This is a genomic window from Enteroscipio rubneri, assembly GCF_963929405.1.
Lineage (GTDB): Bacteria > Actinomycetota > Coriobacteriia > Coriobacteriales > Eggerthellaceae > Enteroscipio > Enteroscipio rubneri.
On the sequence record NZ_CAWVIN010000003.1, the window covers coordinates 1 to 57,671 of the forward strand.

Genomic DNA, 57,671 nt, shown 5'->3' on the forward strand with positions numbered 1-57,671 from the left:
GGAGCCGTGCTCCTCGCCCTGGCGGTAGGTTCCCGCGCGCATGAGGCTATGCGCCCAGACCGCCCAGGGGGCGCATGCGCAGAGAAGCCCCACGGCAAGGGGCATGGGCTCTGCGGAAAGCCCGGCGGCAGGTACCGCGGCGATGAGGTCGCTCGCGCCGCATGCTGGGAACCCGGATAAGGAAGATGCGCCGGCAAGCGCGTTTCCCGCAGCGAAGCAGCCGATGCTCGCTGCCGCCGCGACGGCAGCCTGCGCGCCCGGCCTCATTTCGCCCTCATCTCTACGCCGCGCGAGATGTCGCGAGACTTGCCCTTGGCGGCTTCGATGCGAGCCGCCGCCTCTTTCGCCGCCTTGGCCTTCTCCGCGATGGGCTCTTCCCTGACGCGCTCGCGCATCCGCGAAAGCTCGCTTCCCGCACGCTCGGTCGCATCTCGCGCAGTCTCCTCGAGTTTCTTGAAAACCTCGTTCACATCCGGTGCGTCCTCCACCAGGAAGACGAGGTGCTCGCCTTCCGGCAGGGATGCGAACTCATGTCGGATCCCCTCATGCGAGAGACGATCGTCGATGATCTGGCGGATGGTCTCGTATTCCGGCAGGCCCGTGAACTCGCGCAGGTCGAGCATCGCCCACTGCCTGATCTCGTTCGCGGAGGGCTGCCTGCCCGAATCGACACCATCGCAGTCGCCGCGAGCGCGCCTGAAGGCAGCGGCGAGCCTTTCCCCGCTTGCCATCATCGCCGCCTCGCCGGCATCCTGGCCGATGCGGATCATCCAGTCGACGAGCTTCTCGCCGGTATCGTCTCCGAAGTCGTTTGGCATCTTTCCTGATCCCTTCTAGTAGGTGGGACAGACTGTCCCAGTTGGCCTTAAGAAACAGCGAAGGCGGGACAGCGCCCGCCTTCGGATTCGGTTCAGCGAGCCTCCGCCCGCGCGTTGCGGACGGGGGCGTTCGCCGTCTTGTTCAATTGTTCGATGGAGTCGCGCGCGCGTCTCGCGGCAGCCTCGAGGGGAAGCGCGGCGCTCATGTAGTCGAGGCGCTTGCACTGCTCCGGGGTCGCGTAGTGCATGCAGTCGATCGCGTGCGCGAAGCGCTCGGGCTCCTGCGCGATGCGCTCGAAAGACCAGCTCTCGAAGTCGAGCCAGCCGGAGCCCGTGCGCTTGAGAGTCCACCATTCATCGCCGCCATCGACCTGCTGGATGAAGGCGAGGTCCTTGTAGACGATCCCCTGGCGCAGCGCCCAGTTACCGTGCGCGAAAAAGCCGCGCAGCTCGTCGGTGCTCTCGGCCTGCGCGAATTCGTAGGGGTGCTCTTCGAGATAGGGGTCGTCCTGCCAGGCGTAGCCGCCTCGCCTGAGCCAGCCGTTCTCCTGGCACTTCGCCGTGAGCTCGTCTGCCGTCGCCTTGTCGGCGCTCTGCAATCTGGCGGAATCTGTCATGGATGTTCCTTTCGAAAGGTCCGCCGTCGTGTCCGGCGGACGCTTTGGTTTCGTGCCGTTCGGTCTGACTCCCTGAAGCGGGCTCGGCCGGTTGCGGGCGGCCTCGGCGCTCGCGACGGTTCGCCGCGAGGGCCCGTTGCCGCCCTCCTTCAGTTAACCCCATTCCTCCTGTTCGGGCTTTGGAAGGGGTCTTTTCAGGTTCCCTAGGGGGTCGCCACGTCGGAATTAATTCATGCCACGACGGCGGTCCCCGCGCCTAAGCACCACCACCCTGCTCATCTCGTGGATGCGGGAGACGATCGCCTTGGCGCTTTCGACCTCGTTGTTCCTTGCCAGACGGCGCTCGAGCGCGTCGAGGCTGTACTGGGAGGTGAATATCGTGGGCAGCATGTTCTCGTAGCGGTAGTTGATCACCTCGAAGAGCGTCGTGAGCGCCCAGCTGTTCGCGTTCTCCTTGCCGAAGTCGTCGAGGAAAAGGATGTCCGCCTCGCAGAACTTGAGCACACCCTCGCGCTCGCTGTCGTCGTAGCTCCCGTGGATGGAGTTGAGCATCGATAGCGTGGTGGCGACCTTCACCGAATAGCCCGCGAACACGAACGCCTTCGCCAGGGCGCAGGCCTCGTAGGTCTTTCCCGCGCCGACGTTGCCCAGGATGTAGAGCCCCTTTCCGCCAGCGTCCGCGAAGGAGTTGACGTACTCGATGCACTCGGGCACCGAGGGGGTTGCCCCGAGGTAGAGTTTCCCGATGCCCGCCTTACGGCACTTCGCAAGGGCGGCCTGCTTGGCCTTCTCCTCCCGAAGGCGCTCCTCCTCCTCTTCTTGGCGCTTGATCTCCTCCCGCCTTCCCTCGCAATCGCAATCCTTGGTGAACAGCCAGCGGACGAAGCCGTCCTTGGCTATTGAGCCGACCCATACAAGCTGCTTGCCGCAGTGCTTGCAGAGCCGCTCCTTTTGCTGCTCGCAAGGAAGCCCCTTCGCCTTCGCCTCTTCTAGCGTGTAGAGCTGGAAATCGTGTTTCATATCGAGTCTCCTATATCTTTCTGAAGTGTTTGTTTTCCTGCTTTGGTATTGGCTGAACCTCCTGCATGGGCACGGGTGAAGAGCCTTCATGGCTGACGGAGCCCAGGAGTGCAGCGTCTTCATGACAGGGATCTCCCGGCTCTGCAGCGTCTTCATGGGGTGAACGTTCTTCATATGAGGCCTCTTCATGGTGCAGGCGCACGATGCCTGCCTCGACAAGGGGCTCCGCCGCCACCTTGTAGCACTTGCTGCCGATGCGCTTCGCCTCAGGGCATGGCCCGGTTTCTTCGATGAGCCCTCTTGCCTTGAGGCGCTTGACCGCATCGAACACCGCGCGTTCGCTCAGACCGAAGAACTTGGCGGTGCCGTTTTTCGACTCGAAGAACGGCTTGCCCGAGTTCTCGAAACCGAAGATGCGGGCGTATACCACCAGATCGGCGTTCTTGAGGCCGAGCTCTTGGCCCATGAAGTCCCAGACGACTACGAAGCCGTGCCCCGAAAGGTCGAAGGACTCCGTTCTCCCTGGCTTCTCTTCTGCCCTGCGCATGAGCCACCTATACGTCGGCGTCGACCGCGCAGTTCGCGAGGAGATCCTCGATGTTCTTCTGAGTGAAGCGCAGGGACGACCCGATGCGCACGCCCACGAGGACGCCGTCGCGCATGAGGCGATAGACGGTTGCCGTGCTGACCTTGAGGTAGTCAGCGAGTTCCGAGATGGTGAACAGAGGGGGCATGCATGCCGCCTTGCTCGATTCGTCGTCGCAAGAGGCTTGAAGGGCCTCCGCCTGCTCCATGGTTTGCATATTCGCTCGCTTTCCGCAGCTGCACCGCCGTGCGCTGCCGTGACCGTGGTTGACTGGATTTGACGCGCGTCAGGCCGGATTGAAGCAGCCTGACGCGCTATGCAAGGTTGAGGCCGCCCGTTTCAGGTGCCCCAGGGTGTCAGCTAGTCGCAATCCGTATTGCCGGGGCCGGGATAATAGGGCTCGGGAAGGGTTGTGAAATCGCGAAGCCACTCGACCAGCTCATCTCGCAGGGCAAACGATCCACGTGCACCGTTTGGCCACTTGCGCAAGGGCAACGGGTGTCTCGGAGAGCTCGCGTACGCGTAGACGCGCTTCTTGCTGATGCCTAGAAGATGCGCGATCTCGTTTGGAGAATATGCATCCTGTGGCAACACGGGCTGCTGAACGAGGCGCATAACGTATAGGGCATTGCCCTCGTTCTCGCCCTCATGCTTGAGATCGGGCATGGTGATAGTAGGCTGCTTCTTGTCTGTCATAGGTCGAACCTTTCTCGACCGATGATTTGAGCAGCGCGAATACTCAACATCGGATCGCATCACCTTGGCTGGTCGGAGAATTCGCGCAACCCGCCAGATCCACGCTCAAGGCCTTCTCTGTTTCGTTATCGAGGAATGCCCCCTCGTTCCGCCAGCAAGAGAAGGAGCATCTCTGAGCTGGGGTTTGATAGAAGTATTCGACGATTGGTATAATTTGCAGCGGGAGGCATCTGGATGCATGTCGACTGCTCGCGTTGCAATTCAGAGCATATCGGCGCAGCAAAAGGATGTCGTTACCCGACGGTTACCCCCTGGTTCCCCTGCAATGAGAACGCACGGAAGCGACCTGCGTCCAAACGAAGCTAAGACGGTGAGCGAAGTAGTCGGAAACAAAGGACATACTTCTAACGGCCTCATCTTCTCGGATTACGTCCGTGCGCTAAAGGACGCCTGGACTGGTGATATCGGAGATGCCGATTTGATCGAGCTGCTGTATGGCTTGATTGCGAATCCTCTCAACCTCAAAGGTCAAACAGGTGAGCCTATTCGATGTCAGAAAAAAGATGCCAGTGGCATCATGAATCGAAAGAGAGAAGCGCACGGCAAAATAAGAGAGCACTGCAGGGATGCAGCCATCGAAAGCACAATCGTTGATAGTTTCGAGAAGGCGGTTCTTCCCAGGCTCAATGAAAGCAAGTTCGACATATTGCGACGCACCTTGACCGATCTCATCCTTGAATCTGAATGCTCTCAGTCGACAAAAGAAGGCCTTGTGGCTTTGGCTGGCGAAGAGAACCCCGCACCGTTTCTTGCGCGATCCTTCCAGGTATCACTTTCCTGGGAAAATAAAATCCCTACATCGACTCGCCCGGGAGCCGCGAAGGATGTCGACCCGCCGTTCCCTAAATTCAAAGGAAAGATCCAACCGGACGTTCCTGAAGATATAGCAGAGCACGAGCTGCCATATGTTGACGCGCTCGTCCGAGTCTATAGTGAAGAGGAGCGGACGACCTTCTCTTCAACCGCTGATATAGAACGCTACCCGCGGCATAAGAGCCACCTCCTCCGTCAGCGCAGGGACTACTATTCGGCAGAATTCATCAGAAGGTGCATGAGAGACGTCTACGATGCTGACGGAATAGATCAATTTGACGCCCTTGAAGATGAGGTCTTCGATGGAATCATAGATGTCCACGAACGATCTTTTCCCACAGGAAAGGATCGCCTCAACGAGGTCCTCGCCCACGCCGCAAGCCTTCCCATGGATGGCATCTGGGTTAATCACGAGACGGATTGGATTAGAAACAACGTCAAAAAGGGTGTTTGCCACTTTCTTGTAAACGACAGAAGAATTAGGGGGTGGCTCGATGAAGACCGCTAGGGTGTTCAACACCACTTTTGAGATATCTTTGCGTGTGATTCTTTTACTTGACCAAGCCGACAGCGGACTGGATGGACAGACGATTCATGCCGTTGATTTCATCGCGACATACGGTAAGGCGTTTGACATTTCAGCGAACTCGCCAAACGGAGATAATCCCTATATGTATTGCGAGCTAGGGGCACGCGAAACGCTGACGAAAAGAGCGTTGAGGAACCTCGTTGTAAAAGGCTATGTTTTGCCAGTCGCAACCGGCAGAGGCTTTCTCTATAGGACGACGTTTGCCGGCCATCGATATGCTCTTTCGTTGGATACTGGCTACGCAGAAGAGTATCGAAAAGCTGCAGCATCTGCCCTTTCGCTAATTCAAGAAAGGGGCATAGAGTCTGTGATATCTGCCATCAGGAAGAATGCACAAAGAACTACAAGCATAGGGTAAAGCCATGAACAACTACTTCATCAAGCGAGTTTCGGCACATAGTTCCTCCGGAAAAGTCTCCGAAATAGATTTCGAGCCCGGCATGAACATAATTTGTGGCCCATCTAATACCGGCAAATCAATGGTGATTGGCTGTATAGATTATCTTTTTGGTGGCGATAGGGAGCCATTCGACCCCACTCATGAGGACTACAACGGCGTGTCCATGCAGCTTGTGAGCGAAAACGGAGAGGTCGTTACTGTTCGTAGGGCAATCGAAAACAAAGACGGCCAGGCTAAGCCCTCATCCAAAGTGACTGTCGTTTCGGACGCCGACGGCATTGAGAGCCGCGAATATAAGGTAAAACGCAGCAGCAATAGGCCCGATGAGACTGTGTATTCGGATATCCTCCTTCAAATGTTGGACATCCAGGAGCCCGTAAAAATTATCGCCACCCAAGATGGCAAACCCCAAAGGCTTACGCTTAGGACATTCTTTCACCAATTCTGCATCAGGGAAGATGATATCTTTCGGGGTGGAACCATCATCGACAACCCCAATCGAAGCGCTATCACGCCCTGTGTCAACTCTCTTGCCTATCTTCTTTACGAAGGCGGGGTGCAGGAGGAGGAATATGAAGATCCCGCAATCAAGAAGGCTAAAAAATCGGCATTAACCGCTTATATCTCAGGGAAGCTTTCAACATTAGGCAAAAAGCGCAAGGAGCTCGAGGAGAGAATCGAGGAAGCCGGAACCGCAGATGTCGAAGCGCTTATTTCGGAAATAGTTGACGAGATTACAACGATCGACGAGGATATTACTCGAGCTCAGCAGGAAAGTCAGAGGATGCTCGGTGAAATCTATGAGGTATCCGAAGAGCTAGCAGTCGAGAAACAGCTCCAAGAAAGATACAGGGCGCTCCACACGCAGTACGATTCAGATATCAGCAGGCTTTGCTTCATCATCGACGGAGAAGAGAAAAAGCCATCTGGTGGAGCCGAGCACTGCCCATTCTGCGATGCGGAGATAACCAACCCCGAGGATATTGAGTCCTATGCAGCCGCCTCTCGGGCAGAGCTGGAAAAGGTCAGGCTTCAGATTGCCGACCTGAAAGCGCTTGAAGATGAGACCGATAGCAGGGTCTCGTCTCTGACTGCGCGGCTCGACAATCTCCATAGCATGGACGACGATGTGAGGCGTCTCGTTAATACAGAGCTCAAGCCGAAAGCAGCCTCTCTGCGAAAAGAACTGGACACCTACAGTCGCATAGCTCAGTTACAAAAAGAGCTTGAGCTCCTCGAGGAAATAGAGGGAGATTTCAATTTCGACATCTCGGAGCAAGCCTTTGAGGATGATTCCGCTAGAAAGTACGATGCGAAGGCTCAGTTCAAAAGCTCTGTCTTCAATGAGCTGAGCTCCGCAGTCTGCAAAGCGATAAAACAATGCAAGTTCCCCGACTTCAAAGTCGCCGGCTTGTCTTTGAAAACCTTCGACGTTGTCGTCAATGACAAAGAAAAGAGACATGAGGGAAAAGGATACAAGGCATTTCTCAATTCTCTTTTCGCATTCGTACTCATGAGATTCATCGATAAGAGAGGAGTGCATGCGCCCCGGATGCTTATCCTGGACTCACCAATCCTTACCCTGAAGGAAGACGTTGATCTGCCTGCATCCGATAGCATGAAAAGCGCGCTCTTCGACTACATGATCGGTAATTGCGGCTCTTGTCAAGTAATAATCGCCGAGAACGACATACCGGAAAATGTGGACTATGGGAGCGTGAACATCATTAGATTTGGACATGGCGATGAAGCGCTGCGCGGTGGCTTCCTGCTTACCGACTAACGACATGCATGCTGAGACAATTTGTCTCAGCATGGCTCTTTAGCAAGCGATTAATGATGCTCGTGCTTTAATCCATTCTCAGATCCATCATTTCCTAGACTGTCGGAGGAAAGGCAGCGACAGCCTCCGTCGGCTGCCTTAACTATCACATCGTCAAGATTGGCAATGCTATCCTCATATCCGATTGTCTGTGGCCATATCTCTCTAACCAAAGCCATCTGGTCGTCAATGAGCAGGCATTTGTTTATGCGAACTTGATCCCGCACCCTTAATACTTCATCGGCAAGACGCTCAGGATTATCTGGATCGAATAATCGAAAGCCGCTTTCGTCTATAAGATGACCTCCCTCATCAAACCTTTCAGGAGTTGATTCAGGAGAGAGGCCATGCTTTAAGCAGTGGGCCTTTTCCTTAATAGCCTCTCTTTGATTACGCTGGCTATGCGAGTTCGCGTCCTCAAATTCCCTTATCAAGCAATCCAGCTCATTGAGATGGCTGATAAGCTTCAAGAAGCTCTTGCTAGTGAGAACCTTATTGAGCGTATCTGCATAACTTGTCGTTTCGTCTCCGTACTTTTCACTGAAACGATCATGATTTGCTCCCTGTCGATGAGCCAGGTCGGACAGGCAGTTGACAGCTTCTTCGCTCAGGCCGAAAAAGCCCATTACCTCTTCGACGTCGAAAGATCTCGCGTCGGTCTCTCCTATAAGATAACCAATTTGAACATCTAACAACTTGGAAATAGACTGCATCGTAGGAAACGATGGGAAGCCGGGGATCTCCTTGCCGTACGAGCCCCCGATATTCTCCCATCTGCCCACCGTGCTTTTCATGGTTGCATGGCCCTCATGCTGCATTGCTTCAGCAAAGTCTTCCTGCCTCGCATACTTCTTTTTTCGTTCTTTTTTGAAGCGCTCCTTCCATGCATCCTTCATTTCCTTGTCGCTTAATACTCGTCTCATGTAGTTTCTACCTTCCAATGTCATAACAATAACTCATGAAATACTACTTTATACGAGTATATCAAATTGAGAGAATGTTATTGCAAAAGACAGGAAGGAGGAAGACGATGATATCGGAATCACCCTGCATGAGCTTCGAGCCGTCAGGCGTTCTTGCGCTGTGCAACGCATTCGAACCAGCAATTTGCAAAACCGTGTTCCAGGACAAGTACAGCTCCAGCGTCAAAACGTACCATGTCGTAAAACACCTTAAGGCACGAGGCGAAGAGCTCGACCTTATGGATAACGCTTCCTATCGAACAGCTATAAAGGAGCTGCAAAAGTTCAGTCGCTATCATGCTGGGCTCATAAAAGGGTTTGCCGGAGAAAGGAAAGCCTTCTATGCGGTCAAGCATGCACTAAACGCCGGCATTCAACTTACGAACGTCGAACTCAGCTATGAGGGCGAGCGCAACGAGTACGACCAAATCCTGCTCACGCGTCATGGGCTCATCATTATTGAAGTCAAAAACTACTCCTGCGATTCCATCATTGAACCAAATGGAATCCTTAAGACCCAAGACGACCCTTTCATTACCTACAACATCGGCGAACGTATGGGTTCAAAGAGCTACGTGCTCCGCCAGATAGCCTCTCAAGCAATAGGGAGAAGTCTCCTCGATAACGAAATCCGTTGCATCGTAGTGAATGCAAATGACACAACCCGAATGAGCAATAAGTTCGATTTGCTAGAAACCCTATGCCTCGGGAATCTCGAGAGACGAATTCGAGAACTAATGAATGACGACACTTGCCTCTCGTCGGAAGAGGTATCTGCCGTGTATTCAGCAATCAATACGCTAGGCCACCCTTCGCAAGCAGCTCCATCGATTGATTTTGATTACGTCGCAACAACGCTTCATAGGGCTATTTCCCTAATTGAACAAGCCGCAAAGAAAAGGGAGGCAGAAACTGAGAGCTTTTTCGAGTCGCATGAAGTGGAACACGACGTATCAAAAACGAATGGGCAATCCCAGCACAATAATACCGTCGCAATCTCTATAACCGCACTACTCTCACTTGCTTTGGGAGCAGCAAGCGGTTACGCATTCGCAAAACTCGTTTAGCCAAATTAAGATAGGAGCAAAACAATGAGCAACAGCAGCCTGACGACAAACGCTACATCCAGCGCCAAGCCAGCGCTAGGCGACAAAGCCATCCAACTCGGCAACAGGATGCTCGACTTCATAGAAAAGCACCCTGCTGTCCCCGTTATTACCGTGGCGCTTGGAATTTTCGGCTCCATGGGACGGACCGCAATTAAAGCAGGATGGACGCCCGAGCAGGTCGTAGGACTTGGCAAGGCGTTTCCAGTTCAGATCTCCATCCCCACGCTCAATCTATAGCAGCAGCCACAGCCACGAGAGGAAGCGGCATGAACGAAACAACTCAAAGGACCTTTCCCAAGCCGGGCACTGTACTTACCTACGCTAACGCTTTCAAGGTCTACCGCGAGCTTGAGGGATACATGCTCTCTCGCGTCTACACCCCTTCCTTCCAAAGTAATGCCGGAGCCTACGACCTCATAATGCACTTAGAGGACCTGGCATCGAAGCATGGAGCCGACGACGGAAGGAAGCTTGGTAGTCTGCGCGAGATGATGCATCAGTTCGTCTCCGAGCGCACCGCTCTGGCCAACGGCGTCAACGGCGCGCGATTTTACCTGCATGGGGATGCGGTAGCGCTGGCGAAACACGACGAGACGCACCTGTTCGAGATCGGTATCGACGGCGAGAGGCTGTGTCGGGAGTTCGATGAGTTCATTGAACTCCTTGGCGAAGAGTCTGCGGGCACCGATGAGTATGCTGACACCTATTCGCCCTATCTACCGAAAAGAATGGCCGCAAGGAAGACGGAGGACGGGTTTCCAAAATGGCTGGCAGTCAGTCTCTGCGCTCTTATGGTCTGCTTCGGCCTGTCGGTGCTTGCCCATGCCATCATCCAATTTGAGATTCTCTCAAGATGGCTTGTATGACCTCAGCGTAACGCAGCGACGCCCTCGGGCACGAGCCGAATTATCCGGACATCTATTCTGATGCGCTTGGAGCCAGCGCGTACTCGAAATCACGCTGATTGTATGAGGAGCTGCAGACAGTGCCTCAAATGCGGAAATGCAGAGACGTGGAAAACGCGCCTTCGGGCCCCTCTGCATAATATTGTCAAAAGGCATACAGAAATGTTAGTATTTTGGCATGGCTCATTTCGACGACATATACGAGATCGCAGCCGACGGGCACGGTATCATAACCGCCGCGCAGGCGCGAGAGTCGGGCGTGACGACCGGAGAGATGACTCGCTGGTGCAACGACGGCAGACTCATCCGCCGAGGACACGGCGTCTACAAGCTCTCACGCTGGGTGCCGACCCCCTACGACTCGTTCGCCGAAGCCGTCGCCCTTGCGGGCGATGGGGCGTACCTGTGGGGCGACGCCGTACTCTCCATGCACGGCCTGGCGCTGGTAGATCCCGCTGCCGTGACTGTCGCTACGCCGAGGCGCGTGCGCAGGAGGCTGCCCGCATGGGTTCGACTGGTTCCTGCGCCGAAAGGCTGCTCTCCCACGTTTTATGAAGGGATTCCCTCCCAGAGCGTGGCGGACGCCCTGCGCGCATGCAATGGCTCCGTCATGCCCGAACGCCTGCTCGAAGCGACAGACGAGGCGAGGAGCAAAGGCCTCGTCACTGAAAAGGAGCACAGAGCTCTGAAGGAGGAACTGGCTTGACCGAACCGAAGACAAAGGTGCCCAACAGCAGGCGTAACCTCGACATCGCCATAGACAGGCTATGCGCCCGCATGGGCGATGACCCCAACCGAATCAAGCGCCTCATCGCTTCGGTCATCGTCGGACAGATGCTCCCCGATGGAGCGGCCAAGGGCGGTAACGCGCTCAAGATCCGTTTCGGCAAGGACGCGACGCGGTTCTCCCGCGACCTCGACACCGCGCGATCCTCATCGCTGGAGGATTACATTGGAAGGCTCGAGGATTCGCTCGCCGCAGGGTGGGCGGGCTTTACCGGCGTCGTGGTGCCCAAGAAACCCCACGCGCCAAAGAGCGTCCCTCCCGCCTACATCATGCGCCCCTTCGAGCTGAAGCTGTCCTACAACGGCAAGTCGTGGATGACGCTGCCCCTCGAGGTCGGGCACAACGAAATCGGTGATGCCGACGACCCCGACATGGTCGTGTCCGCCGAGGCGGCAATGGTCCTGACGGAGCTCGGCTTCCCCGAACCATGCCCCGTGCCCTGCATGAAGCTCGAACACCAGATCGCCCAGAAGCTGCACGCTGTGAGCGGTGCGGGCAGCGAACGCGCCCACGACCTCATCGACCTGCAGATCATCGTCAACAACGGCGACGTCGACTACGGGCTAGCATGCAGGACATGCGAGAGGCTGTTCGCCTACAGAAAAGAACAGGCGTGGCCGCCGACTATAGATAAGGGAGAGGACTGGGACGCTCTCTACGCTGCGCAGGCAGAAGGGCTCGGCGTGCTAGGGACGGCAGACGAGGCGGTGGCGTGGGCGAATGCCCTCGTAACGAGAATCTCGTCCTCAACACAGGATGACGCATAGAGTCACTTGCAAACCACCTGCTGCCATTCCCCTAGGAACAATAAAAGAGCCGCGTGGAAACAGGTTGATTCAAGAAAATCAGTCGCTTTCCAAGCCGCCCGCAACGATTCCCAAGTGCAAATCGGGGAATCGTAGCGCGCAAAATGCCCGAAAACAGGCGATCGTGCAACTATCCCCCGCCTTCCGAATCAACCCTTGATTCGGATTTGATTCGGACGATTTAACACCAGATAGCACGACGTGGACGATATAGCACGAGGTACCACGACATGCACAGGTGCAACAATCGAGTGGGAATAATTCCACATAAAAGTGTCTTACTTCTAGCAAGTGCTCCGGAGTTCGCTCTGGAGCACTTTCGTTATACGCAGCACAATCGAAAAAGCTACAAGCCTTTAAAAAACCGAATACCACGATGCAAGAATCACCTAATGAAGCGCCTGATTCGCAAAACGAGGCCTTTTAAATATTCAAGCTTTTCTTACAACCAATCGCACTTTAATGAAATAGAGAGCGTCACTATCACCTCATGCGACTGACGAAGCCGACCTACGAATTGATACCCATTTCTTACCCACCCAAGCCAGCTGATACCCAAAAGACACGTTCATAAGGCCTTTTGAGTATTCTGGAATGCGTCCCTCACGAAATGGGATACACGTTAATTAAGCTTAGAAATGAGTTTTAGAAAAGTTCGCGAATCTCGACGTCGAGCGCCGAGGCGATCCGGGACATGGTGTCGATGGACAGATTGCAGCGCCCGGCCTCGATGCGGCCGAGATAGGTGTTGTCCATGCCGATCATGAGCGCGAGCTTCCTTTGGGAAAGACTCTGCTCTTCCCTGCACTCTCTCACGCGCTGACCGAACCTCAATCTGTCCTTTCTGGTATCCATAAAGCCAGCGTATGCGATACAATGTTCCTAGTGGGTGACTAGTATCACCCACTAGGATAACAATCCACCTATTGAACGGGTGTTATTCGAGCGAGCAGGGCAAGCGAACCCGGTATAGGCAAAACGATTATTGGCATCGACCCAGCATAGGGATGCCACTTCGTGCCAACTTTGACGGAAGGGGTTCGCAATGGCAGGACGCGAAGAAGAAGAGGCAGAGGCTGCGTTCGACCTCCAAGGAGCATCCGAGCTGCTGAACACGGCGTATGAGGCCGTGGCTGGATCGTCAACGATACTCGACATGCTGTATTTGCGCCTGCAAGAGGCGTACGAGGCCGAATCGACCGAGATGGCGGGAATCGTGTTCGTCGTCCGCCGCAGCCTCGACGAGAGCGTTCGCATGATCGGCGACGCCGAGGAAGCGCTTGGCGAGTTGAAGAGGCTGCCGCAGAAGCCGACGTGCGAGACGGAAGGGAGATAGGGCGATGAGGAACGCAAGCGAGATCAAAGACATGCTGACCGGCAACCTCTTTGCCGGGGCCGTCCTCGGGACGCTGCTCGCGGGGCTTTTCGCCTGCCACGCCATCGCTCCCGAAAACAACGCCGAGTTCTTCCAATCGGCGGCCCGGGACGGGCTTCCCCTCTGGGCGGCCAACGCCCTCTTCGCCGCCTCGCTCGCGCTCATGTGCACGGTGCCGTTCGGGTTCGGGCTGTTCCTCCCCCTCGGGCGCTCCGTCATCAAGCGCGCGAGGGATCGCTGCTCTCGGGCTGGCTGGTCGGCTGCCTCGCCATGCTCGGGATCCAGCTCGCCTACGTCGCCGCCGTCCTCGCGCTCGGCAGCGCCGTGGGCCTTGTCTACTTTGCGTACTGCCTCGTCCGGCTGAGGGCCATGAGGCGAGCCGAAGCCGGGAAGCGAGGTTTGTCATGAAATCGAAGGAAGCCAGGACAGCAGAAGAGGGCGCGACCGAGCAGAGGAGCCGGAGCTGAAAGAGGACTGCCGCGGGCATCGCAGCGGTGGTTCTCGTGGCCGCCGTGGGAACGGGCATCGCCTTTGCCGCGGGCCAGCCCGCCCCGGTGCAGACCGACGCCCCTGCGACCTCCTCGAAGGCCCCGTCCCCCTCGCCGGAGCAGAAGGCCGAGAAGAGCGCGGTCATGCTCACGGTGAAGGCCGAGGGCGCGGAGGTCGGGGCCACCGAGGCCAAGGTCGTGGCGACCGGCGAGAGCGGCGAGGTCGTCGTCGCCGAGAAGGAGATCGAGGCCAACGAGGCGACCGAGATCGGCAGGCTCCCCGAGGGAGAGTACGAGCTGCACGTCACCGCCGCGCCGGTGTGCGAGGACGGTTCCAGCTACAAGCTCCCCGAGAAGCCGGTCAAGTTCAGCGTGGACGGCAAGGGCGCGGACGTGAAGCTGGACGTGAAGCTGGAGAAGATCCCCGCCGAGGACATGACCAAGGAGCAGTTGGAGGCGTCCGCCGCCGCGCTGGAGGAAGCTGGGAAGCCCTCTGCCGCCCAAAGCGCGAGGGAGAAGTCCGGGAGCGCCGTGTCCGAACCGGGCAGCGACAGCGTGGTCAAGCGCGATCCCACGCCTGCGCCTGCTCCTGACGGCGGCAACGGCGGTTCCGGGAACTCGAACTCGGGCGGCGGCTCCTCTTCCGATCCCACGCCAGCCCCTACGCCCGACCCCACCCCGGCTCCGCACGAACATAGCTGGTCGCCTGTGACCGCCCAGCAGTGGGTTCCGAACGAAGTCTGGGTTGAGGACAGCGCCGCGTGGGACGAGCAGGTTGTAACTGGAGAGATTGTGCAGGCAAGTTGCGGTTTGTCGTTTAATTCAGCAGAAGAGTGGAATGCTCACAAAATAGAAATGGGCCGGGGTCATTCGTGCTCGTATTCTGTTATCCCTTCGTATTCCACTATCCATCACGAAGCTACCGGCCACTACGAGGATCGAGGGCACTACGAGACCGTCACAACCGGTTACTCGTGCTCCTGCGGGGCGACGAAGTAGTAATTGTGCAACTAGCTTGCATACAAAAACGAGAGAGGCTGTAAAGCCTCCCTCGTTTTCTGCGCTAAGCCGTCACTTCTGCGCTACAATGCGATCCATATAGGCGTATAGGTTCGGCGCTATGGTTCGCAAGGCTCCGGCCCGTTGGACGTATGCCTCGAACACCTCCGCGAAAAGCTCCTGCCGGGTCGCGGTGAAGGGTTCGACCACCATGCTCGTCAGCAAAGCGTTGTCTGCATAGATCGCCGCCTCTAATTCGGACGCGCGAGCGGGGCCGCGCTATAATCGTTAAAGAAACCGCAAGAAAGGACATGCCATGAGCGACAGCGACCCCGAGCGGAACGGAGAGCGGGAGGACCAGCGCCGAAGCTGGATCGTCGTCTCACGCATGGGGGACGGACGCGAGCGCCGGGACGTCCTGAACGCAGCGAGCGCGGAGGATGCCGCGCGCATAGCGGCGTCGGCGGGCATGGGCGAGGTCGTGCGCGTCGAGGCCCGCAAGCGTCCTGGAGACAACCTGCGACGCCAGGCCGAGTAAGACCCACGCGGTGGCCGGATCGCCGCATCCGGCCAGCCGAGCCTGGAGCCGTCCCGCGAGGGCGCGAACCGCTCCAAGGTTCGCGAGGCGGTGCCGCGACCGCATGCGAGCCTCCCCCTCTTCACTGCGCGGGCTTCGGGCGCGGCGGGGTAGCCGCGCCCTCCGGGGCGAGGCCCCACAGCGCCCTAGCGCGCGTCCCTGCCACGCCGCTCGGATCGCTGCGGCTCCTCGCGGACGGCGTTCGGGGCGTTCTGGCCTTGCTGCCGCCTCTCGCCGCCGACGCCCGCGCTCCTGCGCGCTCCCGGAACGCCCGTGGCGAGCCTCGCGCACAGCTCGTTGCCCTTGTAGACGAACGACAGGGCCTCCCTCTTCAGCTCCATGTCCTCGGCAAGCGCCTCCGGGAGCCTGGGAATCTTGAACTTCGGGAAGTCCTCGAAACGCGTCCCCTCCATGGAGCGGGCGAGCTTCCGGTACTCCCGGTAATGGTTCTCCATGGCGGAGAGGTAGCCTTCCCTTATGGCGCGGCGGCCCTCGATCTGCCGCCGCTTCTCGCGAAGCTCCGCTTCGAGCGCGGCCATGCGCCTGTCGTGCGCGTTTCGCTCGAACGCCTCCTCCAGGGCGTTCAGGGAGAGCGAGCGGTCGAGCTTCGCGAGGCTGAACGTGTACCTGCGGTCGTCGGCGTCGGTCGCGTAGACCCTGCCACCTTTGACCTCGGTCTCGACGCCGTACCTCGCCAGCAGTCCGCGGTACTCGTCAAGGCTCGCCGCATGCTTTCCGAGCAGGCGGCACAGCTCTCGGAGGTCTCGCTTGCAGCTGGCGTCCAGCGGATCGGCCCCTCGCGACGCGGCTCGCTCCGCGATGCGCTTTTCCGCGCCCTGCCGGTCGGGCTGGAGCGCGTGGACGGTCGAGTTCGGGACGCCCTCGGCCACCTGATGCAGCCCCCACTCCGCGTCAAGGGCGCGCACAGTCGCGGCGCGGTCTCGCTTGGCCTGGGCGCTCCTTCCCTCGTGGAGGCGCTTGCCAGTGCGCAGGTTCGTCCGGTTCACCGCGATGTGCACCGCGTAGCGGTCGGTGCAGTCGGCATCGCAATGCTCGCGGTGCAGGACGAGCACGGCCTGGTGCTCGTTGTATCCCCTCCTCGCCATGAACTCGCGCGCGTAGGCCATGCACGCCCCGGGCGCCATGGGGCCGCCGTTGACGTCGGCCTCCTCGGGGAGGAACGCGAGCACGAAGTGGAGCATGATCGTGTTCTGCGCGCCCTTGCGCGACGGCCTGTCGTGGCCCGCGAGCCTCCGCGTCTCGGCCATCTCCTCGAAGGCGCGATCCTCCTCGATGACGTTCACGGTCTCGCGGACGAGCGCGTCCTTGCCCTCGATGTAGGCGCGCAGGTTGCGGGCGTGCCTGGCGCTGCACACGCCCGCTGTCTTGACGATGGTCATCTCGATCTCCTGTTCGGCCGCTCGGCCACAGCGAGCGCTTCCTGGAGGAGCGAGGCCGTCCGCGCGAGCCGCACCAGGGCCTCGTTGGCGGCCCCGGCGTCCAGGCCCTCTACGCCGTGCGTGTGGGCGAGGCGCAGCAGCGCGTTCAGGTTCGTGCCCTCGCGCCGCGCCTCCCAAAGCGCCTCGCGCAGGAGCGTGGCGTCGGCGCGCGCCCCGTTCTCGTCGGCGTAGACGGCCCGGGCGCGGACGTAGCCCGACATCGAGCAGCCCGCCTCGCCGGCGTTGCGGGCTAGACGCGACTTCTCGCGCTCGGTGAGCCGCACCTGCACGACCGTGCGGGCGTCGGGCGTCCTCCCTCTTTCGGCTTGCGCAGCCGCGAGCCCATCCTCTCTGTAGTCCATGGATGCCTCCGTTCATCGTGGGCCGGAGCGGTCGGCGAGCGCTTGCGCGCCGGACGCTCCGGGGGCCTCCGGCCTCCGACGCCGCCCGCAGCCAGGCGTCGCCGGAGGCCCCTCCCGGAAGCCACGCCGCGCATGCGGCGCGGAAGTCCGGGAGGGCAAGATCATGGCGTCATGACGCCATGATCTTGCAGGTGAGTTGGGACGGGCATGCCCGTCCCAACGAGAGCGCAGCGGCAGGGAGCCGGAGGAGCAGCCTCAACCGGCTCCCTGCCGCGCAGCGGGGCGAGGAGCGGAGCAACGGCGACCTTCGGGAGCCGTCGAGCGAAGCCCCGAGCTACGAGCGCAGCGAGCACTGCGCTATTCCTGGCGACGTATAGCATTGATCACCCTATCCTCCGCCTCGATGTCCGACGGCGCGCTCCCTTCGCTCAGTCCCGCGAATTCCCTTGCGAGGATTCCGATGACAGCTTCAAGCTCAGGGCCGACCTCTGCCTCGTTTCGCAGACGCCGCAGCTCGCGATAGACCGCGCCCATGCTATCGCGCAAAGCCCGATGGACGCGACTACTTGGGACAACCACGACATCCCTATTCATAAGCCTGTTGACGATGTATTCCTGCTTCGTCAGGCCGCTAAGGCGCACCTGAGTATCAAGCAGCGCAGCCTCCTCTGGGGACATGCGAAAAGCGACTGTGACATTTCTCCAACGTCTATGGCCGTCACGCGCTTTCTCACTCATTCGCACTCCTCCCCTCCTTGCTCAATGCGCTCGCCATATTCGCCTGAGCGTTCGGGAAGAGATGTGCGTAGCGATAGGTGATGTCAATCGCCTCGTGCCCCTCCCTGTCGGCTATCGCCAGCACGCCGAACCCTAGATCTATGAGCAGGCTGACATGACTGTGTCGCAAGTCGTGCACGCGAATGCGCCGCACGCCCGACGCTCGGCAACCGCGTTCCATTTCCCGATAGAGATAGCTCTTTCCAACCGGGAACACCCTCTCCCCGTCTTGGATGCCGAACAAGCGGATGTAGTCCGCAACTTCCTCTGCAAGAAAGTCCGGCATCGCCAGGACGCGATTCGACTTCGGCGTTTTCGGCGGCGTGATCACGTCGCGCTTCTGAAGCCTCTGGTAGCTTTTGTTTATCCGAAGCAAAAGCCTCTCGAAATCGAAGTCCTCCGGCACCAAAGCGAGAAGCTCCCCCTCGCGGATGCCCATCCAATACAGCACCTCGAACGCCGTGAAGGACAGGGGCTTGTCCATGACGGCATCGGAGAACTTCAAGTATTCGCCCTTCGTCCAGAACAGCATTTCTCCCGCATTCTCGGAACCCACCTTACCGACTTTGCGAAGCGGGTTGTCGTTGAGTCCGTAGTATTTGACGGCATGATTCACGATTGCCGAGAGTTGGTTGTTAATGGTGCGCAGATACGTCTGCGAAAGAGGTTTTCTCGTTCGTTTGTTTACAGTAGCCCTTAGCTCGTTTTGCCAGGCCATCACATCAGCAGCCGTTATCTGATCGAGTTGCTTGTCGCCGAAGTAGGGCATGATCTTCGTGTCGATGATATGGCACTTGGTGAGCCATGTGTTGAGTTTCAGGCGAGGCTTCATATCCGCCTCGTACACCTCGACGAAACTGGCAAACGTCATCGAGGGCGACCCTTCCGCCTTTAGGAGGAAGTCCCTCTCCCACTTACGGGCAGCAGCCTTTGTCTTAAACCCGCGCCGGTGCTTCTTCTTCCGTGCACCCTGCCAGTCGCGGTACCAGCATTGCACCTCATAGGTTCCAGAAGCCTCCTTGGAAACCGACACGCTACTCGCCTCCCTTGCCGCTGGGAACGGAGAAGAACTTCACCTCGAAATAACGGAGGTTGACCCGGCCCGCTATCGTTCTCACGCCGCTGGCTTTGAGCTCCTCATTCAGTTCGCGAATGATCTTGTAGGCCGTCGCCTTCGACACACCGAGCACGTCCATCACCTCACGAACTCCCACCAGCCTGTTCTCTTCGTTCATGCTTCTCCCTTTCTCTCAGTCGCTCCTTCGTACAGCCTCTTAGTGATACAGTTTTAAGTTGTTCTGCAAGCCGATACTAACACACTTTTAAGTCTCGTATCACTCGGATCGACCCAGACATAACTAATACATATTTGAGTTATTTTCCGCTCTCCTGTATAATGTTTCGCCACGCATCACGACACGATGGAGGAGCGCATGAGCCTGTTTGACGCCGCCGCCGAATTGGCGAAGGACTATTCACGCGAGCTGGCGGGCAAGCGCTGGCAGTCCTATCTTTTCGCAGCCAAGCTCAGAGATCTGAGGCTGCGCGAAGGTTGGACGCAAAAGGAAGTCGCGACCCGGGCAGGCATCAGCGAGTCGGCGGTAAGAAACTACGAGCAGCAGAAATCGAACCCTAAGCAGGGCCACCTTGAATCCCTTGCAAAGGCGTTCGGGGTCAGACCGGAGGCTCTGAGGCTCTACGACTTCGAGGCTGGCAGCATCCAAGCCAATGCGCTTTTCCAACTCGGAGAGACATACGGCTTGAAGCCTGGCTCGGACAAAAGGTTCGCGCTCCTCTCCCCTGCCAACGAGTTCATGGAAAGCGCATTCGCCGAATGGGCGAGGCAGTACGACGCCCTCAAAGACGGACTGATCGACCGCGTGCAGTACGAACGCTGGAAAGACGGGTTCTGCGCCGACTTCTCTCGCGAGGACTTCCCTTTTCGCTACGAGAGAACCGCGAACGGCGACTATGCGCCCATCGAGCCTTGGGCGAACATACGCTTCTCGGAAACCCTTCAAAGGCTGAGAAAGACGCACGACCCGGCCTTCACCCAAGCTGATTTGGCATCTTTGACGGGAACGACTGAATCGGCCATCCGCAGCTACGAGCAGAAAAAGAGGTTGCCCAAGTACACACCGCTCCAAAGGATCGCCGCGGCGCTGGATGTCACAGAGGGCGCGCTAACGTTTTTCGACTTCGGCAGCCCCGTCCAGGCTGTTCATGCTTTGTTCCAGCTTGCGAACGTCTACGGCCTCGTGCCCGACATGGTCGAAGGCCTGCCCGTACTGAGGACGGTTCAGCCGGGCATAGAGCAGATCATCGACCAATGGCATCAAGCCCTAGCCGAATACGATCAAGATGCGCTCGCGTATCGAGCATGGAAAGACGCATACGATCCCGAAGCCTCGAGGTGTGGTCACGAATCCCGCTACCGCCCTGCATGGGACAGCAATCGCCGAATGTGCGGCATGGAGAGCGACTACGATAGGTTTGATTTCGGGTATAAAGAAGGATTTTTAAGAGCATAGACGCTATCGGGAGAACAAAATGTCCGAGATAGAAAATACTGAAATCGAATCATTCAATATAAACCAGGTTCTCTTTATGCACCTTGATTCGCCGAATGATCCAAGGACGATGGAAGTCTTGCCTCTATCGACAAGCCTTTTCTACATCGAAAACCGCCGCGATGCCGCTTCTTGGGCCGAGTATATTGACGCGTATATTGAATCGGCGCTTATATTATCTGAGCATGCTTATCACAAAGCTACAGACTATACCGCATGGTTTCGCGCACTAGCCTATCCTCCACTTTCCGTTCCAGCACTACACCTCTGCCGCCATGCAATTGAACTAACCCTTAAGTCAGCCATAGTTTCAGAAGGCGGCTCGGTGGAAAGAGTGCATAATCTCGCAAAGATATGGGGCATAACTCGCACACGTATCGAAAACGCAATTGGAAAAGAGAAGACGCAAGGAATCGGTGAGTTTGTTTCATTTCTTGATGAGGTTGACCCAAGGGGGACACGCTTTAGATACGCTTCGGATGGTAAGCCCGATGGCGAACTCTCCATTAGCAAGCCTGCTTGGGTCAACCTAAAAAGAGTCGTTTTGCTATCTAAATACATTATTGATTTGCTTAGAGAAAATGGCGTCGCCCCTACCAGCCAAGCGTCAAGAAGCGCGATCACATCCGCGCAAGGCTTAACCACACTAACTATGGAGCCGCATAACGACTCCCCCTTTTAAGCAAGAATGGCGTTCAGCTTTTTTAAGCGAATCGCGATTCTGCCTAATTAGACATTCAACTCCACTCCAAAAGTTCCGACTTTTACTTTAAATGCTTCATTACATGCTTCAGAGAGCAATTTATTCTCGGTGTAACCAGCAAAGTCAATATTGTTAATCTTGTCCGCATTTCGATACTTGCCGGCTTCTTCACCCTTGAGCGTAGCAGTGAGAATTATCTGGTTCGGTAGACTTTCGAAGAAAGGCAGCGCCCTCTCTTCCCTTGCCGAAGAAAGCTCTTCCGCACGAAACGAGTCAATCAGCACCGGCAATCCATGTTGGACATGTTTTGCAAGCGAATAGACTCGTGCAATATAAAATTCGGTGGCTTCGCTGCCCATATATTGACTCACGGCCGTAGTAAAGAGGTCGGTATACTCTTCAGCATTTGGATCATCGTTCACCGTCCTTCTTACGGAGTTCATCGTATCCAAAATCATTGTCTTGAAATCGACCCGCTCCTCGCGCAACTCCTCATCTACCCGTTTAGCATCTCTCAAGCGTTCCTTGATTTCATCAATCTCTTCGCAGACAGACGTTAGTTCATGATCGACCTTTTCTACATCACCGTAGTCTTCTCGCACCGCATAGATATCTTCGAGCGTAATCTCTCTTTCTTTGGTCAAGGCATTAAATTTTGACTGCAATTCACGGATCCCTTTTTCAAGAAAATCGATCTCAGATGAATACGCGTCTATTTTTTCTTGTACAGCAAGGAGAATTTGCTTGCGCATAGTGTCGGTTGTTATGTCAAAAGCAAAGTCCGAAGAAGGCATTTTGTATCCTATCGCTTCCGAACCACACTCGAGACAAACAACAGAACCAACCTTTATCTCACGATTGAGAGATCGTAGTTCCGCCAGAACCGCTTCGTTCTTCTTCATACGGGTGTACGCATGGTTACGTTGCTTTTTTTGCTCAGCGATTTGATTTCTCAGCCTATCAAGCTCTGCAACAAACCGGGCGGTTTCTTCTCTGTCGGCGGTAGGACTTATTGCAGCAAGTGAGGTTCCGGCTTGCCTCAAGGACGAAGATTGTTTTAATAGTTCTCGCTTTCTGGTATCAAGAACGGCTTTTCTGCGTTTTAGGTCCGCTTCTGTACTCGAATCCATTTGACGCGCGTCTAGCCCTACGACGGCGAAAACCATTTCGATAAAATCCTTTTTGTCAAAGTAGCTTCCCACAACACGCGATGTATTCCTGCTTGCTTGAGTCACAAATGCCATCTGTAGAAACAAGGTCAATCCAACAAGCTTTGGAACTCCATCTTTGACGATTGTGGGCAGCGGAGAAATATTCTGGTTCCAATATTCATCAAAGGCCCCTTTTCCCTCAAGCGGTACTATCAATCTGCCATCATTTACGACAAAGTAATCTCGGCTGCGCAGAATGGAGATTTCACGTCCATCGACATTGAGATCGACAATAAAGACATAGTGTTTATCCTTAAAAGACGGTGGAAATAACGCATCGGAACCCATCGCATACATTATCGATTGCATAACAATGGTTTTGCCAACATGGTTCTCGTCGCTTGTGATGATATTGACACCCTTGGTCAATCCTTTTTGAATATAAGACTCGTCATCGTTGCCAATATAAATCGCTTTAACTTCAATCATCTAAATAGCCCGTCCTTTACCGTCGCGATAAAGTATAAATGCGCCCGTTTATCAAGATGAACACAAGATTTAAGAGACTCGATATCAATGCATTCGTGAATCATTTCGATGCTAGCATCGGGACTAGCGTCGAGGGCAGCCACGATCTCATCAAGGAGATGCCAAAACGCGTCCCTATCGTTCTTATCGAAATACTGGAGGTATAGACTGTTTCTACAATCTTCGACCAACTCTTCGTCGTTGACATCAGGCGGAAAGGATTGAAGATAGGAGCGAAAGCTATCGGGAGTGTCATCCTTGAGAAAGTCGCGATTAAGCAAACGCTCGATTACGAGCAGCTCTATTACCCTCCGTTTCAGGATTCTTCCGTAATCCATAACCTCATCTGGCCTATTAATGCTCTTACCAGCAATGCCCGCACAGTTCTTTAGGGCAGATTGTTTATCCCGTATCTCAGTAAAGATACGCTCCATTTTTCGTTTGTCAGGCATGATGGCAGAAGATGTTCGCACAAGGGGCTGGATGTATTCGACTGATTCAGTCTTCGCAGTAACGAACCTAACGCGCTTTAAAAAACTATCGATTTTAGCATTACTAATTTGCTCGTCTGAAAGCCCATTGTCTCTTCTGCGACACTCATCAATAAGATGTTGCCGCACGCTATCCTGAGCCTTTAATCGCATATCATAAAATCCGAACTCCGATAGACCGGGGTCGTCCAGAACACTCGGCGAAACTCCGCCAATGAAAAGAGTCAATGTTTTAAAATAACAAACAAACTCGCTAGCATCGTTCTCAAACAACGTTACCAAATACTCACCCAGTTTGGCTGGCGTTATATTCTTCCCCGCCTTAGATTGGACGTCGTGAAGAACCATACAGGGCTTGTCCATACCCGTCACATCATTGAAGCAATCAATAGCGAATTGTTCGATGGAATCGCGCTCATTCGAAAAGCAGAGAAGATGCAGCAAGGCCCTAGCCTCTGCATCGTTCCCCGCAGGTGTTCCTTTCTCAACCGAAATAAACTTATAGCCCATAGCCGCCTCGCAGTCGTTGTTGGCATTTCCCAGACGTTAATGCCGCCATCCCCATCAAATTGCTCGATCGGCACCAAACCTGTTAAAGACTTTATCTGCGCTTATGAATTTACATTGATTTTAGCATGCAATACTTCACACCGATAGCAAGCGCTATCGGTGTGAAGTATTTATGGGTATTTTGGAAGAACTCGGCGATGCGAAAGAAGAGTCGCCATACAGCTTGCGCTTTGTCAGTCGTACAACAGGAAAAGGCATCAGCAAACCAGAAGCAGCTTTCCGCAATGACCGCAAGCGCTTTAAGCGAAGGCAAAGTCAGCGCTGCTATACTCTGGGTATCGTATGGGTATAAAATATGTTCAACGAGTAGATATCGCTAAGTCGCCGAATGATCAGAAGTCACGCAAAAATACCTGCGACACACTTGGCATCCTAGAGTGGGAGTAGGGTGACCATTCTTACACATGGGAAAAATGACACTAGGAATATCTGATCGTACGTAACACATTCCAAGAAAAACATACCAATCAATGGCGTGATAAACCATGTTTGCGAACCACTCGCGCTCGTGGAGCCCGGGATGCATTTCTACTTCGACGGAAAAACATTAACAAAAGCATCTGACGAACCGCTCAGCGGCTTCGCAATCGATGGAAATCTTCTTTTCGAGTTATGTCATCAAATCGACGGCGGTAGAGGCGATCATTGAAGGTTCGATTAGACCATCGGGTGAATACGTAGCCTTTCACGTTGCGGATCGTTCCGGATTGCGAGATCATGGTGTCAGTTTAGGTGTAGTTGCATATCGGGCAATCTACGATGATCTTAAGCTGAAAGATATCGGCAGGCTTCGCTTTTCCGGACCATACATAGATTCCTTTTGTCCTATGACAAACATTTAAATCGAATGCGAAGATGATTCCTGCTCAATCACATCTACAACCAGCTTGGAAAACGTTGTCGACTTGGATTCAGCTACCGTTGGCGATAGGGAGCTATGATGCTCGGCTGAAGCTTACTGGGTATACGATTACCGTCGGCAAATAAACTTCGAATCCTGTCTTGGGTGCGAAGCAAACCTATTCGATTATGACCTAATGAAGGATGCCTACGTGAACATCGCCCAATGCAATAGCTAGTGCCGCTTTTGAAAATACCGGCACCAACCGCAAAAACACCCAACTAGGCAGAAAGATTACAACCATGCACAATGACGTCGCCCATGGAAACAAGTTTCATTACAACCTCGGCGCCAACCGCGAGGAGTATAAACTGCTAAATAACCTTCTTTTCGCAATGCGCCTTATGTTATAAAGCATTCCGAATGAAGACGCTGTGCGGCTCTTGAAATGCATGGGGTTGACCCCTTCAACCAACAAGCTCCGCGCCCCTTATTCGGTTTTTGGCTGCATTGTGAAATACCCTCTCAAATACTCCCGCAACTCAGCATTGTGCACATAAACGTGTGTGCCGTTAATACCTCTTGTGAGTAAGACGTAGTAAATGTTTCTTATGTACTGCGTCAACTCTTCTGGTGACGCAGTGGCGAAACCGTTCCTGTCGTAATAGCTTGACCTGTTCGCCTCGAGCTGCCCGGTTTCCGGATTGAGCTTAAGATCCTCGCCGATGATCACGAACGCATAGCTGAGATCATAGCCTTGAATCGAGTGAATGCATCCGATCTCGCGAGCAACGGCCGGGTTCTCCATACCCTTGCCCACCCAATTATCGTAAGTATGATTCCAGCGTTTCTGTATCCCGTCGATTTCAATGTCGAACGAACTCGAAGCTTTCTTTTTACGAGTCTTCCATTCCCATGCGTAGCCGGAGATCATCCTGCTCAAATTGTGCTCGCTATAGACCTTCTCGAACGCATCGACAAAGCACGTGAACCCTTCATGCAACACAAACTCATAGCCTTCGAATGAACGAGGCCGAGGGCACCTGCCTGCCAAGACATCGGCCACATAGTCCAAGTACTCTTTGCCCCCTTTAACCCTCATTTGGCTGTCAAGCCTGATCGGATAGTCGTGAGCAGCCCCGAACGCACTGCGGATGCTATCTTCCCCGACGCACGAGGGGCCAACAGCCTGCAAGGGGTCGTAAAAGAAGATGGGAAGTTTCGCTTGGTTGAGGATCCAGTCTAATTGGGTCGCCTCTTTGCACAATCCGAGCTTCCTGTTCACTTTATCGTAATTGCCGAACTGCGTGCCGAGGTTCACCCTCTGCTTGAGCCGATGAGCCTCATCGACCAGAACGATGTCGAAGCTTTCCTCGTCGCCCTCAACAAAACCGTACTCGGGCTTAACAAGATCGGCAGCCCCTATAACATCGCTTGGACTCAGGCCGCTTACTCCCGAAAGAGATTTACGAAGCGTGTTTTTTAGTGAAGTAACCGGTTCGATTATCCGAATGTTCAAGCCTGCGTACCGAGGATCGTCTTTTAGGGCCTTAAGGAGGTATACCGCAAGTATCGTCTTCCCCGTACCGGGCATGCCCTCGACAACGATAGGTTCCGCTTCTTCGAACCCGTTGTCGATAGCTTCCAAAATGCGATCAAGAGCAACCCTTTGATCGGGAGTTAAGCCTTTGTACGGGGAATATCTGAAGACCTCGGATTCCTCAATATCGTCGATGGTGTGATCCGCCAGCTCAAGCCGACGCAACTCTTCCCATAAATCTTCGAACATTTCTGCGTACTGCTTTTTCGAGAAGTAGTTAGTGTCGGTCATGCCCTCGTTTTTATTAGTTAGCCGATATCTTCCGTCTGCGTGCATAAGACCAATGAGGCGATGCTCGTAATCAGTTACAGCCGAAGCATTGAACTCTTCATTGAAAATGATGTTGACGCTCGTGAAGTCTTTCTTTTCCTCGCATGCGCCATGCTGATTAATTCGAGTGGCGACGCTCGTCGTCTGCCCCACATACGCAGCTTCATCGTTTGCGAGGATGTACACCATCGGCCAATTGATGATCTTGTCTTCAGCCAAGTCAGAAATGGAGACATCGATTCGTTCACCGTAATGGAAAGCGCACCTGCCGATGAAGAATGGAGCGCCTTTTGGAGCTTCCGGAACAATGTTGGTCGGAATAGATCTCATAAGCCCACGCACTTTCTCGCATCCGTCGGACCGTTAAACCATATTGTCAGCTTCTCGGCTCCCATTCTAGCGCTTTTCCGAAAAACGCATCGATCCTCCTGCACCAGCCCCTCTAACTTCCGAGCTACATCCCCGCTGGTGAAGCGCAGGACTTGGTTGTCGAAGCAGGTGTAGGCGAAGGAGGTTATGCTGCCGTACCAGAATGTGGCGCTGTCGGCTACTACGAGGTTTGAGCAGACATTGCATAACGACACTTGGAAGCCGGCTTGCTTAAGCAAGCCGGCGGTATCAGCGATGATCTGCGCTTTCCTCGGCATCGCATCCTCAAGGTCGGGCAAGATTGTCTGAACAGCCACACCGCGCGCCACCACCATCTTTACGCAGGGCCTCAGCAGCTCCACGCGGCGCTTGTGAACTTCCGAGCTGGACACCTCGAGGATCTTCGACGCCTACGATACATCCAGCTCGAACTGTTTCAGATACGGCTCCGTTGTCATGAACTCGCCGCACACGTCACCCTCGTCACCCGGACTCCTCCTCGCGGACAACGTCAACATATCATGACGCGACTCGCTCGCTTTATGCCTCTTTCATATACCGGCACTTAGGATAGTTGCTACAGCCGTAGAACTGCTTGCCGACATTGGGGGCCTTTCTTTGCTGTCCGTAGAACGAGAACGCCGCCGCATCGGGGGCAAACCGACTTCGCAGACGCTGCAGGTTTCTTATTCGTATAGCGCGCTTGGATATCCTGCACATGCGCCCTTTTCACCGCCTCGTCGACGTCGGTCAAAGCTCGTAGGCGCTCGTAGAGGTCTTTAACCTCCTCGGCTTCGAAAGCATCCTCCGCGCCTTCCCAGATCCGTCGCACAGTGGCATAAAGGCGATCCCACTTGATCACGCTCACGTCGTCACTCTCCAACATCACCTTCTTCAGCTCGCAACGCTCCGAAAAGACGACGATCGAGAACAGCGGGGTGTTGTCGGCAAGATACCGAGACAACCACTTGATGTGGCCACGATTCTGCTTGATGGGGTTGTAGAAGCGGTTCTTTTGGCCGTTCGGCAGGCTGACCGTCCAGTTTCGATCGGCTTCATTGCCGAACACCCACCCGGAGTAGTTCTTGCTCTCAATGACGAAGACGCCCTTCTGGGTGATGAACAGCACATCAATCTCGGACGTCTCGCCATTGTCCTTAGGCACGTACACGTTGCGCAGCACCCTGCCGTCGCGGCCGAACAGCTTGACCAGCTTGAGTTCGTGTTCGGTCAGCTTCTCACCGCGACGACCGACCCAATCGGCGTCAAAGATCTGATCAAGCACCAGGCCGATGAGTCCTTTCGACATGCGGTATCGCCTCCTAAATCTAGCTCATTGCACCAAAGGCAACCGATCCGACCCCTCAGTTGCCCCCACATTCGCCCTCCGGGCGGTGGACTCACCGCGCCCTACACGCGACAATGGCCCCACCAACCAACCAGCACCGCCCGAGGAGGCCCATCGTGAACCAGATAGCAACCGGCACGTTCATCGCCCGCAAGCGCAAGGAGCTCAACCTCACGCAGGCGCAGCTGGCGGAGCGCCTCGGCATCTCGAACAAGTCCGTCTCGAAGTGGGAGCGCGGCCAGTGCATGCCCGACTACGCTATCGTGAACGAGCTGTGCGACGTCCTCGGCATCACCGTGAGCGAGCTGCTTGACGGCGAAGAGAACGAGCGCGAGAACCTGCGCATGTACGACAACGACCAGATGATCGAGATGCTCGCCCGCATCCAGCGCCTCGAAAGCCAGCGCATCACCATCATCGCCATCGCGCTCATTGTGACGGGCATCGGCCTTTTGACTCTCTCGCCTCTGTTCAGCGGATCGGACCTGACCGACTTCACCAGCGGCGCACTATTCGGCATCGGCTCGGGCGTCATCGTGATCGGAGTCTTTTTAGCCACGCGCATCATCTTCTCGTACTTGATAAACTCATAGCAGCACTTCAAGCATCAACCGAGGAAGCCTCCCGGGGAAAGTGCACTTCGCAACCACGTCCGACAGCCGAGAGTCACCCTGCTCAGAGAGTCGCAGGTGCCAAACGTGACCATGAAAGGCCTGGGAAACCTCTCGTTTTGCATCAAGGCTTTTGACAAGGAGGAGATGCGTTGATGCCGAAGACGATCGGCTTGCCCGATTGCATCTCCGTCACGCAAAAGCCATACGCAGCTCCCAAGCTCTTCGAACCAGCCACTCGTACGCCTCTTCCCACGTTTCGGGATCCAGCTGCACGCAGGAGCAGCTCGTCCAGCATCACCCTCCTCCTACAAATCTAAAATGATTTGCCAAGCGACAGCGCATTGCAGTACCACGGATCAGCCTCGTCGAATCGAGGCACCAGATGGCGAAGATCAGATAATACCTCGAACGTGCCCGAAACGATCTATGGCAGAATGAACGCAGAATGTCTTCAACCCTACGCCGTGCGAAAGGAGAGCCTCCATGGACGAAAGATCATCTGAGGCCGCAGAGCCGCACCCCTGGCCTCCAGAAAACCGCTCGACCGACGATACATCATCCTCCGAACAGCACAACACCGCTTCAGCCACCGCTAGCGATCCGGCGCAGGATGCTGCAGCGCGCGAACCCGCACATGATGCGGACGCTCCGAAACGAACGGCAGCCGACTACGCCGAGACGTTCAATAGAGCCGTCAGCGTTACTGAACAGGTGGTGCGGTTCGCTCCCCTTCCGCCGACCGTGAAGCGCGTGGCGACACGCGCCATGCCCACGGTGAAGAAAATGGCGAACGCAGCGCCCATAGTGGCGCCGGCCGCCGAGCCCTACGTACGCAAAGCGGCCGAGAAGGCCAAAGACGTGGCGCCCGAAGTCGCCAGGGCGGCGAAGACGGGAGCGAAGACAGTCGTCTCAGGAGCCCAAGCCGGCGCGAAAGTTGCAGCATCGGGCGCGAAGGTGGTCGCCGACCAGGTGCGAGAAACGGCCCCGAAGCTGGGGCAAACGGTATCCGACGGAGCCAAAGCCGCCGCTACCCGCGTCCATGACGACGCCCCCAGACTCGGCCGCGCCGCCGTCGACAAGGCCTCCCGCATCGCCGGCAAATTCAAGCGCAAGGACGATGCGGTCTGATGTTTTGAATCGTCCGCAACCTCTTTCCTGCGCATCCTCGGCAAACAACCTGCTTTTACCGCAGCGCGCGATGGCGCGCTGCGCTACATCATACCGACGTTTCTATCGCTCGCCTTGCTTCGCCAGCAGCGACACGGCGTGAGCGTCTTGCCCATGGCAACAACTCGCGAAGAATTTCGCGCTCGAGCATGAAGCCTCCACGAACAACCGGTACCATATTCTGTCGCGCACAATCGCGCCAGGACGGATCGCACTCAGGAGGAATCGATGCACATCGATCGCGCGCACGCGCTCGCGGCGTTTCATGACTACCTCGCCTCATACGATACGGCGGATCCCAAGATCGCGCTCAAGGCGGAGCACTCCCTGCGCGTCGCCGAGCTGTGCGAGCGCATCGCGGCGAGCCTTCCCCTGCCGGAAGCCGATGTCGATCTGGCGTGGCTGTGCGGCCTTCTGCACGACATCGGACGCTTCGAGCAGATCCGCCGCTGGAACACGTTCTCAGATGCGAAATCGACGAGCCATGCAGCGCTGAGCGCTCGAATCCTCTTCGAACCCGAAGGCCGGAAGGCTGCCGCATCCGCACGCCCCGCAGACCGCCCGGCGGGTGCGGACGTCCCCATCCTCATGCGCAGCTTCGCAGCGGATGCGTCGCAGGACGCCCTTATCCGAACGGCAATAGAACTGCATAGCGATTTCAGACTGCCTGCCGGGCTCGACGATCGAACGCGCACATTCTGCGACATCGTGCGCGACGCCGACAAGGTGGACATCGTGCACACCACGAGCACGAGCACGCCGTTCGACCTGTTCGGAGCCTCGGATGACGAGTTCCGTGAAAGCCCCGTCTCCCCCGAGGCGCTCGCGGGGTTCTTCTCCCACCGCTGCCTTTTGCGAAGCGAACGCGTCTTCCCGGCCGACTACGTCGTCGGATTCGCCTGCTTCGCCTTCGAGCTCGTCCATCCGGCGAGCAGCCTCGCCATGCAGGACCAAGGATTCCTCTTCAAGCTGCTCGAACAGCCCTTCGGATTCTCGTTCTCAAGAAACGACACCGCGGAGATCTTCTCCGATATGCTCGCCCATATGCGCTCGTGGCTCTCGAACAGAATCGATGCGACTCAGGGCGAAGATGTCGGGGAAGGAAGCGACCCAAAGCCGACATCGACCGACGAGCCGAGCGGCCCCATCGCCGCCGTCGACGCGCACGACCCCGTCTTCGGCCAGGAGCAAAGTAACCTCGCCGAAACTTACGCGAAGCTCCAGCAGATCGGGCGCGCCCTCGTGCGCAAGATGGAGCGTGCGCAGCGCGAGGCGGCGGCCGACAAGAAGGCGATGGCCGAGGAGCTCGCGCCCAACTTCGCCACCTACGCCGACGCGATGGAGACCTACGCGGACTTCGCGGCCATGAACCGCGTGATCGATGGGTACAACTTGGCGCAGGACGCGGACGCCGCCGAGCTCGCCAAGGTGGAGCTCCTGCTCAAGCAGCCTTACTTCGCCAAGGTCGCCTTGCAGTTCAAGCCCGGGCAGGAACCCAAGGAGCTCTACATCGGCACGGCCGGCATCTCGGACGAGAACTACCGCCGCCTCGTGGTGGACTGGCGCTCGCCGGTGGCCGAGACCTACTACAACCAGGACAACGGCCGCACCTCCTACGTGGCCGACGGCCGCACCATCACGGCCGATCTCAAGCTGCGCCGCCAGTTCGACATCGAGGAAGACCGCCTGAACGCCTACTTCAACACCACCGTCGCCATCCAGGACTCGCTCTTGCTCGCGTCGCTCTCGAAGCAGCGCACCGCGCAGATGAAGGCCATCACGGCCACCATCCAGAAGGAGCAGAACACCGTCGTGCGCCACGAGGACGTGCCGGTGCTGCTGGTGAGCGGCATCGCGGGCAGCGGCAAGACCTCGGTGCTGCTACAACGCATCGCCTACCTCTTCTACCAGCAGCGCGGCAGCCTCGATGCGAGCGAGGTGTTCCTCGTCTCGCCGAACCCGGTGTTCAGCCACTACATCGCAAGCGTGCTCCCCGACCTGGGCGAACACAACCCTGAAAGCCTCACCTGGAACGAGTTCGCGCGCCGCCTGCTGCCGCCCAACCGCGGCAGCGGCGACGTCGACGTGTCGCTCGCCGCACTCGCGCGCATCGACCGGGCTGTCGAATCGTTCGAGTTCGACGCGAACGACTTCAAGGACGTCCGCGTCGGCGAGAAGCGCCTCATCGCCGCCGACCAGATCCGCAAGCTGGCAGAGAAGCTCGGCCGCATCCCCGCCGGCCCGCATCGCATCACGCTCATGCGCGAGGAGCTGTACGCGCGCCTGGAGAGCCGCCTGAAGCAGATGGCCGGCACCGACGAGGCGCTCGACGAGCTGGAGGCCCTCGAGGCCGACGAGCAGCTGCGCATCTTCGGCGAGCTCATCGCGCCAACCGACGAGCAGGAGGAGCGCGCGCTCGCCCTGCGCTACCTGACCGACCGCTACGCCGACGCCTTCGCCGCCGTGGAGAACGACGCCTGGCTGCGCATCGACCGAATCGGCATGCGACTCCTCGAAACCGACGGCCTCGCGCCGCTCGAGTGGCTCTACCTGAAGATGGCGCTCACGGGCCTCGGCAACCCGGACGCCAAGTACGTGATGGTGGACGAGGTGCAGGACTACACCGCCGCCCAGCTGGCCGTGCTCGCGCGCTACTTCCGTCGCGCACACTTTCTACTGCTGGGCGACCCGAACCAGGCCATCGTGCCCGACACGGCTACGTTCGACGAGGTGCGCGAGGTGTTCCAGGCCGCGCGCGGCGCGGTGGAGGAATGCCGCCTCATGACGAGCTACCGCTCGACGCCCGAGATCACCGCCCTGTTCGCGAGCCTGCTGCCACCCGAGGAGCAGCTCCAGGTCTCCTCCATCCAGCGCGCCGACGAGCCGCCGACCGTCCGCGCCTTCGGAGACGACGCCTACGCGGACGCCCTGCACGCTGCCGTGGCCGGGGCACGCGCGGCCGAGGGGCTCGCCGCCGTCATCGTGCCGTGGAAGCACGAGGCCAAACGGCTCCAGCAGCTGCTCGGCGACGACGCGCCGCCGCTCTTGGACGAGCGCGGCGAGCTGCCCGAAAGCGGCATCGTACTCATCACGCTCAAGTTGGCGAAGGGCCTCGAGTTCGACCACGTCATCGTCCCGGACGCCTCGCCGCGCGTCTTCCCCGCCGACGACGACCTGGCCCGCCGCCGCCTCTACACCACGCTCTCGCGCGCCACGCGCGGCATTGCCGTCCTCGCGAGGGGCGCGCTCACGCCGCTACTGGAAGGTGCCGCGTCCTAGCGCGTCACGCCTTCAGAATATCCTCCATGCGCTCGGCAAGGAAGTCGCGTGCGGCCTGCGAGTACTGGGGGCACGAGAAGGACCTGCCCGCCCGCTCCCCGCTGTGCGTCGACATGCCTGCCCCCTCGCCGAGCTTGGTGGGCTTGCGCTGACTCCAGTCCCCGTTCTCGAGGTAGTGATAGCCGGCACGCAGGAGGCAGGCGTTCAGGTCCTTCGCCTCCATCCCCTCGAGCAGCGCGGCGAGGCGCGGGTCGCGCCGCCATTCCTCCAAGCACCCTGTGATCGTCATCGGACGGTCCTCCTGCATAGCCGCGCGCTCGAGCCGCCGTCGCGGCTTCTTCTCGGCCTTCCCCGCCGCCACGTACAGGCCCGCTACCTCGCCCGCCTCGAACGCGCGTAGCTGCGCCTTCAGGTACGCCTCGATGGTGGGCGGCGGATAGCCGTCAATGAGCTTGTCCGCCCCGACCCGCACGGCAGCGCGCTTCAACGCCTCTGTCTCCCAAAACGTGCTGCCGTCCGAGGGGATGCGCAGGAACACGAACGACGAGTCGGGCCCCACCTCCTTCGGGAAGTGCACCCAATCGTCCCAGCCCGTGCGGTACTCAGCCTCGTCCGTTCGCACCTGCGCGCTGCTGCCCGGGTGGAGCGATCCATCGCGGACGAGCCCCAGCCAGGCGAGCGTCGCGTGGCAGACGTCTCGCACCACCGCGTTCTTCCGGTCGTCGGCGAGTTTCCGCGAACAGTCGCGCGGGCCCGCTTTGCGATCGAACCGATGCTGGGCGCCGTCGGCCTCGATTGCCATCGCCACACGGCCCGTCGCCGGATCGAACACTACGAAGTCGAAATGCGCGTCGGAGGAGCTCCGGTACTCCTCCTCGCAGCATTCGCTCAACCGCGGCCCCTCCTTCCCCAGCTTCAGCAAGTCGAACGTCACGTGCTTCGTGCAGGTCAGCCCACACAGGTCCATCTCCATCAGGACTCTCTCGATGCACTGCTCGGGCGCATGGTCGCCGCCGCGCTTCCGCGGGTTCTGCAGGAAGGGGATGTCGTCGAAGATGGACGTGACGACCGAACGGTGAAACCCGAACCATGGGTGGGAGCGCTGCAGCTCTGCCTCTTCAGAGGAGAGTCCCTCGATCGTGCGATGCGCGTACTCCACAAGCTTGCGGACGAACATCTCCTGGTTGCAGGGATCGTCCTCGGCCTTCGCCGGCTTCTTGACGTAGGCCTGCCGCCCGGCGAGCCGCTCCTGCACCTCGCCATCCAGAAGCTTCGTCGACAGGATGACGCACAGTTCCTCCTTGGCGCGGGAAGCGGCCACGTTAACGAGCCGGCGCCCCTGCGACCAGGGCCACTCCCAGTTACCGTCCTCCACGGGCAGCAAATACACCGCGTCGAACTCCTGGCCCTGGGACCGATGGACGGTCAGCGTGTACACCTGCTCGAGGTCGCTCGTCTCGAACTCCTCACCCTCGCCCACCTCGAGCTCCACTGCGCCTTCAGGCACGACGTCCTCGAGCAGCCGCTGCACGAGGGACTTCAGCAGGTATATCTGCCCCTTGAACGGCGACAGGATGCAGATGGACTTCCCGCGCTCGGCCAGACTGCGCAAATGCGCCGCCTCCTCCTCGCGCAGAATGGCCAGCTGCTTGCGGTTCACGCAGGTCGAGCGCGTCTTCTTGTTCGGATCCTCCTCGGGCGGCGCACCCGGGGGCCACGTCCCCTCGCGGTAGTCGCCCTCGTACCAGCAGATCCGGATGGGGCACGGCGCGTCACCGTCTCGCACCGGCGTTTTCACCGTCAGCTCGTTGCCGTAGACCGCCTCGTTGCAGAAGCCGATGATGGCCGGATGGCAGCGGTAGTGCTCGGTCAGCATCGTACGAAGCTCGGGATTGCGGTCGCTGAACACCTCGTAGCATGACGAGAGGAAGCTCAGCCCCTCGCGGCTTATGTCGTAGGGCGAGCGCTCGCCGCGCTTGAGCTTCTTGAACAGACCCGATTCGTCGGAGACGCGCCGCATCTGCGCGCAGTGCTCGTCGGTGATCACCGGAGGCAGCTGCTCCTCGTCGCCCACGAGCACCATCCGCCGAGCGCAGCTCATCGCCACGACGCCCACGATGAGGTTCGTCTGTGACGCCTCGTCCATGACCAAAAGGTCGTACTTCTCCACGTCGCCGTCGACGAAGCACTTCTTGAGCGAATGCACCGTGCTCGTCACGAACGGGAACTTGGCAGCGAACTCCCCCAGCCGCTTGTTCTGCTCCCACCCGCCGATGCGCTCGCCGTCGGGAAACTCGTGCTCGCCCGCCTCGAACGCGAGGTTCGCTCCGGTCAGAGGATCGCACGCCTTCTGGCGAAGCGCTTTACTGCCCAAGGCCGCGTGCGCGCAGGCCGCCCGGTACGCCAAGTCGCCGTCGAACAGCTCCCGCGCCTGCGCGAGCGTCTTCTCGCCGTGGAAGGCGAGCGCTGCGGCCACCTTCCGCTCGACGTTCTCGACGGCGGCCGCGTTCGTGGACACCACCGCCACCTGCTCGCCGCGCGCGACGGCCAGGGCCACGATGCGCAGGATGGTCTCGGTCTTACCCGTGCCGGGCGGGCCTTTTATGATGGACAGGGGGTAATGGAGCGCCTTGTGCACGGCGAGCCGCTGGTTCGCGTTGAGCGGGTGCGGACTCTGGGGGAACAGCTCGGCCAGCAGGCGTTCCTCCTCCGCTGCGAGCGCCGGGTCGATCGCTGGAGGATGCAGCACCTCGTCGACGTCGGCGCCGAGGTAGGCGTCCAAGAGCGGGGCGTAGCGCCGGAGATCGGCCCTGTCGAGATCGTCGTCGATGCACGAGCGGAAGTACCAGAGCAGCGAGTAGAACGCCTGACCGTCCTCGTAGCAGTCGCGGCCGGGAACGGCGCCTTCGCCCGCCCTGCCCGACAACTCGGCCGCCGTGCGGAAATATCGCACGAGCTTCTTCCGTGATACTCCCCGCTTTTTGCCCACTTGCTTCCCCATTCCCGCAGCAGACGCAGCCGCCGTATGAACATCGTTTAGATTATACCAGTGCGACCAGGTAATCCTATAAACGGAGCCCTCCTGCGAGGGCGTACGGCAACAAACACGAACCATATGCGAACAGATCCATCGGCGCATCCAAGAACCGAAGCCGGCCCGTCCCCCCGCGCATCCGGGCACGAACAAAGGCCGCAACCCTTCCGGACTGCGGCCTTTGTGCAAAGCTTGGCGAAACTCGATGAGCCTCGTCCGTTAATTCTGCGTGGACAAGAAGGTCGGCAGCGACATTTGCTCGATCTGGTCCTGAAGCTCTTCGAGCTCGTCAACGTGACGATCCTCATCCTGTAGTATCTCCATGAGCATGTCGCGCGTAGCGTAATCCAGCACGTTGCCCGCCAACACGATAGCCTCGTTGTAGTCCTTGACCGTGTCGAGCTCCTTAGCGTGATCGTTGTCCACCTGCTGGGGTATCTCGGCGCCGATGCAGATCTCTTCCAGGCGGGACACGATGGGCGTGCCCTCCAAGAACAGGATCCTCTCGATGAGGCGCTCGGCATGCTTCATCTCGGTGATCGAGCGCTTTTTGAAATTCTCGCTCAGGCGGGTATAGCCCCAATCCTCGGACATCTCCGCATGGACCATGTACTGGTTGATAGCGGTCAGCTCGCCTGCTAAAAGCGAGTTCAGCGTATCGATGAGTTCCTGGTTTCCCTTCATGGTGACAATCCTTCCAACGGCGCATATCGGGAAGGAGCCGTCGCGCGACGGCTCCTGATCCCGTCCACTGTACGCGCGCTTGACCGCAGCTGCGGTTTCCGAACGCAGATCGTGTCCACGCCGTCGCCCGCCCGACACGGCGGCGTCAAACGACCACCCGCCAACCGTTCGCCGTACGGGGTTTCGAATGCCGAACAGCTCGCTTCCGAATGGCGGAATCCGTGCAGAATACGCGAACCGAGCGCCAACCTCGGCGCGGCAGGTCGCTTCAACCTTTATACTGAAAGCTTCGTTGGCAAGACAGGCAAGCAGGACGGAAGGTGCGCAATGGGCGGATTCTTCGGGGCGGCATCTCAACGCGACGTGGTGTTGGACGTGTTTTTCGGCGTCGACTATCATTCGCATCTCGGAACGCGGCGCGCAGGCATGATCTTTTACGACGAGGACGAGGGATTCCAGCGCGAGATTCACTCTATTGAGAACACGCCGTTTCGCACCCGATTCGAGGACGACCTGCCCGGATTCCACGGCATGAGCGGCATCGGCTGTATCAGCGACACCGATCCTCAGCCGCTGCTCGTGCGCTCGCACTTGGGAGTGTTCGGCATCACGACCGTCGGCGCCATCAACAACGCCGAAGAGCTCGTGGAATCCTACTTTGCAAACTGCGGCAGGCAGTTCATGGCAATGAGCTCAGGAGCGGTGAACACCACGGAGCTCGTTGGGGCGCTCATCAATCAGAAGGACGATTTCGTCTCGGGTATCAAGTTCGCCCAGGATTCAATCGAAGGTTCCCTTACGCTGCTTATCATGACCGAAAATGGCAAGATCATCGCAGCGCGCGACAAGATGGGCCGTCTGCCGGTGCTCATAGGAAAGAACGACGAGGGTTTCTGCATCTCCTTCGAATCGTTTGCCTACCATAAGCTGGGCTACGACGACGCTTACGAGCTAGGCCCGGGCGAGATCGTGCTCGTCGATGCCGACGGATTCGAGACCATCTCCCCGGCTGGCGACGAGATGAAGATATGCGCTTTCCTATGGACGTACTACGGCTATCCGAATTCGAACTACGAAGGCGTAAACGTCGAAGTCATGCGCTACCGCAATGGCGCAATCATGGCGCAGACCGAAGAACGGGACGGCACCTTGCCCGAGCTTGACTACGTGGCGGGCGTACCGGACTCAGGTGTTCCCCATGCCATCGGGTACGCGACGGAATGTAAGATCCCTTTCGCACGCCCCTTCATCAAATACACCCCCACGTGGGCGCGCTCCTTCATGCCGAGCAATCAGGATGTGCGCAACCGCGTAGCCAAGATGAAGCAGATACATATACCCGAGCTCATTCGAGACAAGAAGCTGCTGTTCGTGGACGACTCCATTGTGCGAGGCACCCAGTTGCGCGAAACCGTAGATTTCCTGTACGAGTGCGGAGCCGACGAGGTGCACATGCGGTCGGCCTGCCCGCCTATCATGTTTAGCTGCAAGTATCTGAGCTTCTCGAGCACCAAATCCGAGATGGAGCTTCTGGCGCGCCGCGTCGTGCAGGAACTCGAAGGCGACGAGGGGCAGCGACATCTTGACGAGTACGCCGACGGCACTACCGAACGCGGGCGCTGCATGTTGCACGCCATCTGCGAGCAGATGGGCTTCGATTCGCTCGGCTACCAGTCGCTCGACGGCATGCTCGATGCCATCGGCATCGATCGCGACAAAGTGTGTACCTATTGCTGGACGGGGCGCGAGTAGGATCCTGCAGCAGAGCCTTTCGAAGGCCCTCCTCGCACGCTGTGCAGGGCTACGCGGCAAGCTGGGCGCGGGGCCGCGCCTTTCGGCAACAAGCCTTTCAGGCCTCGCATCACCCTCGCCCGACGTACTCGTATTCCGAAGCGTGACCTGCCGTCGCTTGCCTTTCCGCACGACAGCATCGCCTTGTCGGTCGTTCATATCAAGGGCATGCTTGAACGTGAGGGAGCCGTATACAAGCCGCTTCACGTTGTGGGACTCCCGGCGCAGGAAACGCGAGCACGCATGAGCGCTCGCGATCTTTTCGGACTGCGACATGCGCACGCACTCGGTGTACCCTTTTAGGTACTCTTGATACATCCCATCCGTCGTACACTGCTCTTCACAAGCGATCGACACGACGAGAGGAGCACGATATGGGAACCCCTGCAGCACTGCACGTGCACCGAGAGACGGCTCTCCCCATCTTCCAATCGACAGCGCCCCGCGGACTACACGAGCGTCCGAAAAAAGACGGTCGCCCGAGCATCCATGTGATCGCATGTCCGGGCGGTTCGAAAGTCCGTCATCCTGCGCATACCCGAGCAATGCTCGAAGCCCGGCAAGCAAGCACCGGCGAGAGCCCGACCACGCCGTATCGAAGCCTGGCGGGCGTGTCATTCGACCTCTCGGAGCGCGAACGCTTGAAAGCCGCATGCGCCGGGACGATTTTCGCTGCTATCTCGCTTGCTGCGGCAGTGCTCTGAATACCGAATAAGGAACTACAGCATGCTCGCACGCAGCTCTTCGGCGCTTTTCGGCGACAAATACGCCGGTGGTATGTCGAATAGTGTCTTACAGCCTGTCTGGCCCTCACGGGCGAGACGATGCGCCGCTCGGGCGCAAGCTACAAGAACGCTTCCGGTGAACTCAGGGTTGGAATCAAGCTTGAGCGCATATTCGATCACGTGACGGCTCTCACCACGCTCGCCAGTCGCTCCCGAACGGATGACCGAGCCGCCGTGCGGAATGCCAGCGTGGTCGCGATCAAGCTCTTCCTGCGTCACGAATGTCACGGTGGTGTCGTAGTCGGCGAAGTAATTCGGCATTTCCGCAATCGCACGCTCGATAGCGGCTTTATCGGCGCCCTCCTCAGCAACCACGTAGCATTCGCGCGTGTGTTTCTGACGGGTGGTGAGTTCGGGATCCTCGCCTGCGCGCACCGCCTCGAGCGCAGAGCGCACGGGCACCGTGTACTGGCGAGCGTCGGCCACGCCTTCGACGCGACGGATGGCATCGCTGTGCCCTTGGGACACGCCGCGACCCCAGAACGTATAGTCCTTGCCTTCGGGCAGGACGCTCTCGGCATACAAGCGCGCAAGCGAGAACGTGCCCGGATCCCATCCTCCCGACACGACGGCAACTGTGCCGGCCGCCTTTGCCTCCACGTCCACGTTCGCAAAATGCACGGGTATGTTTGCGTGCGTGTCGAACGAGTCCACCACGTTGAACAGGCTCGCGCATGCCGGCGTCTGCTCGGGCAGGTCGCGCGCGCTTCCTCCGCACAGCACGAGCACATCCACGTCGTCCCGATGAGCAGCCAGATCATCGGCCGCGTACACGGGCACGCCGGCCGTCAGCGGCCTTACCGACGCCGGACCGCGCCGCGTGAACAGCGCCGCGAATTCCATGTCGTCGTTCTGGCGACAGGCAAGCTCCACGCCTCTACCCAGGTTGCCGTATCCCAAAATGCCGATGCGCGTTTTCGCCATATGCTCTCCTCATCGCTTTTGCTGCGGATGCTTTCCTTTCCATGATGGAGGAACGGCCGCGTAAGCGTCAACGTGACTCAGCGGATTTCAAGAAAGCCCCATCGCCGCATATTCGGGAAAAGAACTCTACCTGTCCCATGCGCAGGACAGGCGCATCGACGCAAACGCGTACTATTGGCATCGCGAGGAAACGAAGGGACGAAGGAGGCAGTCATGTACGAACCGTCGCGCCATCTGGCAACGTACTACATCGCAGGATACCAGCATTGGGACGGTGCGCTCGTCCTAAACGAACTCAAACCCGGAGCGACGCTCCGTATTGCGCCCGAGCCTGAAAATCCGCATGATCCCGCAGCGGTCGCCATTTATCGCGAAGACGTGAAGCTGGGCTACATTCCCTCTGATCAAAACGGAGCGATATCCCTTATGTGCGCATATGGACACGCCGAGGCGTTCGAACTGCGCATCCTTCAGGTCGACCCTGAAGCAGCCCCCTGGCACCAGGTTCGTGTGGGTCTGTACGTACAGGATGCCCGATGATGACTCGTCCCCTCGACGCAGCTATGGCATTCGCGAATCTTCACCGGCGTTGGTTCGACGACGCGCAAGGCGTAACGGATGCGAACAGGCGCCAGGCCTGCGATGCCGCCGGATCGCTTGTAGTCGACGTGCTGACGCTCTGGGATGAAAATGAATGCGACTATCTTGCTGACGCGCCGTTCCTCATACGACTTGAAGAATGCGATATCGCCGCGTTCGTCATGCGAAGGCCCTATATTGCGTTGTTCATCGGCAGGATAGAGACCGACGAACCTTTAGCGACGTTCGAATGCCGCACAGGACTATCGCAGCCCGAGAAGCCATCGAACCTGCGATGGAGAAGCTTCCGCCCTTGTTCGTACGCGATCGGCCGGCGGGCAGAAAACTTCGTGCTGCACACAGACGAAAGCGAGCTTATTGTAGAGCTCGAAACAACCCTCGATGATGGAGGGAGCATCACCATCGGAGGCACGTTGCCCACGGGTGCACACTCGCGCGAGTCGTGTCGCATCTGGTCGTTGCCGCACGCCGTCTGAGGCTTCGTCGACACCAAAAAAAGCCGGAACGCTCATTCGTACGCCGTCACGATATCTGCGAGGTAGTCGCGGTACTCGTGCGCGAGCCAGGTCGGCTTCTCGACACGGACGCGACTTCCGAACTGGGCGAGCCACCCGAAGAACGCAGGACTTTTCATGACGACGGCGTGGACACGCGCCTCGCCTGCGTCCGCCGGAACGGAATCGACCTCCTTGCCGAAACGGTCGATTACAGCACCCATCGCCGCCTCGTTCACGAGCAACGTCGCCGAGACGGGATCGCCGCGGTACATGCCGAACGCACGGCTTTCCAATTCACGCGTATCGAACGTCGCAATGCGCTCGTTTCTGAGCGCCGGCTCATTCATCATCATGATACGGTCCATGCGATCAACACGATACGTAGCGAAGTCGTCATGCTTCTCGTTGAAGGTGACTAGGTAGTAGTACCCATCCGAATACACAAGCTGCACGGGCGTTTCAAGGTAACGCCCACCATCATGCTGCGGCTTCTTGCGCTTGGCGGCATCGTACTTAAAGTACAAAAACGAGATCATGCGTTTGCGCGCAATGGCCTCCTGAATGCGGTCGACGCTGTAGAACACCGACTCGTTCTGCATCTTGATGCGGCCCTCCACATGCACGCGCTTGTCGAGCAGCGCGCGCTGACGCTTCGAAGCAAGCCTTTTCACACCTTCAACAAGCGCGTCGCTTTTGCGTTGCGTAAGAAACCGAGAACTCTGAACAGCGTCCACCAGAAGCAGCAACTCGGGAAACGCGAAGTCGCGATGCTCTACCGCGTATTCGACCGGAGCGCGCTGATACGTGCGGACGTCCACACCAAACTCGCGCAGCGCCTCGATATCGCGATAGATGGACTTCCGCTCGGCCGAGATGCCCTGCTCTTCGAGCTTTTCGAGAATCTGCGCCATCGTGAGACCCTGCTCGGAGTCTGTTTCCTCCTCGAGCATCCGCATAAGGTACAGCAGCTTGAGCTTCTGACGGTTGACAGCCATGAGAGTCCTCCTCGCGATCGAGTCGCCCTCCACTCCTCCGATGCGGAGTATAGACCATCTGTACAGTATCCGCCTATAGCAATCTCATCTGGTTTTATGATTTACTGCTGGAATAGCTAAAGCCGGCTAATATTGTCTAGGGGAGAAAATGCTACTGTCTGGCGTAAACTTTCTAGAAGCATATCGGCAATGTCGCTACCCCAAAAGTCACAAGCCCGCTACTCAGGCCGATCGATACGCACTCGACGAGCAGCTCTAGTCGGAATTCTAGCCCGCTATAAGACCGCCACTCGCGTTGTTCGTCATCGTCATGCGAGCCTCTGCGCCCACGCTAGCCGGAAGTCATTCTGTCGATGACGAAGGGCATGACCGCTTGCGGGTGATTGTAGGTAGCAATGTTCACCACTGCTTCAAAACTGACAACTATGCAAGCCGACCTCGCGCAGCTTTTGACTACCAGTCAGTTTGTCACTGCTCCAAAACCACGCGCCGAGCACTTCGCCCAGCGACATGTTTGACTACCAGTCAGTTTGTCACTGCTCCAAAACCCGCATCGAGGGCAGACGCGGGTTGTGATGTTTGACTACCAGTCAGTTTGTCACTGCTCCAAAACACTATCACCTTGGTCACGTCTGAGGTCGCCGTTTGACTACCAGTCAGTTTGTCACTGCTCCAAAACTGGAAGTTATTCAGCTCCCGAATGAAGATGTTTGACTACCAGTCAGTTTGTCACTGCTCCAAAACGAGGTGAAGTAGCATGGGCGACCAACTTGGTTTGACTACCAGTCAGTTTGTCACTGCTCCAAAACGCACCGCTCTTCCAGTACCCGCCGTCCTGCGTTTGACTACCAGTCAGTTTGTCACTGCTCCAAAACCGGAACACGTAGGCGTTTGCCTCGGGGTTGGTTTGACTACCAGTCAGTTTGTCACTGCTCCAAAACGTCATCGTCATGCTCCTCTCGTGTACTCGTGTTTGACTACCAGTCAGTTTGTCACTGCTCCAAAACCCCATTGCCTGCGACAGCTCGCCTACGGTCGTTTGACTACCAGTCAGTTTGTCACTGCTCCAAAACTACGTATTGACGACTGCGACGTTGAGCCTGGTTTGACTACCAGTCAGTTTGTCACTACTCCAAAACCGGCGTACTTGGCGAAAAGCCGGTAGCTGCGTTTGACTACCAGTCAGTTTGTCACTACTCCAAAACTTCGACTTCGCATGCGCAGAAGGACTTGAAGTTTGACTACCAGTCAGTTTGTCACTACTCCAAAACGAGCATTCGTTTGATAAGGAATGGTCAGAGGTTTGACTACCAGTCAGTTTGTCACTACTCCAAAACCTAGACCATTATGATTACTATAAAGCAAAAGTTTGACTACCAGTCAGTTTGTCACTACTCCAAAACCAGCATCTTCTTGCATGCTTTCCCTCCGGCGTTTGACTACCAGTCAGTTTGTCACTACTCCAAAACCCGTCGAGCGTGTAGCCCACGTACTCGCGCGTTTGACTACCAGTCAGTTTGTCACTACTCCAAAACAACAAAGCCTACATGGATGCTGCGAAGTGGTTTGACTACCAGTCAGTTTGTCACTACTCCAAAACAGGGCAAAACCCGGAATCTCGGAACGTTCGGTTTGACTACCAGTCAGTTTGTCACTACTCCAAAACCCGTCGCGGCGAAGAATTGCATACCATCGGGTTTGACTACCAGTCAGTTTGTCACTGCTCCAAAACGCCCTCAGGGGCGTGCTAGGGGTATGAAAGTTTGACTACCAGTCAGTTTGTCACTGCTCCAAAACCAATCGGTTCCTTCATTCGCTTCTCCTACCGTTTGACTACCAGTCAGTTTGTCACTGCTCCAAAACGACTCGTCCACGGACGGCGACACGCCTTAGTTTGACTACCAGTCAGTTTGTCACTGCTCCAAAACTCGCGTGCCTTCTTCTGCGCTTCGCTCGGGTTTGACTACCAGTCAGTTTGTCACTGCTCCAAAACTGGGCCGCCGGCAGCTTGCTCGACACTATGGTTTGACTACCAGTCAGTTTGTCACTGCTCCAAAACCCCCCGAGGTCTTGGCTGCGGCCGCATACGGTTTGACTACCAGTCAGTTTGTCACTGCTCCAAAACTCTTCGATGAGTGTGATGAGAGATTAAAAGTTTGACTACCAGTCAGTTTGTCACTGCTCCAAAACTCTAAAGCAAGATAATCTACAGCCTTATAGTTTGACTACCAGTCAGTTTGTCACTGCTCCAAAACTCGCCGCGCACGTGCACGCACAGGTCGATGGTTTGACTACCAGTCAGTTTGTCACTGCTCCAAAACCGCCTCCACCTCCATAGGTACTTGAACGCGTTTGACTACCAGTCAGTTTGTCACTGCTCCAAAACGACATGGCATGGATGGGAAACGGCAGTCAAGTTTGACTACCAGTCAGTTTGTCACTGCTCCAAAACAAATGGTCCCTGACAGTGTACAGGCAGGCGGTTTGACTACCAGTCAGTTTGTCACTGCTCCAAAACATGGAGTCCTCATAGTACTTCATCAGGCGCGTTTGACTACCAGTCAGTTTGTCACTGCTCCAAAACACCTGGGACGCGCCGGAGGACGAGGACGTGTTTGACTACCAGTCAGTTTGTCACTGCTCCAAAACCGTTAGGGCAAAATCCTCTCTGCAGGAGGACGGACAACTGACTGGCTGGCATCTTCATGATTGAAGAAAATCCAGGTCAATAACCATTTTTCGTTCATACTCAAAGCTCGCTTCATCCGGGATATTCTCAAGCAGCAGCACGCTCAACTTAGAAAAAACCGCTTGCCGATAGAACTCTTGCACCTCATCCGGCTCTAAAAAGGTCTTCAGATTCACGAACACCAGCTGCTTATCGAAGGACGCATCAGACGCGAGCTTCAAAAACTTTATCAGGTTATCAAGGAGCGCGTCGGAAGGATCAACCTCGACGCTGAAATCAAATGCCTTCAGATACTTTCGCATTTCCCATTGTACTTCAAAGGCGTAGTCCGATTGAAGCCGAAGTCCCAACGATGCCACTCGCTCCGACAAGGCCCGTCCCGCCGCCTCGATCTCTTGCCGCACGTCGTCTTCGGCCAAAAACATCTCCTCGACGCGCTCGTGCACCTCGCCAAGCAGCGCCCTTTCCGACCAAGGAAGCTCAAAAGGATCGAGCACGAACAAGAAGCGGTTCCTGGAGCTTCGCCGATCCTCGCCATCCCACAAAGCGTACGGCTCCAGCGCCTCGTCATCAAGCTCGGACGCCAGTGACTGACAAATTCGCGCGAACAACCGGCGGTTATGCACCTCCAGCACCGATACCTTGTCGTTTCCCAAGGCCAGAGCTTCGGAGAAACCCGACAGCACGAGGTTCATAGCACCACGAATCCTTCCAGCGTATCAAGCTCATCGTACGATTGTCGCACGCCTGTGATGAATTCCATCATGGCGAACTGCTTCTCCGTCACCTTAAGCGCTTGCACCAACCCAGCCGGAGGACGATGCTGTCGCAGGCGATTGATGGCAGCACCCGCCTGCGCGTCGTTCACCACCAGCTTCGCGTACACCGACTCCTGCAACATGAGGAACCCTTCCTTGATAAGGTACTTACGGAACAGCCGATACTCTTTCCGCTGCGTCGCCGTGTCAACCGGCAGATCGAAGAACACGAACACCCTCATGTACCGAATCCTCTCCTGAGCGCCCATCACTGCTCGAAGCCCTCGATCTCAGACACCGCCAAGTTCTTGTTGAGCGCCGCGAGGCAGTCTTGCACGAAAAGGGAAACCACCGAATGTAGGCGGTACGAGCCTCCCTTGTACACCACGACGCGATTTCCCAAATCGCCCAGCAAACGCCGTACGTCCTGATCGAAAAGCTCTTGCGCGTACTCGTACGCCAAGCGGTCGACGATGGGCCGGAAGGGCTCCATCAAGTCGCATGAGAAGTTGAACTGGTTGTACTCGCTGCGATGGCAGATTCCGCACTGCGTCAAGTACCCGCGCGAAACCACTTCCCTATTCACCATGGAGAGTAGCACGGCGTACCCGTAGTTCAGAGCCGCGTTGACCGGGACATCATCATCGCGCGAGAAGCCGCGGCCGAACACCGCGGCGAAGTACAGGCGCGCCGCATGGGCCTCCCGGTTGGTAGTGTCGCCGGACCGCACCTCGTCGCGACTTGCATAGAGCGACTTCGCAGCTTCCGCGAGCCCTCTTTCCTCGAGCACGCGCGCTTGCTGGCGAATCTTTTCCTTGACCACCTGCTGCCACACGCGCTTCTTGATCGGCTCACCCCACGAGAGCTGCTCCGTCACGCGCTTGCTTGCGTTATGCGCGCCGTACAACGGGAGATATTGTCCGATGGGGTTACACTTCTCGTCGGCAACAACCAGCGATATCTTGCACTTCGCCAACTCGGCCAGCAAGTACGCGCTCAAGTACACCTGCGTGTTCTGCAAGATGATGGACGATATCTCCGACAGGTGGATCTTCTTCGTGTCGTCCGTCTTCCGCACCACGAGGTAGCCGCCTTGATAGCTGCATCGGCACTGGCTCTCGATGAAGATGGTTCTAAAGGCCAACCGTCTCACGCCTCTCGAACATGCCGGTTACCGAAGAATCTACGAAGCAGATCTTACCTGCAGAGAGCTCTTTAGAGAACGAAGCGTTCATACATCCCGAGTATTTCGAGCCGCCAACCGACGACAAATCGATCATGTTCGTATGCGCAGCCGCAATCGACACTAAAGAGAGCAGCGCCCGACGCTGATCGGCATCGCTTGCCTTCGCGAATGCATCCTCCATTTCAGCCACCTTCATCTGCTGGCCCAACCGAGAGGCGTAGTGAGCATACTTGCCCTGCAGAGAGCGAAGCAATCCGAGCAACTCATCCAGCGAGCAATCCTTGCTCTTTTCAATACGCCAGATCAGCTCCGTCTCGTCCTGAGAGAAGGCGAACTGCTGCGCATTACGAACCTCCTTCTTCCCCGTGATGTACAGCCGCGAATCACCGATGATAATCTGCTGATACTTGTACACCTTCCGCCGACGGATGCGCTCGAACACGAGCCCTGCCCCCTCCGCAAGCTCGCGCGCGTAGTTGTCCAACGCTTGCGGATCGCTTGCGAGCGCGGATGCCACACGTACAGGCACCGGCGCAAACTCAAGCACCCGCTGGTTCTTCTTCGGCTTGGTTGCCTCGTACACGAAAAAGTACGCGAACTGCTCGCGCGAATAGCTGCCGTACTTTTGCGGATCAAGCCCCTTCTTCAAAGGAAGATTGAGCGTCTTGCCCGCCATCTTCGGCGAATAGATCGTGGCATCCCAAAACGCCCCATGCGTCTCTTCAGGCATGCGCGAGATGAAGCAGTCCTTGTAGTCGAAACAGCGCTTGATGCGGTCTATCTCGAACTCGGCGTTCCAGGCGTCGCGGAACACTTCCCCCGTCTCCACGTCGAAGCCAGGCGTTAGGAAGCTCGACACGATGAACCCAGCCGAGCCCGGCATCTCGCGGGTACGGCGATAATCGTCAGCCTGCTTCTTGATGAACTGCCTCACCACCGCGGCCATCTTCACCGGCTCGCTGTACACGGCGCTATGGCGATACCGTATGAACCGTCCTACCTGGCAGGCAAGATAGGCGTCGTGCGCATGGTGGAAGTCGTTGATCTCGCGGCTCTTCGCAAGCCTGCACTGCTCGCGCAACTGGTGGGAAACGCCTGCCTTCACCGGCTGCACGTCGCTTTCAGGATAGCGTGTCTGAAGCAGCTGCTGCACCTGCTTCACGATCTGGCTCGTCTCCACCAGCTGGCGGTTGATGAATTTCTTCATCATCTCGTCGCCCACACTCGTGCGCGTCAAGTTGTTGAACTTCTTGTCGCCGATGAGTCCTGCATCGCGCAACGTGCGCCAGAATCCCTGCATGCGCCCGATAAGCTTTTGGTCCAGCAGTAACGAGTCAAGCTTGCGCTGGTTCTCGTCCGCGTACACCAGAACCTTGTTCTCGAAGCTGTCGTCTTTGGTGTACGACTGGGGCAAGATATGGTCGACCTGGTAGGTCGATAGCTTATTGATATCCAGCGGTTTTCCCGAGTACATGCACTTGCCGCACTGCATGAAGTAGAGCGTCAGCCGCTCGTCATCGAGAGCGCGCGGATCGCGCTCCTTGAGCTCGGTGCACACGTCAGCATATTGGCCCTTCAAACTGGCGAGCGCCGCTTCCAAGGCCTTGTAGCGGCTCGTGCTTCGTCTGCCCTTGTTGCGAGGATCCTCGTCACGCGTCACCTCGATGTAGATATGCGCAGGGGGCTTGCCGGCGATCTGTGCGATCTCATCCACGACGCGAAGTGCCTGGTTGATGCCACGCCGCAGAGCCGGCGAGCCCGTCACCTCGTCGACCGTCATCCCGCCAGACTCAAGCGCGCGCTCGCGGTTGCGCTCGTCGATCTTCGCCTGGAATTCCAGCAGGTCGTCATGGAGTATCTCCATGAGGTTCATGGCCGCCCCCATGCGGCGCGCATGGTTCGGGTCGCCCTCCAGCAATATATCCATGATGGTTTTGGGGCCGTTGTCGGTGGCGCTACGCAGCCCGCGCAGAAGCTCGGCCGACAGCCGCCCCCAACCAGCGTAGCGCTTCTTGCAGAGCTTGCGGATCTGCGCATCGCTCAAGCGGTCGCCGTAGGCGAGCTTGATTTTACGCTTCAAGATGGAGCGATCCTCGAACACGGTGTTCCACAAAATGACGTCCTCAGCCATGATGGCATCCGCTTCGGAAAGATCATCGACCTCGAGAATCTTGCAGAAGTCGCGGTGCGAGGAGAGCTGCGACTCGAACGCGTCCTCGCCCTGACCCCCCGACACGTGGTACGCGCCGCCGACGGACTTGCCACCCTCCGGCCCGTGCGTCTTCGCCAGCCACTTCTCCACCGCCTCGTAGGTCACGCGCTTGCGCTTCTTGAAGAGATCCTCCACGATACCCAGGCGGTCGGCCGTGTCAAACCGGTAGCTCTTGTCTCCATCCTGCGTCCAGCGCGCCCCGGCGAGCTCGTTCAGCACGCAGAACATCTCGTAATCAAGCGAGCAGCGCGCAAGCACCGGCTCGCCCTTCAAATACGTGCACGTGCCGGTCATGCGGCGGATGAAGTCTTCGGCGCTTTGGTCCTTGTCGATGACCTTTTCCCAGTTCCACGGGTAGACGCGCTCGTTCTCCATCCCCGGCTTGCGCGACGACCACGCGAAACGCGTCTCACCCCTGGCATCGACTGCGGCGTTCTTCCGCGTGAGCGGCCCAATGTAGTAAGGGATACGGAACGTCACGAGCGATTCAAGCTCATCCTTCTCGCTCGCAAGAAAGGGGTAGTACGGTGCCTGTCGCTCAATGATGGCCAGCATTTCTTCCCGATGCAGCTGATAGGGAATCGTGCCGTTATCGCTGGTCTTCAAGCGGCGCAGAAACGTGCCCGCCTCGATGGCGCGCTCGATGGCCGCATACCGTTTGTCCGCCTGCGCTCCGATGTCCATCAGGAGCTTCTGAACTTCTTTCAGAAAGTCTTCATGCGAAAGCTTGCTCGTACCCAGGTTGTACTTGGTGTAGCCCTTCGCTTTTCCGGGATCGTAGTCATGCGTCCCCTCGTAGAACGATCCCCGGAAGAATTCGTCGTACCGTTCAGGTCCATAGGCACGCACCAGGTCTTTGAGCGTTTCCAGATCGCAGCCGTAGCGATCGTATTCCCGCACTTTGCATAACGAAAGCATTTCGCCTTGCGCCTCGCTCAGTATACTCATCAACACGTAGGACGAATAGACCTTTTGCATCGCTTCAAAGAGATCACGGCCTTCATCTGGACAAGCATACGCTTCGACCTTTTCGTCGTTGGATAGCGCGAACTTGCTGCCTTCTGCATCGGCGAAAAAGATATGCGAGAACTCAGCTGCATATCCGACGACGGCTGCAGAAACGGCTTTCTCGAGCTTCTTGTACTCTTTTTCTATTCCGAGCGCATTTTCGACCTGTTCCCGTTTTTCGGCAACCTGCAACGATGCGTCGCTCAAGATCCTCGCGAGCGCATCCTGGTTGCATGCGCACTCGACATCGTACTTCGCGCACCACTCCCCGAGCGCATGGCACAGCTCCCCAACCGCATCCCCCATATTGGCGTTCTTCGCGCTGAGCGCAGGGTTGTCCTGGTGCAGGAAATTCCCCCGATGCTTCACGATGTTGTGAAACGCCAGGTAGACAAGGCGTATGTCGGCCTTCTCATCAGACTCCATCAGATGGGCGCGCAGGTGGTATATGGTAGGAAAGCGCTGGTAGTAGTCCGCCTCGGTGAAGTCGCCGTCATTGAAAAGCGGCCAACGATACGCCGCGTGGGCCGGGTCGCGATCCTCAGGCAAGAGGCGCGCCTGGTTCAGGCGGATGAAGAACTCCGGGTCGACCTTCGCCATCTCCTCGGCGAAAAGCCCTTGCAGCAGATCGAGCCGCTGGCGCCGACGGTCGTAGCGGCGGCGCTGACCGCGATGCACCCGCGTGTCGGCAGCGGTCTGCGCCGACGGGAACACGCGGCTCCCCCATGTCGGCTTACCCTTGAAGCGACAAAGATCGCCTTTGTCATCGAGCACCGCCCATCCTACCGATCCCGTTCCGATATCCAACCCAATTTGATATGATTCGACGTTGCGCAGATTCATAGGTTCCCCTTTCAGGATATACCTGATAGAATGGATCACATCTTGATACCAGTCAAGATGTCACTGCGAGTCAAAATAAAGGCTAAGCCTTACCTGCCCTTCGGGGCGCCGCGGAGGCGGCACTTTGACTCACTGCAGAGGGCCCTTTCGGGCCCTCTGCTATTATTCCAATCAAACCCCTGCGCTAACTGAACCGCATTTTGAGACGCTATGCGCGCCACAACCTCGTGCGAAGCCCCGTTGCACTCCAATGAGGCGTGCGATTATCGTATGCATCAGGGAAATTACCGTAGAGTACACGTCCTAACTCGTGCGACAATATCCCTCGCACGAACAACCCCGAACCAGAAAGCACGACATGCCAGAATTCATTTACCAGATGCACCAGGCCCGCAAGGCGCATGGCGACAAGGTCATCCTCGACGACGTGACGCTGTCGTTCTACCCCGGCGCGAAGATCGGCGTCGTGGGGCCGAACGGCATGGGCAAGTCCACCCTGCTCAAGATCATGGCCGGACTCGAAGAGGTCACGAACGGCGAGGCGCGCCTCACGCCGGGCTACTCGGTGGGCATCCTCTTACAGGAGCCGCCGCTAGACGAGGAAAAGACCGTCCTCGGCAACATCAAGCAGGCCTTCGGCGACATCTTCGCAAAGGTGGAGCGCTTCAACGCCATCGGCATGGAGATGGCCGAGCCCGACGCCGACTTCGACGCGCTCATGGAGGAGATGGGGCAGCTCCAGACCGAGATCGACGCCGCGAACGGCTGGGACCTTGACAGCCAGCTCTCCCAGGCCATGGACGCACTGCAGTGCCCCGACCCCGACGAGCCGGTCACGCACCTCTCCGGCGGCGAGCGGCGCCGCGTGGCGCTCTGCCGCCTGCTGCTCGAGGCGCCCGACCTGCTGCTGCTCGACGAGCCCACGAACCACTTGGATGCCGAATCGGTGCTCTGGCTCGAGCAGTTCCTCCGCAGCTATCCAGGCGCCGTCCTCGCCGTCACGCACGACCGCTACTTCCTCGACAACGTGGCCGAGTGGATCTGCGAGGTGGACCGCGGCAGCCTCTTCCCCTACAAGGGCAACTACTCCACCTACCTTGAAACGAAGGCCGCCCGCATCGAAGCGCAGGGCCAAAGCCAGGAGAAGCTTGCCAAGAAGCTGAAGAAGGAGCTCGAATGGGTGCGCTCGAGCCCGAAGGCCCGCCAAGCCAAGAGCAAAGCGCGTCTTGCCGCCTACGAAAAAATGGCCGCCGAGGCACAGGCGAACAAGAAACTCGACTACAACGAGATCCAGATCCCCGTGCCGCCACGCCTGGGCGCGAAGGTCATCGAGGCGAGCCACCTACACAAGGCCTTCGGCGACCGCGTGCTCATCGACGACCTGTCGTTCGACCTGCCTCCGAACGGCATCGTGGGCGTTATCGGCCCGAACGGCGTGGGCAAGTCCACCCTGTTCAAGATGATCATGGGCCTGGAGCCGGTCGACGGCGGCACGCTCGACATTGGCGAGTCCGTGGTGATTAGCTACGTCGACCAGAACCGCGAGGGCATCGATCCAAACACGAAGCTGTGGGAGGTCGTCTCCGGCGGCAACGACTTCATGATTGTGGGCGACACGGAAATCCCCAGCCGCGCCTACGTGGCCAGCTTCGGCTTCAAGGGCTCCGACCAGCAGAAGCCGGCCGGCGTGCTCTCAGGCGGCGAGCGCAACCGCCTGAACCTGGCGCTCACGCTCAAGCAGGGCGGCAACCTGCTCTTGCTCGACGAGCCCACGAACGACCTGGACACCGAGACGCTGGCCAGCCTGGAGGAAGCGCTGCTGGCCTTCCCCGGCTGCGCCGTGGTCACAAGCCACGACCGCTGGTTCCTCGACCGCGTGGCCACGCACATCCTTGCCTGGGAGGGCACCGACGAGAACCCCGGCACCTGGACGTGGTTCGAAGGCAACTTCGAGGCGTACCAGAAGAATCGTGTGGAGCGTCTTGGCGAGGAGGCTTCCCGTCCGCACCGCGTCCATCGCAAGCTCACGCGTGATTAAACGTCAGCAGCCCCGCTTCCGACACAAGAAAGCGGGGCTACCGGTTGGAGAAGAAGGGGTCGCCGATCGTGCGGCCCCTTCTTATGCCTTCTCCACACGTACGGCGCAGACCTTATACTCCGGCGCTTTCGACACACGGTCAAGCGCGGCATTGGTCAGCCAGTTGCTGTTGGCGTCTTGGAAGTGAAACGGCATCCACGTCTCACCAGGATTCGTTTTGTCCGACACCCGAGCCGTGGTCTCAAGCTCACCGCGCCGCGACGAGACACGCACGCGATCGCCGTCAGACACGTTGAGAACGGCAGCATCGCGCTCGTTCAGCTCGATAAACGAACTTCCCGCAAGCTCGCTCAAACCCTCGGTTCTCCCCGTCATCGCGCAGGCGTTGTACTGGTACAGTACACGGCCCGTCATGAGAACGAAGGGGTACTCCTCGTCAGGGAGTTCGGCTGAGGGTTGGTAATCGGGCGTGGAGAACGCGCCCAGGCCTTGGGCGAACTCGCCCATATGCAAGATGGGCGTCCCCGGATGGTCTGCGCTCGGGCACGGCCATTGCAGGCCACGGCCGGCCACTTCCTCCCCGTCGAGACGCGCGTGGCTCATGCCGCCGTACGTGGGGGTGACCGCCGCGATCTCATCCATAACCTCGGAGGCGGTCAAGCGCGGCTGATCGTAGCCCATACGGTTCATGATTTCAATGAATATATCGGTATCGAGGCGAGTATCGCCTGCGACGTCCACGGCCTTGCGCACGCGCTGCACGCGCCGTTCGGTGTTCGTGAACGTTCCTTCCTTCTCTGCATAGCTGCGCCCCGGCAAGATGACGTCGGCATACTTCGCCGTCTCGGTCATAAACAGATCGTCCACTACGAAGAACTCGAGTGCCTCGAGCGCGCGGATCACATGAGTCGTATCGGGATCGGTGCGCACAGGATCCTCGCCGAACAGGAACAGGCCTTTGATATCGCCTTCGATCATCGCCGGAAAGCATTCGGTCGCCTTCACGCCCTTTTCGCGCGACAGTTCGGTGCCCCACGCCTTCTCGAATCGCCGCACTACTTCAGGATCGGCCACCTTCTGATAACCAGGCAGATCATCCGGACCGGCACCCATGTCGCAGGCGCCTTGCACGTTGTTCTGCCCGCGCAGCGGATTCACGCCGCCGCCCCGACGTCCCAGGTTTCCCGTAACCATGGCGATATTCGACAGCGCCATGACGCCGTCGGTGCCCGTTGAGTGCTCGGTCACGCCCAGGCAATAGACGATGGCAGCCGCATCGGCAGCCGCATACAGCTTCGCGGCTGACACGAGATCGCGCTGATCGATGCCGCATATCTCGGCAACGCGCGCGGGCGTATAGTCGCGCACGGTCGCAGACAGAATCTCGAAGCCCTCGGTGCGCTCGTGCACGAAACGCTCGTCGTACAGTCCCTCGCGGATGAGCACGTTCACGATGCCGTTCGCGAACGCCACATTCGTGCCCGGCCGCAGCTTGAGATGGATATCGGCATGCGCCGCAAGCCCGATGCTACGCGGATCTGCGACGATGAGACGGCATCCGCGCTCGACTGCGGCGCGGATCTGCATGCCCGCGACTGGATGTGCCTCCTCGGGGTTCGATCCCACGAGCATGATGACGTCCGCCTCGCGCGTAACGTCCTCGATGGAGTTCGTCATCGCTCCCGAACCAAGCATGGTCGCCAGACCGGCGACCGTGGGAGCGTGTCAAACACGCGCGCAGCAGTCGACGTTGTTCGTTCTGAACACCGTCCGTGCCATCTTCTGGAACAGGTAGATGTCCTCGTTCGTGGCGCGCGAGCACGCGAAGGCCGCAAGCGCGCCGCCGCCCTGCGCATCTCGTATCTCCGCAAAGCGCGCAGCTACGAGATCAAGGGCTTCGTCCCAGGTCGCAGATTCAAACTCCCCGGTTGCGGAATTCTTCACAAGCGGCGTTCGAATGCGGTCGGGTGCATCCACGAAGTCGAAGCTAGCTGAACGGCCCTTGACGCACAGAAGCCCCTGATTCGACGGACCGGGCGCACCCTCGGCATCCACGACTCGGCCATCCTTCACCACGAGATCGAGCTGGCAGCCCACGCCGCAGTGGGGGCACGTGGTGCGCACGCGCTCGGTCTCCCATGAGCGGTACCCGCCGCGACGCTTGACCGCGATAGCCCCCGTCGGACACGCCTGAGCACAATTGCCGCACGATTCACAGCCCGTCGCCAACCAGTCTTCGCCGAATGGCGCCTCGATGACGGTTCGCACACCGCGCTTGCCAGTAGCAAGCGTGTGATTGCGCGCGGTCGCGTTGCATGCGCCCACGCACCGCTGGCAGACGATGCACAGGTTCGGGTCGAAGGATAGGAACGGATTGGCATCCAGAATCGGCTTGTGCTCTTTGGCTTGCCGATACGTCGGTTCGAGCACGCCGTACTCGCGACAGAGCGCCTGCAGCTCGCACGCGCCGTTCTTATCGCACGAGAAGCAGTAGCGCGTCGAATCCAATCCATGATCGGAGATGATGAGATCCAGCGCAACCTGCCGGTACGCTCGAATCTTCAGCGAATCGGTTGTCACGCTCATGCCGTCGCGCACAGCGGTCGCACACGCGGGAACGGGATGCTCCTGCCCTTCCACCTCGACCACGCACACGCGACAGGAGGCGATAGCGTTCGCATCCTTCAAGTAGCAGAGCGTGGGAATACGGATGCCGGCTTGCTGCGCAGCCTCCAGAATCGTAGCACCCTCCGCCGCCTCGAAGACGGTCCCGTCGATCTCGATGCTAGGCATATTGCTGCCTGCCCCCTTCCGAAACGCCGAAGCCGAACCGATCGCACCGCAGGCAGCGCCCGCACTCCTGCTCGACCTCCTCGCGGCTCATGCCGTTTTCCACATGGTCGAAATCGTTCCTGCGAACACGCGCGGGCCTCTCCGTAATCTCCACACGACCCCTGGGCGTACGATCATTCTCGTGCGCCTGCGGTACCGGGATATCCGAGCGAAGCGTATGATGGTAGCCTAGGTATTCATCGATGTTTCGCGCCACGACCCTTCCCGCGGCGATGGCCTTGATAGCCGTTGCGGGGCCCGTCTGACAGTCGCCGCCTGCGAATACATTATCCCGCCCTGTGACCGCCAGATACTCGTCGACCACAAAGCAGCCCCGATTGGTCTCCAGGCCGTATTCTTCGAACGGCGCGGCTTGGATATCCTGGCCGACGGCGATCAGCACGACGTCCGCCTCTACCCTGTCCTGCGGCTTGTCGGCCGCAATCGGCGCAGGTCGGCCTCCGCGCACCGGACCGATCATCTGCGGCTGGGTGATAAGCGCAGCGCAGCGCCCAGCCTCATCAGTCTCAATACCGACGGGAGCTTGGAGCACAATCATCTCAACGCCCTCTGCGATGGCGCTTTCGATCTCAGCCGGAAGTGCCGTCATGTCCTCCTTGCGGCGCCGGTACACGACGGTCACCTCCGCGGCCCCCGCGCGTACCGATGTGCGCGCGCAGTCCATAGCCACGTTGCCGCCGCCAACCACAACCACGCGCTTTCCGGAGAAATCGGGGTAATCGCCGTCCCCGATCCGCCCAAGCAGGTCGACGGCCGACATGACGCCCGCGGCATCGGCATGATCCATGCGCAGCGTCTTGCCCGTTTGCGCGCCGATGGCGATATACACCGCATCGTAGGTTTCCGCGATCTCGCCCATTTCATGCAAGCCGACGGGGCACTCGCACCGAGCCGTAATGGATCCGGCAGACAGAATCCCTCGAATGTCCTCGTCAAGCCGTTCGCGCGGAAAGCGATATGCAGGGATGCCGTAGCGAAGCATGCCGCCAAGCTGCTTGCGGGCTTCGAATACCGTCACCCGATGCCCCATGAGCGCAAGGAAGTACGCGCAGGTTAGGCCGCTCGGCCCCCCGCCAATGATCGCAACCGTGCGTGCCGTGTCCGCGCTATGGACAGGAATGGGCACCGTGTCAGCCGGCGCATGGTCCACCGCGTACTTCTTGATACCGCGGATATTGAGTGGCGCATCAATGAGCGTGCGGCGGCAGTGCGCCTCGCAAGGATGCTCGCACACGAGAGCGCAGGCGGTCGGGAACGGATTGTCCT

50 protein-coding genes, 1 pseudogene and 1 CRISPR repeat array (1 of these 52 running past the window's edge) are annotated in these 57,671 nt (G+C 58.1%); of the genes and pseudogenes, 22 read left to right on the forward strand and 29 right to left on the reverse strand.

The genetic code is table 11. The features are described from left to right. The 7 genes and pseudogenes from ABGT83_RS07290 to ABGT83_RS07320 all read right to left on the reverse strand — a co-directional run. Window positions 1-267: pseudogene (locus tag ABGT83_RS07290) on the reverse strand (VirD4-like conjugal transfer protein, CD1115 family); the annotation flags it as partial. After that, window positions 264-818 (reverse strand): hypothetical protein, encoded by a 555-nt coding sequence (locus ABGT83_RS07295; protein ID WP_346686715.1) that lies wholly within the window; start codon window positions 816-818, stop codon window positions 264-266. The gene ABGT83_RS07295 and the pseudogene ABGT83_RS07290, both read right to left, overlap by 4 nt. Window positions 819-910: 92 nt before the next feature. Beyond that, window positions 911-1,435: a peptide ABC transporter substrate-binding protein gene (locus ABGT83_RS07300; RefSeq protein WP_346686717.1), complete on the reverse strand. Its 525-nt coding sequence runs from the start codon at window positions 1,433-1,435 to the stop codon at window positions 911-913. 225 nt (window positions 1,436-1,660) lie between these two features. Then, window positions 1,661-2,455: an ATP-binding protein gene (locus tag ABGT83_RS07305; protein WP_346686718.1), complete on the reverse strand. Its 795-nt coding sequence runs from the start codon at window positions 2,453-2,455 to the stop codon at window positions 1,661-1,663. A gap of 10 nt (window positions 2,456-2,465) precedes the next feature. Then, entirely contained in the window at window positions 2,466-3,002 is a 537-nt protein-coding gene (locus ABGT83_RS07310; RefSeq protein ID WP_346686719.1) for a hypothetical protein, read from the reverse strand. Between the two features lie 7 nt (window positions 3,003-3,009). After that, window positions 3,010-3,189, reverse strand: a complete 180-nt coding sequence (locus ABGT83_RS07315; protein WP_346686721.1) for a helix-turn-helix domain-containing protein — start codon at window positions 3,187-3,189, stop codon at window positions 3,010-3,012. A 212-nt stretch (window positions 3,190-3,401) separates the two neighbouring features. Beyond that, on the reverse strand, window positions 3,402-3,737 hold the full coding sequence (locus ABGT83_RS07320) for a helix-turn-helix transcriptional regulator (protein WP_346686723.1): 336 nt from the start codon (window positions 3,735-3,737) through the stop codon (window positions 3,402-3,404). A gap of 370 nt (window positions 3,738-4,107) precedes the next feature. On the opposite strand from ABGT83_RS07320, the gene ABGT83_RS07325 reads away from it, so the two are divergent. The 3 genes from ABGT83_RS07325 to ABGT83_RS07335 are packed head-to-tail and all read left to right on the forward strand — an operon-like array spanning window position 4,108 to window position 7,382. After that, window positions 4,108-5,118 (forward strand): ABC-three component system protein, encoded by a 1,011-nt coding sequence (locus ABGT83_RS07325; RefSeq protein ID WP_346686725.1) that lies wholly within the window; start codon window positions 4,108-4,110, stop codon window positions 5,116-5,118. Then, the gene (locus tag ABGT83_RS07330; protein ID WP_346686727.1) at window positions 5,105-5,557 is read left to right on the forward strand and encodes an ABC-three component system middle component 2; all 453 of its coding nucleotides are present in this window, start codon (window positions 5,105-5,107) and stop codon (window positions 5,555-5,557) included. Before ABGT83_RS07325 ends, ABGT83_RS07330 begins: the two co-directional genes overlap by 14 nt. Before the next feature lie 4 nt (window positions 5,558-5,561). After that, complete coding sequence (locus ABGT83_RS07335) at window positions 5,562-7,382, forward strand: AAA family ATPase (protein ID WP_346686728.1); 1,821 nt, start codon at window positions 5,562-5,564, stop codon at window positions 7,380-7,382. 50 nt (window positions 7,383-7,432) lie between these two features. On the opposite strand, the gene ABGT83_RS07340 is transcribed toward ABGT83_RS07335, so the two are convergent. After that, window positions 7,433-8,344 carry a hypothetical protein gene (locus ABGT83_RS07340; protein WP_346686730.1) on the reverse strand — a complete coding sequence of 304 codons (912 nt, stop codon included), beginning with the start codon at window positions 8,342-8,344 and terminating at the stop codon, window positions 7,433-7,435. 107 nt (window positions 8,345-8,451) lie between these two features. On the opposite strand from ABGT83_RS07340, the gene ABGT83_RS07345 reads away from it, so the two are divergent. The 5 genes from ABGT83_RS07345 to ABGT83_RS07365 all read left to right on the forward strand — a co-directional run bounded on the left by ABGT83_RS07345 (window position 8,452) and on the right by ABGT83_RS07365 (window position 11,951). Then, window positions 8,452-9,450, forward strand: a complete 999-nt coding sequence (locus ABGT83_RS07345) for a nuclease-related domain-containing protein (RefSeq protein ID WP_346686731.1) — start codon at window positions 8,452-8,454, stop codon at window positions 9,448-9,450. A 24-nt stretch (window positions 9,451-9,474) separates the two neighbouring features. Next, on the forward strand, window positions 9,475-9,729 hold the full coding sequence (locus ABGT83_RS07350) for a hypothetical protein (protein ID WP_346686733.1): 255 nt from the start codon (window positions 9,475-9,477) through the stop codon (window positions 9,727-9,729). Window positions 9,730-9,758: 29 nt separating this feature from the next. Then, window positions 9,759-10,358: a hypothetical protein gene (locus tag ABGT83_RS07355; RefSeq protein ID WP_346686735.1), complete on the forward strand. Its 600-nt coding sequence runs from the start codon at window positions 9,759-9,761 to the stop codon at window positions 10,356-10,358. 217 nt (window positions 10,359-10,575) lie between these two features. Next, on the forward strand, window positions 10,576-11,103 hold the full coding sequence (locus ABGT83_RS07360; RefSeq protein WP_346686736.1) for a type IV toxin-antitoxin system AbiEi family antitoxin domain-containing protein: 528 nt from the start codon (window positions 10,576-10,578) through the stop codon (window positions 11,101-11,103). Then, window positions 11,100-11,951 (forward strand): nucleotidyl transferase AbiEii/AbiGii toxin family protein, encoded by an 852-nt coding sequence (locus tag ABGT83_RS07365; RefSeq protein ID WP_346686739.1) that lies wholly within the window; start codon window positions 11,100-11,102, stop codon window positions 11,949-11,951. Before ABGT83_RS07360 ends, ABGT83_RS07365 begins: the two co-directional genes overlap by 4 nt. 684 nt (window positions 11,952-12,635) lie before the next feature. Here ABGT83_RS07365 and ABGT83_RS07370 read toward each other — a convergent pair. Then, window positions 12,636-12,845, reverse strand: a complete 210-nt coding sequence (locus ABGT83_RS07370; protein ID WP_346686741.1) for a helix-turn-helix domain-containing protein — start codon at window positions 12,843-12,845, stop codon at window positions 12,636-12,638. A gap of 190 nt (window positions 12,846-13,035) precedes the next feature. Here ABGT83_RS07370 and ABGT83_RS07375 point away from each other — a divergent pair, with 190 nt between their 5' ends. The 4 genes from ABGT83_RS07375 (at window position 13,036) to ABGT83_RS07390 (ending at window position 15,390) form a co-directional block, all read left to right on the forward strand. After that, the gene (locus tag ABGT83_RS07375) at window positions 13,036-13,326 is read left to right on the forward strand and encodes a hypothetical protein (protein WP_346686743.1); all 291 of its coding nucleotides are present in this window, start codon (window positions 13,036-13,038) and stop codon (window positions 13,324-13,326) included. A gap of 4 nt (window positions 13,327-13,330) precedes the next feature. Further along, window positions 13,331-13,729, forward strand: a complete 399-nt coding sequence (locus tag ABGT83_RS07380) for a hypothetical protein (protein WP_346686745.1) — start codon at window positions 13,331-13,333, stop codon at window positions 13,727-13,729. A 139-nt stretch (window positions 13,730-13,868) separates the two neighbouring features. Then, window positions 13,869-14,852, forward strand: a complete 984-nt coding sequence (locus tag ABGT83_RS07385; RefSeq protein WP_346686746.1) for a hypothetical protein — start codon at window positions 13,869-13,871, stop codon at window positions 14,850-14,852. A 316-nt stretch (window positions 14,853-15,168) separates the two neighbouring features. Next, window positions 15,169-15,390: a hypothetical protein gene (locus ABGT83_RS07390; protein ID WP_346686748.1), complete on the forward strand. Its 222-nt coding sequence runs from the start codon at window positions 15,169-15,171 to the stop codon at window positions 15,388-15,390. Window positions 15,391-15,575: 185 nt separating this feature from the next. Here ABGT83_RS07390 and ABGT83_RS07395 read toward each other — a convergent pair whose 3' ends face one another. The 5 genes from ABGT83_RS07395 to ABGT83_RS07415 all read right to left on the reverse strand — a co-directional run bounded on the left by ABGT83_RS07395 (window position 15,576) and on the right by ABGT83_RS07415 (window position 19,242). Further along, window positions 15,576-16,829, reverse strand: a complete 1,254-nt coding sequence (locus ABGT83_RS07395) for a relaxase/mobilization nuclease domain-containing protein (RefSeq protein WP_346686750.1) — start codon at window positions 16,827-16,829, stop codon at window positions 15,576-15,578. Beyond that, the gene (locus tag ABGT83_RS07400; protein ID WP_346686752.1) at window positions 16,826-17,230 is read right to left on the reverse strand and encodes a plasmid mobilization protein; all 405 of its coding nucleotides are present in this window, start codon (window positions 17,228-17,230) and stop codon (window positions 16,826-16,828) included. Before ABGT83_RS07400 ends, ABGT83_RS07395 begins: the two co-directional genes overlap by 4 nt. A gap of 357 nt (window positions 17,231-17,587) precedes the next feature. Further along, window positions 17,588-17,968 carry a plasmid mobilization protein gene (locus ABGT83_RS07405; RefSeq protein ID WP_346686754.1) on the reverse strand — a complete coding sequence of 127 codons (381 nt, stop codon included), beginning with the start codon at window positions 17,966-17,968 and terminating at the stop codon, window positions 17,588-17,590. After that, entirely contained in the window at window positions 17,961-19,040 is a 1,080-nt protein-coding gene (locus ABGT83_RS07410) for a site-specific integrase (RefSeq protein WP_346686756.1), read from the reverse strand. Before ABGT83_RS07410 ends, ABGT83_RS07405 begins: the two co-directional genes overlap by 8 nt. Before the next feature lies 1 nt (window position 19,041). Further along, complete coding sequence (locus ABGT83_RS07415; protein WP_346686757.1) at window positions 19,042-19,242, reverse strand: LysR family transcriptional regulator; 201 nt, start codon at window positions 19,240-19,242, stop codon at window positions 19,042-19,044. Window positions 19,243-19,440: 198 nt separating this feature from the next. Between ABGT83_RS07415 and ABGT83_RS07420 the strand changes: the two genes are divergently transcribed. Both ABGT83_RS07420 and ABGT83_RS07425 read left to right on the forward strand, forming a co-directional pair. Further along, window positions 19,441-20,538 carry a helix-turn-helix domain-containing protein gene (locus tag ABGT83_RS07420; protein ID WP_346686759.1) on the forward strand — a complete coding sequence of 366 codons (1,098 nt, stop codon included), beginning with the start codon at window positions 19,441-19,443 and terminating at the stop codon, window positions 20,536-20,538. A gap of 19 nt (window positions 20,539-20,557) precedes the next feature. Then, a complete protein-coding gene (locus ABGT83_RS07425; protein ID WP_346686761.1) occupies window positions 20,558-21,259 on the forward strand; it encodes a hypothetical protein in 702 nt (233 codons plus the stop codon). Between the two features lie 47 nt (window positions 21,260-21,306). Here the strand turns inward: ABGT83_RS07425 and ABGT83_RS07430 are convergent, their stop codons facing one another. Both ABGT83_RS07430 and ABGT83_RS07435 read right to left on the reverse strand, forming a co-directional pair. Then, window positions 21,307-22,920, reverse strand: coding sequence for a hypothetical protein (locus tag ABGT83_RS07430; RefSeq protein WP_346686763.1), 1,614 nt, complete (start codon window positions 22,918-22,920; stop codon window positions 21,307-21,309). After that, a complete protein-coding gene (locus ABGT83_RS07435) occupies window positions 22,917-23,960 on the reverse strand; it encodes a hypothetical protein (RefSeq protein ID WP_346686764.1) in 1,044 nt (347 codons plus the stop codon). Before ABGT83_RS07435 ends, ABGT83_RS07430 begins: the two co-directional genes overlap by 4 nt. Before the next feature lie 172 nt (window positions 23,961-24,132). Here ABGT83_RS07435 and ABGT83_RS07440 point away from each other — a divergent pair, with 172 nt between their 5' ends. Next, window positions 24,133-24,312 carry a hypothetical protein gene (locus ABGT83_RS07440; protein WP_346686766.1) on the forward strand — a complete coding sequence of 60 codons (180 nt, stop codon included), beginning with the start codon at window positions 24,133-24,135 and terminating at the stop codon, window positions 24,310-24,312. Window positions 24,313-25,351: 1,039 nt separating this feature from the next. Here ABGT83_RS07440 and ABGT83_RS07445 read toward each other — a convergent pair. From ABGT83_RS07445 to ABGT83_RS07455, 3 genes are all read right to left on the reverse strand, one after another. Next, window positions 25,352-27,061 carry a DNA/RNA helicase domain-containing protein gene (locus ABGT83_RS07445; RefSeq protein ID WP_346686768.1) on the reverse strand — a complete coding sequence of 570 codons (1,710 nt, stop codon included), beginning with the start codon at window positions 27,059-27,061 and terminating at the stop codon, window positions 25,352-25,354. Then, on the reverse strand, window positions 27,058-27,492 hold the full coding sequence (locus ABGT83_RS07450; RefSeq protein ID WP_346686770.1) for a hypothetical protein: 435 nt from the start codon (window positions 27,490-27,492) through the stop codon (window positions 27,058-27,060). Before ABGT83_RS07450 ends, ABGT83_RS07445 begins: the two co-directional genes overlap by 4 nt. Window positions 27,493-27,677: 185 nt before the next feature. Beyond that, the gene (locus ABGT83_RS07455) at window positions 27,678-28,409 is read right to left on the reverse strand and encodes a nuclease-related domain-containing protein (protein WP_346686771.1); all 732 of its coding nucleotides are present in this window, start codon (window positions 28,407-28,409) and stop codon (window positions 27,678-27,680) included. A 155-nt stretch (window positions 28,410-28,564) separates the two neighbouring features. On the opposite strand from ABGT83_RS07455, the gene ABGT83_RS07460 reads away from it, so the two are divergent. The 3 genes from ABGT83_RS07460 (at window position 28,565) to ABGT83_RS07470 (ending at window position 33,508) form a co-directional block, all read left to right on the forward strand. Beyond that, window positions 28,565-29,041: a helix-turn-helix domain-containing protein gene (locus tag ABGT83_RS07460; protein WP_346686773.1), complete on the forward strand. Its 477-nt coding sequence runs from the start codon at window positions 28,565-28,567 to the stop codon at window positions 29,039-29,041. Between the two features lie 504 nt (window positions 29,042-29,545). After that, window positions 29,546-30,190, forward strand: a complete 645-nt coding sequence (locus ABGT83_RS07465; RefSeq protein WP_346686774.1) for a hypothetical protein — start codon at window positions 29,546-29,548, stop codon at window positions 30,188-30,190. 267 nt (window positions 30,191-30,457) lie between these two features. Next, on the forward strand, window positions 30,458-33,508 hold the full coding sequence (locus tag ABGT83_RS07470) for a UvrD-helicase domain-containing protein (RefSeq protein WP_346686775.1): 3,051 nt from the start codon (window positions 30,458-30,460) through the stop codon (window positions 33,506-33,508). Between the two features lie 4 nt (window positions 33,509-33,512). Here the strand turns inward: ABGT83_RS07470 and ABGT83_RS07475 are convergent, their stop codons facing one another. Both ABGT83_RS07475 and bfr read right to left on the reverse strand, forming a co-directional pair. After that, complete coding sequence (locus tag ABGT83_RS07475) at window positions 33,513-36,461, reverse strand: AAA domain-containing protein (protein WP_346686777.1); 2,949 nt, start codon at window positions 36,459-36,461, stop codon at window positions 33,513-33,515. Between the two features lie 300 nt (window positions 36,462-36,761). Then, complete coding sequence (bfr, locus tag ABGT83_RS07480; protein WP_103265504.1) at window positions 36,762-37,226, reverse strand: bacterioferritin; 465 nt, start codon at window positions 37,224-37,226, stop codon at window positions 36,762-36,764. 327 nt (window positions 37,227-37,553) lie between these two features. On the opposite strand from bfr, the gene ABGT83_RS07485 reads away from it, so the two are divergent. Next, on the forward strand, window positions 37,554-38,978 hold the full coding sequence (locus ABGT83_RS07485; protein WP_346686779.1) for an amidophosphoribosyltransferase: 1,425 nt from the start codon (window positions 37,554-37,556) through the stop codon (window positions 38,976-38,978). A gap of 758 nt (window positions 38,979-39,736) precedes the next feature. Here the strand turns inward: ABGT83_RS07485 and ABGT83_RS07490 are convergent. Continuing rightward, window positions 39,737-40,726 carry a diaminopimelate dehydrogenase gene (locus tag ABGT83_RS07490; RefSeq protein WP_346686781.1) on the reverse strand — a complete coding sequence of 330 codons (990 nt, stop codon included), beginning with the start codon at window positions 40,724-40,726 and terminating at the stop codon, window positions 39,737-39,739. Between the two features lie 213 nt (window positions 40,727-40,939). Between ABGT83_RS07490 and ABGT83_RS07495 the strand changes: the two genes are divergently transcribed. Then, window positions 40,940-41,266: an HIRAN domain-containing protein gene (locus ABGT83_RS07495; RefSeq protein ID WP_346686783.1), complete on the forward strand. Its 327-nt coding sequence runs from the start codon at window positions 40,940-40,942 to the stop codon at window positions 41,264-41,266. Continuing rightward, a complete protein-coding gene (locus tag ABGT83_RS07500; RefSeq protein ID WP_346686785.1) occupies window positions 41,263-41,802 on the forward strand; it encodes a hypothetical protein in 540 nt (179 codons plus the stop codon). The genes ABGT83_RS07495 and ABGT83_RS07500 overlap by 4 nt, the downstream gene beginning before the upstream one ends. Window positions 41,803-41,834: 32 nt before the next feature. Here the strand turns inward: ABGT83_RS07500 and ABGT83_RS07505 are convergent, their stop codons facing one another. The 5 genes from ABGT83_RS07505 to cas9 form a co-directional block, all read right to left on the reverse strand. Further along, window positions 41,835-42,818 (reverse strand): helix-turn-helix transcriptional regulator, encoded by a 984-nt coding sequence (locus ABGT83_RS07505; protein WP_346686786.1) that lies wholly within the window; start codon window positions 42,816-42,818, stop codon window positions 41,835-41,837. A gap of 447 nt (window positions 42,819-43,265) precedes the next feature. Continuing rightward, window positions 43,266-45,467: a CRISPR direct-repeat array (repeat unit 36 nt; unit sequence GTTTGACTACCAGTCAGTTTGTCACTGCTCCAAAAC). A gap of 54 nt (window positions 45,468-45,521) precedes the next feature. Then, window positions 45,522-46,202: a type II-A CRISPR-associated protein Csn2 gene (csn2, locus tag ABGT83_RS07510; protein WP_346686788.1), complete on the reverse strand. Its 681-nt coding sequence runs from the start codon at window positions 46,200-46,202 to the stop codon at window positions 45,522-45,524. Further along, window positions 46,199-46,507 carry a CRISPR-associated endonuclease Cas2 gene (gene cas2 / locus ABGT83_RS07515; RefSeq protein WP_103265495.1) on the reverse strand — a complete coding sequence of 103 codons (309 nt, stop codon included), beginning with the start codon at window positions 46,505-46,507 and terminating at the stop codon, window positions 46,199-46,201. The genes csn2 and cas2 overlap by 4 nt, the downstream gene beginning before the upstream one ends. A gap of 26 nt (window positions 46,508-46,533) precedes the next feature. After that, the gene (cas1, locus tag ABGT83_RS07520; RefSeq protein ID WP_103265494.1) at window positions 46,534-47,409 is read right to left on the reverse strand and encodes a type II CRISPR-associated endonuclease Cas1; all 876 of its coding nucleotides are present in this window, start codon (window positions 47,407-47,409) and stop codon (window positions 46,534-46,536) included. Continuing rightward, entirely contained in the window at window positions 47,399-51,514 is a 4,116-nt protein-coding gene (gene cas9 / locus ABGT83_RS07525) for a type II CRISPR RNA-guided endonuclease Cas9 (protein ID WP_103265493.1), read from the reverse strand. The genes cas1 and cas9 overlap by 11 nt, the downstream gene beginning before the upstream one ends. 358 nt (window positions 51,515-51,872) lie before the next feature. Here cas9 and ettA point away from each other — a divergent pair, with 358 nt between their 5' ends. Continuing rightward, the gene (gene ettA / locus ABGT83_RS07530; protein WP_346686790.1) at window positions 51,873-53,552 is read left to right on the forward strand and encodes an energy-dependent translational throttle protein EttA; all 1,680 of its coding nucleotides are present in this window, start codon (window positions 51,873-51,875) and stop codon (window positions 53,550-53,552) included. A gap of 81 nt (window positions 53,553-53,633) precedes the next feature. On the opposite strand, the gene fdhF is transcribed toward ettA, so the two are convergent. Beyond that, window positions 53,634-56,345, reverse strand: coding sequence for a formate dehydrogenase subunit alpha (gene fdhF / locus ABGT83_RS07535; protein WP_346686791.1), 2,712 nt, complete (start codon window positions 56,343-56,345; stop codon window positions 53,634-53,636). Further along, a protein-coding gene (locus ABGT83_RS07540) for an NAD(P)-binding protein (RefSeq protein WP_418762998.1) crosses the window boundary here: on the reverse strand, window positions 56,338-57,671 show its 3' portion. It continues 505 nt past the right edge of the window; 1,334 of the gene's 1,839 nt are visible here — the last part of the coding sequence; its start codon lies off the right edge, out of view; it ends in the stop codon at window positions 56,338-56,340. The genes fdhF and ABGT83_RS07540 overlap by 8 nt, the downstream gene beginning before the upstream one ends.

Coding starts and splice junctions, on each gene's coding strand:
- ABGT83_RS07420 (WP_346686759.1), top strand. CDS start 19,441: ATGAGCCTGTTTGACGCCGCCGCCGAATTGGCGAAGGACTATTCACGC.
- ABGT83_RS07470 (WP_346686775.1), top strand. CDS start 30,458: ATGCACATCGATCGCGCGCACGCGCTCGCGGCGTTTCATGACTACCTC.
- ABGT83_RS07310 (WP_346686719.1), bottom strand. CDS start 3,002: ATGCGCAGGGCAGAAGAGAAGCCAGGGAGAACGGAGTCCTTCGACCTT.
- ABGT83_RS07445 (WP_346686768.1), bottom strand. CDS start 27,061: ATGAGATCTATTCCGACCAACATTGTTCCGGAAGCTCCAAAAGGCGCT.
- ABGT83_RS07455 (WP_346686771.1), bottom strand. CDS start 28,409: ATGTCGAAAGGACTCATCGGCCTGGTGCTTGATCAGATCTTTGACGCC.
- ABGT83_RS07320 (WP_346686723.1), bottom strand. CDS start 3,737: ATGACAGACAAGAAGCAGCCTACTATCACCATGCCCGATCTCAAGCAT.
- ettA (WP_346686790.1), top strand. CDS start 51,873: ATGCCAGAATTCATTTACCAGATGCACCAGGCCCGCAAGGCGCATGGC.
- ABGT83_RS07465 (WP_346686774.1), top strand. CDS start 29,546: ATGGACGAAAGATCATCTGAGGCCGCAGAGCCGCACCCCTGGCCTCCA.
- ABGT83_RS07370 (WP_346686741.1), bottom strand. CDS start 12,845: ATGGATACCAGAAAGGACAGATTGAGGTTCGGTCAGCGCGTGAGAGAG.
- ABGT83_RS07435 (WP_346686764.1), bottom strand. CDS start 23,960: ATGGGCTATAAGTTTATTTCGGTTGAGAAAGGAACACCTGCGGGGAAC.
- ABGT83_RS07400 (WP_346686752.1), bottom strand. CDS start 17,230: ATGGACTACAGAGAGGATGGGCTCGCGGCTGCGCAAGCCGAAAGAGGG.
- ABGT83_RS07315 (WP_346686721.1), bottom strand. CDS start 3,189: ATGCCCCCTCTGTTCACCATCTCGGAACTCGCTGACTACCTCAAGGTC.
- ABGT83_RS07335 (WP_346686728.1), top strand. CDS start 5,562: ATGAACAACTACTTCATCAAGCGAGTTTCGGCACATAGTTCCTCCGGA.
- cas2 (WP_103265495.1), bottom strand. CDS start 46,507: ATGAGGGTGTTCGTGTTCTTCGATCTGCCGGTTGACACGGCGACGCAG.
- bfr (WP_103265504.1), bottom strand. CDS start 37,226: ATGAAGGGAAACCAGGAACTCATCGATACGCTGAACTCGCTTTTAGCA.
- ABGT83_RS07345 (WP_346686731.1), top strand. CDS start 8,452: ATGATATCGGAATCACCCTGCATGAGCTTCGAGCCGTCAGGCGTTCTT.
- ABGT83_RS07415 (WP_346686757.1), bottom strand. CDS start 19,242: ATGAACGAAGAGAACAGGCTGGTGGGAGTTCGTGAGGTGATGGACGTG.
- ABGT83_RS07405 (WP_346686754.1), bottom strand. CDS start 17,968: ATGAGTGAGAAAGCGCGTGACGGCCATAGACGTTGGAGAAATGTCACA.
- ABGT83_RS07485 (WP_346686779.1), top strand. CDS start 37,554: ATGGGCGGATTCTTCGGGGCGGCATCTCAACGCGACGTGGTGTTGGAC.
- ABGT83_RS07500 (WP_346686785.1), top strand. CDS start 41,263: ATGATGACTCGTCCCCTCGACGCAGCTATGGCATTCGCGAATCTTCAC.
- ABGT83_RS07295 (WP_346686715.1), bottom strand. CDS start 818: ATGCCAAACGACTTCGGAGACGATACCGGCGAGAAGCTCGTCGACTGG.
- ABGT83_RS07375 (WP_346686743.1), top strand. CDS start 13,036: ATGGCAGGACGCGAAGAAGAAGAGGCAGAGGCTGCGTTCGACCTCCAA.
- ABGT83_RS07300 (WP_346686717.1), bottom strand. CDS start 1,435: ATGACAGATTCCGCCAGATTGCAGAGCGCCGACAAGGCGACGGCAGAC.
- ABGT83_RS07395 (WP_346686750.1), bottom strand. CDS start 16,829: ATGACCATCGTCAAGACAGCGGGCGTGTGCAGCGCCAGGCACGCCCGC.
- ABGT83_RS07350 (WP_346686733.1), top strand. CDS start 9,475: ATGAGCAACAGCAGCCTGACGACAAACGCTACATCCAGCGCCAAGCCA.
- ABGT83_RS07490 (WP_346686781.1), bottom strand. CDS start 40,726: ATGGCGAAAACGCGCATCGGCATTTTGGGATACGGCAACCTGGGTAGA.
- ABGT83_RS07390 (WP_346686748.1), top strand. CDS start 15,169: ATGAGCGACAGCGACCCCGAGCGGAACGGAGAGCGGGAGGACCAGCGC.
- cas9 (WP_103265493.1), bottom strand. CDS start 51,514: ATGAATCTGCGCAACGTCGAATCATATCAAATTGGGTTGGATATCGGA.
- ABGT83_RS07330 (WP_346686727.1), top strand. CDS start 5,105: ATGAAGACCGCTAGGGTGTTCAACACCACTTTTGAGATATCTTTGCGT.
- ABGT83_RS07340 (WP_346686730.1), bottom strand. CDS start 8,344: ATGAGACGAGTATTAAGCGACAAGGAAATGAAGGATGCATGGAAGGAG.
- ABGT83_RS07430 (WP_346686763.1), bottom strand. CDS start 22,920: ATGATTGAAGTTAAAGCGATTTATATTGGCAACGATGACGAGTCTTAT.
- ABGT83_RS07440 (WP_346686766.1), top strand. CDS start 24,133: ATGGGTATTTTGGAAGAACTCGGCGATGCGAAAGAAGAGTCGCCATAC.
- ABGT83_RS07355 (WP_346686735.1), top strand. CDS start 9,759: ATGAACGAAACAACTCAAAGGACCTTTCCCAAGCCGGGCACTGTACTT.
- ABGT83_RS07505 (WP_346686786.1), bottom strand. CDS start 42,818: ATGGCTGTCAACCGTCAGAAGCTCAAGCTGCTGTACCTTATGCGGATG.
- ABGT83_RS07425 (WP_346686761.1), top strand. CDS start 20,558: ATGTCCGAGATAGAAAATACTGAAATCGAATCATTCAATATAAACCAG.
- csn2 (WP_346686788.1), bottom strand. CDS start 46,202: ATGAACCTCGTGCTGTCGGGTTTCTCCGAAGCTCTGGCCTTGGGAAAC.
- ABGT83_RS07495 (WP_346686783.1), top strand. CDS start 40,940: ATGTACGAACCGTCGCGCCATCTGGCAACGTACTACATCGCAGGATAC.
- ABGT83_RS07380 (WP_346686745.1), top strand. CDS start 13,331: ATGAGGAACGCAAGCGAGATCAAAGACATGCTGACCGGCAACCTCTTT.
- ABGT83_RS07305 (WP_346686718.1), bottom strand. CDS start 2,455: ATGAAACACGATTTCCAGCTCTACACGCTAGAAGAGGCGAAGGCGAAG.
- ABGT83_RS07360 (WP_346686736.1), top strand. CDS start 10,576: ATGGCTCATTTCGACGACATATACGAGATCGCAGCCGACGGGCACGGT.